The sequence below is a fragment of the Rhizobium sp. CG5 genome, assembly GCF_023701945.1.
In the GTDB taxonomy this organism is placed as follows: Bacteria; Pseudomonadota; Alphaproteobacteria; order Rhizobiales; family Rhizobiaceae; genus Allorhizobium.
The window spans coordinates 171,443-228,430 of sequence record NZ_JABAEF010000009.1 but is presented as its reverse complement, the minus strand read 5'-3'; the positions used below and the strand labels follow the sequence as shown (position 1 = coordinate 228,430).

The following is a 56,988-nucleotide window of genomic DNA, read 5'->3' as shown; positions in this document are numbered from 1 at the left end:
ATCAGCATTCCGCGCCCGCGCGGCGTCGAGACTTCCAGCACAAAGGTGATGCATGACTACACCGGACACCTCCGCAATCTCCTCCTCAAGCGCGTTGCCTGAGGATCGTGAGACGATCGGCCAGGTCCTGCACCGCTGGCTGGATACGCCAGGCGTGCTGCCGGTCGGCACCTTCGTGCTGGTGGTGGCCTTCTGGGAAATCGCCTGCCACCTCTTCGCCATCCCGACCTATATGCTGCCGGCCCCCTCGCGTATCCTGACAACGGGCTTCAGCGAGATCACCGCGCTGCGCTGGCTCGACCATGTCTGGGCGACGCTGCGCGTCGCGCTGCTCGGCTACTTCATCTCGATTGCCATATCGCTGCCGATCGCCATCGTGCTGACCAAGTCGAAAATGCTGTCGCGTGCCCTCTATCCGATCCTCGTCGTCGTCCAGTCGACCCCGGTCGTTGCCGTGGCGCCGATCATCATCGTCGTGCTCGGCTCTGGCGATGCGCCGCGCATCGTCATCACCTGCCTGATCACCTTCTTTCCGCTGGTGGTCTCCACCGCAACCGGCCTGATGGCAACGCCGCCGGAACTGATCGAGCTGTCGAAAAGCCTCAAAGCCCCGGTCTGGCGCGAGATCACCCAGATCCGCCTGCCCTATGCCGTGCCCTACATCTTCTCGGCGCTGAAGATCTCGATCACGCTGGCCGTCATCGGCGCGGTTGTCGCCGAATTCGTCGCCGCCGAAAAAGGCATCGGCTATTTCATCCAGTTCTCGACATCCTTCTTCAAGCTGCCGCAGGCCTGGGCGGGCCTTGGCATCCTCGTGCTGATGTCGCTCATCCTGTTCCAGCTGGTAGCGCTGGCGCAAAAACTGTTCTTTCCGTGGAGCATCCCCAAGACGCAGTAACGGACGAAAGATCTGCGGGCCAAAGGCCCGCCACGAGTTCGGCACCGCCATATCAAGGCCGTGCCGGAGCAGGAGTAGAAGCAGTCACGCGCCGCATCAAAAGCGTCGCCGGGTCATTGCTCCTTTTGGAAGATGCCGGACAGGCCGGCATCGCTACACTGATAGGAGACTGAAATGAGTGTCACAGCCTACGGCCTCAACGAACTCAACAAGGAAACCACGATCGGCGGTGAGGGCCAGGAAACCGATCGCGAGATCCGCCAGATCGACATGTCGGATTTCGAGAACCGCAAGTCCGAGATCGCCGATCAGCTCTGGGAGGCCTCGACCACGGTCGGCTTCTTCCAGCTCATCAACCACGGCATCCCGCAGGCCCAGATCGACGAGGCTTTCGAGCTGGAGGCAAAGTTCTTCGCGCTCACTCCCGAAACCAAGGCACAATATCCGCTTAGGTCCGGCACCAATGCCGGCTGGGAATACAAGGCGCAGGTGCGTCCCTCCACCGGCACCGCCGACCAGAAGGAAAGCTACCAGATCACCCTGCCCCGCATGGGCGATCTTTGGCCGACCGAGGACGAAGTCGCGGACTTCAAGGCAAAGATGATGGCCTTCGAGCGCGCCAACTGGGAACTCGGCATGAAGGTTCTCTCCTGCTTCGCCCTGAAGCTCGGCTTCGAGGAGAGCTTCTTCACCACCCGCCACGAGCCGTCCTCGCCAGAATATCAGAGCACGCTGCGCCTGCTGCACTATCTGGCCCTGGTCGATCCCAAGCCCGAGGACTACGCCTTCTGGCGGGCCGGCGCCCATACCGACTACGATTGCCTGACGCTGCTGCACCAGCGCCCCGGCCAGGGCGGATTGCAGGTCTGCCCGGGTCACGAATATGAAAGCCAGTCCTGGACCAGCATTCCGCCGCTGCCGGGCGTCGTCACCTGCAATATCGGCGATATGCTGATGCGCTGGAGCGATGATCAGCTGAAGTCGACCCTGCACCGGGTGCGCATGCCGAAGCCCGACGAATCCCACGGTCCCCGCTATTCCATGGCCTTCTTCTGCCAGGCCAACAAGGACGCGGTGATCCAGGGACCGCAGAAGAAATACGAGCCGATGACCGCCAACGACTACCTGCAGATGCGCATCGCCGCCAATTTCGGCGGCCCGAAGATGTAAGACGACCGCCGCCCGCCGTATTCGCGGCGGGCGGCTTTCCATCTCGGCGCAAGATGGGATGATACTTAAAGGCTGGATGCCGGATGGCCCGCGCCATCGGTCCACGTATCTTCCGGCAGCGATCGATCGCGGTGGCAGACGCGGTCATGATCGGGATAGGTGATCGTATCGACCGGCGCCCGCGTGCCGACCACGAAGCATTTGGTCGGCGTCGATGAACGGTTCTCGAGGCAATGACCGACCGGATCACCCGCCTTGAATGTGGCGGCATCGCCGGCCTGCAGCAGCGTTTCCGTGTCGCCCTCGATCAGCGTGATCGCGCCCTCCAGCACATAGATCATTTCATCTTCGGACTGGTGCCAGTGCTTGGTCGCCGATCGCGAGCCGGGCGGCAGGATCTGGATGAAGGCGCCGAACTGGGTCAGTCCTCCCGCTTCGCTGATCCAGTGTTGCAGATTGGGACCGCAGGAGCTTTCGGCGGACTCTTCAAACTTGATCATGCGATCCGGCGTAATGACGGTCATGTCGTTTCTCCTATCGGCCGCGCAAAGAGCGCATCTTCATTCATCGAGTTTGGATTAGGATCATCAGCCCGGCAAGCGCAGATCGGTCGCCAGGAACGCGTGCCGGTCGTGGCGCCAGGCAGAAGCAAAGGATATCTCAACCACCTTGTCGCTTGCATCGGGTGCGGATGCCGAAGCCGGACGAGTCCCACGGCCCCCGCTATTCCATGGCCTTCTTCTGCCAGGCCAACAAGGATGCGGTGATCCAGGGTCCGCAGAAGAAATACGAGCCAATGACCGCCAACGACTACCTGCAGATGCGCATCGCCGCCAATTTCGGCGGCACCAAAACCGTTCGCTGAGGCAGAACCTGAACCTGGGCGATCATCGGGGTCGCCCAGGATCAGATGCCGGCAGGCCGGGCTACAGGAGCGCAAGCTGGTTGACTTCGCCTTGCCCAGCCATGATATAATTTCTCCCAACGAAAGGGAGCGCGATGTTTGCCACAACACCGCAAGACCACATGGATGTTGCATTCCGCAGGGAGCGAGCAATCTCCCTGACGAAGACACTTGTTCAAGACCTGATCGAGCTGGGCGTTTCGGTGCGGATCATCGGCTCTCTTGCCAATGGAAGCTTCGGACCGGAGTCGGATATCGACATCTTGGTGATGGAATGCCCCTATCGGCTCAAATACCGCATCGAGGCTATGGTCGAAGACGCCCTGGACGGCTTCCTTTTCGATGTCGTCTACTGCGATGAAATTCCCCCGCATCGACTGGCAAGGTTCACGAGGGAATCCGTCGATGCAAGCGATCTTCATTGATCTTGCCAACGAACTTCAGGAACTTGCCGATGAAGTCGAGATGCTGAGGCTCAGTGCCGCCGAACATGAGGCAACCAAATCAACGTTAACACCGCAAATGGCCTGGCTTCATATCGCTGGCTTGGCCTCGGGCATTGAGAAAGTCTACACGGGATGTGAACGGATCATGGCAACGATCGCCGTTCAACTTGACAAGAGCCCGATCTCTCGGGACCAAGGATGGCACGCAACTCTCTTAAGGCGGATGCACAATGCGTTTCCGGGCGTCCGTGAAGCCTTGCTTGCAGATGACACGTACGACGCCCTGAACGACCTCAGGGCCTTCAGGCATCGTGAGCGCAATTCCTACGGCCTTGCTCTCGACTCGGAAATCGTTGGACAACGCGCCAGCGAGGCAATCACGGCCTTCCAGTTGTTCAGGCGCGACTTCGCAAACTTAAGCCGAACGGTTGTGGGGGACACCTATCCCAGTTCAACGCACACGCCCTAAATGCGTATTGCGCTCTTTCAGATCAACTCGTCACGCTTTATCTCTTTTGTTGCTTGTCTTTATCCCGAAACCCGTGTCCGCTTTCGGGCGACTTGCGTTAAGCCCTACCCGGAATTGCTGTTTTGAGGCCATCCCCCCATGCCCCCTCTTCTCAACCTGCTGACCGACATCGACGGCGTCTCCGTGGGCCATGCGACGGACCTGGCGCTCGGCTCCGGCGTCACGGTGATCGTCTTCGATCAGCCGGCAACCGCCTCCGGCAGCGTGCTGGGTGGCGCACCGGGCGGACGCGAGACGGCACTGCTCGATCCGTCGATGACGGTGGAGCAGGTCGATGCCTTTGTCTTGTCGGGCGGATCGGCCTTCGGGTTGGATGCGGCCGGCGGCGTGCAGGCCGGCTTGCGGTCGATCGGTCGGGGTTTTCCGCTCGGCGCTACGCGTGTGCCCATCGTGCCGCAGGCGATCCTGATGGACCTGCTGAATGGCGGCAACAAGGACTGGGGCCTTCATTCGCCCTATCGCGATATGGGATTTGACGCCTTCCAGGCCGCCGCCAAAGGCGCTTTTTCCCTCGGCACCGTCGGTGCCGGCACAGGTGCGACCACGGCCACCGTGAAGGGCGGGCTCGGCTCGGCCAGCGCCGTCTCGTCCAGCGGCCTCACGGTCGCCGCCCTGGTGGCGGTCAATGCCATGGGCTCCGCCACCGTCGGCGACGGTCCGCATTTCTGGGCCGCACCGTTCGAGGTGGATGGCGAATTCGGCGGCATCGGCTACCCCCAAAACTTCTCCTCGCCCGATACCATCCTGCGCGCCAAGGGCATCAACCTGACGGCCACCACCATCGGCGCCGTGGTGACCGATGCGGCGCTCACGAAAGCGCAGACCCACCGCCTGTCGATCATGGCCCATGACGGCCTGGCCCGCGGCGTGCTGCCGGCCCATCTGCCGGCCGATGGCGATACGATCTTCGCGGCCGCTACCCATGCAAGGCCGCTCGCAACCTCGGCCGATTTCATGGAGCTTTGCCATCTGGCGACGCTGGTCATGGCCCGCGCCATCGCCCGCGGCGTTTTCGAGGCAACGGCCCTGCCCGTCGAGGGCGCTCAGGCCTCCTGGCACGACCGCTTCGGTTGACCGGGCGGAAGCTCAGGCGTAACGTTGCACTGCAGCAACCTGCGAGTTCAATGCATGCGGCAGAAGACCCGAACACGACGTCTGAGCCAGCCCCGATCGGGCATGCAAAACCATGAAAAAGTTGAGAAATTGACGATTGGCAAGCCGCGCGACGTCCTTCGTCCGGCCGTCACACGAAAGCCCTATTGCTTGGGCCAGGCTTTGCCCTTTCCGTCATACCTGTTTCCATAGAGGTGTCCCATGTCGTAAGAAAACATTGCCAGCCCCCCCCCCCCGCCTCCCGCCACTATCGACACGGCGCTGGACGCTCTTGGCGTGGGCGAACCGACCGAACTGGAAGGGTACCGGGCGCTGGACCGGATGAGCGACGCGCTGCTGGCGCCTGCCACCGGCGGCCTGTCACCAGCGGCCCTGACGCTGGCGCTGACCGACTGGGCCATTCATCTGGCCATGGCGCCCGGCAAGCGCGCCGAACTTGCCCAGAAGGCGCTGCGCAAGGCCGGCAGGCTGACCGCCCATCTGGCAGCGGCTGCCATCGATCCCGAAACGCCGCCCTGCATCGAGCCGCTCCCCGGCGACGAGCGCTTCACCACTGAGGAATGGCAGCATTTTCCCTTCAACATCATGGCGCAAACTTTTCTGCTGAACCAGCAATGGTGGCACAATGTCACCCATGACGTACCGGGTGTCGCCCCTCATCATCAGGACGTGATGTCCTTTGCCGCCCGCCAGATCCTCGACATGGTCTCCCCGTCGAATTCTCCCTTCAGCAATCCCGTGGTGATGAAGCGAGCGGCAGAGACCGGCGGGATGAATTTTGCCAAGGGCTTTGCCAACTGGATCGAAGACCTCAACCGCCAGGCGACCAAGCAGCCCACTGCCGGCACCGAGGCGTTCCGGCCGGGCAAGGAGGTAGCCGTCACACCGGGGCGTGTCGTCTATCGCAACCGGCTGATCGAGCTGATCCAGTATGCCCCGGCGACTGAGACCGTCTATGCCGAGCCGGTGCTGATCGTGCCGGCCTGGATCATGAAATATTACATTCTCGACCTCTCGCCGGAAAACTCGCTGATCCGCTATCTGGTCAGCCGTGGCCATACGGTGTTCTGCATCTCCTGGCACAATCCGAATGCCGCCGACCGCGATCTTGGGCTGGACGATTATCGTCGCATGGGCGTGATGGCGGCACTCGACGCCATCAGCGCCATCCTGCCGGACCGCAAGATACATGCCACCGGCTATTGCCTCGGCGGCACGCTGCTGGCGATCGCCGCCTCCGCCATGGCACGCGCCAAAGACGAGCGCCTGGCCTCCGTGACGATGTTTGCCGCCCAGACCGATTTCACCGAGCCGGGCGAACTGGCTTTGTTCATCGATGATAGCCAGCTGAATTTCCTGGAAAGCGTGATGTGGAATCGGGGCTATCTGTCCGCCGACCAGATGGCCGGCGCCTTCCAGCTGCTGCGCTCCAACGACCTGATCTGGTCGCGTATGGTGCATGACTACATGATGGGCGAACGCTCCGAGATGATCGACCTGATGGCCTGGAATGCCGACACGACACGCATGCCGTTCCGCATGCATTCGGAATATCTGCAGAGGCTCTATCTCGACAACGAACTGGCCGCGGGCCGCTTTATGGTCGACGATCACCCCGCCGCCCTGCAGAATATCCGTGTGCCCACCTTCGTGGTCGGCACCGAGCGCGACCACGTTGCGCCGTGGAAATCGGTCTACAAGATCCACTACCTCGCCGACACCGACGTCACCTTCGTGCTGACCAGCGGCGGCCACAATGCCGGCATTGTCAGCGAGCCGGGCCATGCCCACCGCCATTTCCGCATGGCCACCAAGCGCGCCAGCGATCCGTGCGTCAGCCCGGAAGAGTGGGCGGCCGAGGCCCGCTCGCAGGACGGTTCCTGGTGGCCGAGCTGGTCGGACTGGCTGGCTGGCCATTCCGCGGCAAAAAAGGTTGCCCCGCCGCCGATCGGCTCCAGCGAAAACGGCGATGTCGCCGACCAAGCCGCGCCCGGCACCTATGTATTGCAGAGATGAGGCCTGACATGGATCAGACGCTGATGACCAACCGCACCTTCGATGAGCTCTCCGTCGGCGACAGCGCCACGCTGGTTCGCACCGTGCGGCAGGAGGATATCGATCTCTTTGCCACCTCGTCCGGGGATTTCAATCCGACCCATCTCGACACGGCATTCGCGGCCGACACCCGGACCGGCCATATCATCGCCCATGGCATGTGGACCGCCGGCATGGTCTCGGCGCTGCTCGGCACCAAGCTGCCCGGCCCCGGCACGGTCTATCTCGCCCAGGACCTGACATTTCTGAAACCCGTTTCACCGGGCGACACCATTACGGCAACGGTCACCGTGCAGGAAAAGCGGGCCGAGAGCCAAGTGGTTCTGTTCAATACGCGCTGCGTCAACCAGGCCGGCGAGGATGTGCTGACCGGCACCGCGACCGTCATGGCGCCACCCGAGCATGTCGCCTGGCCGCAGACCATTCTTCCCGATATCGCCGTGCAGCGCCACGACCGGTTCGACGCAATCGTGGCTGAAGCACGCCGCCTGCCGCTGCTGCGCACCGCCCTCGTCCACCCCTGCTCGCCCGAAGCGATCCTGGCCGCCTTCGAGATCCGCGACGAAGGTCTTCTCGATCCGGTTCTGATCGGCCCGGAGGCGAAGATCAGGGCCGCCGCAGCCAAAGCCGGCGTTTCGCTGGACGGCTTCGAGATCATCTCCGTCGAGCACAGCCACGCGGCGGCGGCCCGCGCCGTCGAACTGGCCGTGGCCGGCCGGGTGGAAACCATCATGAAAGGCAGCCTGCACAGCGACGAATTGCTGGGGGCGGTCGTGGCGCCCGGATCGGGCCTCAAGACCGAACGGCGCATCAGCCATGTCTATGTCATGGACGTGCCGGCCTATACCAAGCTGCTGATCGTCACCGATGCGGCGATCAACATTGCCCCGACGCTCGACCACAAGCGCGACATCTGCCAGAACGCCATCGATCTCCTGCATCTGCTCGGCAATCCGGAGCCCAAGGTCGCCGTGCTGGCCGCCGTCGAAACCGTCAACGACAAGATGCCGGCGACGCTCGATGCCGCGGCCCTGACCGTCATGGCAGCCCGCGGCCAGATCACCGGCGGCCGCGTCGACGGCCCCCTCGCCTTCGACAATGCCATCAGCATGGACGCCGCGCGCACCAAGGGCATCGTTTCGCCGGTGGCAGGCCAGGCCGATATCCTGCTCGTGCCGGATCTTGAAGCGGGCAACATGCTGGCCAAGCAACTCCTCTACTTTGCCGGAGCGGACGCTGCCGGCCTCGTGCTGGGCGCCCGGGTGCCGATCATCCTGACAAGCCGCTCCGACAGCCTGAAGGTACGCATCGCCTCGGCGGCCCTTGCCAAGCTCGTGGCCGCCCGCAGCCTGGCACAGGGACTGCCGGCCCGATGACCGACAAGCTGCTGCTGACCTTCAATGCCGGGTCCTCGACGGTGAAGATCGGGCTCTTCCTGCACGAGGACGGCAAGGCGCGCCGCATCGGCAAGGGCATGATCGACTTTCGCCACACGCCGCTGACCTTTCACCTGGTGGAAGGCCCCGAGGTCTTCGACGTTCCGCTCGAGGCCGAAGCCGGCGATGTGCTGCATGAGGTGCTGGAGGAGACGTTTGGCTGGCTTGCCGCCCATTTCGACATGGATGCCGTGACCGCCGTCGGCCATCGGGTGGTGCATGGCGGCGACATGTTTTCCGGCCCTGTCCTGCTGGATGACACGACGATTGCCGCCATCGACGCCCTGACGCCGCTGGCGCCCCTGCATCAGCCGCAAAATGTCCGGCTGATCACGGCGATCCGCGACCTGCGCCCGAACCTGCCGCAGACCGCATCCTTCGACACGGCCTTCCATCGCACCCAGTCGCCGATCGTGCAGCGTTTCGCCATCCCGCGCCAGTATTTCGATCAGGGCATCAAGCGTTACGGATTTCACGGCCTGTCCTACCGCTATATCGCCGACAAACTGGCGCGGCTGAGGCCCGACCTTGCCGGCGGCAAGACCATCATTGCCCATCTCGGCAGCGGCGCCAGCCTCTGCGCCGTTGAGGGCGGGCTGAGCCGCGACACATCCATGGGCTTTTCGACGCTCGACGGCATTCCGATGGCGACCCGCAGCGGCGCCATCGATGCCGGCGTTCTGCTGCACTGGATGGGGCAGATGGGCCTCAGCCGCGAGGATGTGGAAGACATCCTCTACCACAAATCCGGTCTGCTCGGCCTTTCCGGCCTCAGCGCCGACAGCCGGGCCCTGCTGGAAAGTGACGAGCCGGAAGCAATCGAAGCCATCGAGATCTTCACCCTGCGCATCGCCGGCGAGATCGCCCGGCTGACGGTAACGATCGGCGGCCTCGACGCTTTGGTCTTTACCGCCGGCATCGGCGAGCATCAGCCGCAGATCCGCGCCGCGGTCTGCCGCCGCCTGCAATGGCTCGGCATCGCGCTCAACGAGGAGGCCAATGACGCCAATTCCGAAAGCATCCATGACGCCGCGGGTCGCGTTGCCGTGCTGGTGATCGAGACCGACGAGGAACAGGTGATCGCCGACGAGGCGATCAGCGTTCTCGACAGCTGAACCACGGCACGGCGCCTTGCCGAACGATCCGAAAATGCCGGCATTGACACATAACCGACATACGGCATCGATATGCAGGGCGCATGCTGTAGTCTTGCAGCAAAACCGAGGTTAAACTCCCTCAATCCGCGCCGCACGACGGCAGATGAAACGACGCCGCCGCTGCCGGCATCGAACGCCGAAGGAATTCAAGGTGATGAACACGATATCCGGCCCATGGTCCAAGGCCCACGAGGCAAGCTTCCTCCTGACCAACGCCCGAATCGTTCTTGCCAACCGCATCGTCACCGGCAGCATCACCGTCGAAAACGGTGTCATCACCGCCATCGACGAGGTGCTGCACGGCAAGGATGCGCTGGATTTCGACGGCGATTACCTGCTGCCCGGCCTTGTCGACATCCACACCGACCATTTCGAGAAACATGTCTATCCGCGCGCCCATGTGCGCTGGGATTACACCCGCGCAGCCCTTGCGCACGATGCGCAGATCATCGGCGGCGGCGTGACGACTGTGTTCGACAGTCTCTGCGTCGGCGCCACGACCGACAATCCGGAACGCGCCCAGATCCTCGGACCGATGATCGACGCGCTGGAGAAGACCCAGGCCGCCGGCATGCTGCGCGCCGAGCATTTCCTTCATCTGCGCTGCGAGATCACCGACCCCGAGACCGTGGCCCTGACGGCTGCCAATATCGACCGCGCCATCGTCAAGGTCGTGTCCGTGATGGAGCATCTGCCGGGCCTGCGGCAAAGCCGCGACATCGATGCCTATGTCTCGCGGGCCTCGAAATCGACCGGCGAGAGTCATCACATCGTCCGCGAGAAGATCAAGCTGCTGGTTGAGGAGAAGAGCCATATCGGCGAAATCGTGCGGCCGCAGGTCGTCGCCCTTGCCAAATCGCGCGGCCTGCCGCTCTTAAGCCATGACGACACCGATATCGAACATGTCGACATGGCCGCCGACGAAGGTGTGCTGATCTCCGAATTTCCCTGCACGATGGAGGCGGCCCGCGAGGCCCGCGCCCGGTCTATGCTGACCGTTGCCGGCGCCCCCAATATCCTGCGCGGCGGGTCGCAATCCGGCAATGTCGCCGTGCGCGATCTGCTGGCTGAGAATCTCGTCGATATCCTGGCCTCGGACTATGTGCCGCGCTCGCTGCTCGACGCCGCCTTCATGATCGCCGCCGATGAGGACCTCGACTTCGACCTGCCGGCCGCCCTGCGCATGGTCACCAAGACGCCAGCGGAAGCCGCTGGCCTCAAGGATCGCGGCGAAATCGCCGTCGGCAAACGCGCCGACCTGCTGCGCGTCGGCACCCATGACGGCCATCCCTTCCTGAAGACCATCTGGCGGCAGGGCGTGCGGGTAGCATAGCGGCCGTCAGCCGGCCAGAATCTGCGCTTCGATGGCCGCCTTGTCGATCACCGACCAAACCTGCACGATCCTGCCGGCCTTGAATTCATAGAAGACATTCTCGCTGAAGGTGACGCGCCGTCCATTCAGCGCAAGGCCGAGGAACATTCCCCGTGGCGAGCAGTCGAAGTGGAGACGGCTGGCGATGGACGGCGGATCGCAGATCAGCAACTCAATGTTGAACTGCAGATCCGGGATGCTCTGAAAGTCGTTTTCAAGCATCGCCCTGTAGCCCGACAAGCCGATTTGGACACCATTGTAGGTGACCTCTGTGTCGACGAACTGTCCGAGATTCGACCAATCCTGATCGTTCAGGCAGGCAATATAGCCGCGGTAGACCGAGGCGAGATCGCTTTTGCGCATGGCATTCGTCCTGTTTCCGATCTCCTGAAACGCAGAGGTCGAGGCGAAGGTCCGTCGAGCGGCGAGCCGAATGTCAGATCAGGCTCTGCGTTCACTCTCAACCGACTGCCACACGCCGGAACCCTTCGCTGGCCTTCAGCAATTGGCGGGTATAATCGGTCGAGAAGCTGCGCGAGCGCAGGTCCTCGACGCTGAACTGCTCGACCATCTCGCCGTCGCGCATGACGGCCAGCCGCTCGCACATATGGCTGATGACGGCCAGATCATGGCTGACCATCACGAAGGTCAGGTTGCGGTCCTTGCGGGCCTGTTCGAGCAGGTTGAGGATTTCCGCCTGGATGGAGGCATCAAGCGCCGAGGTCGGCTCATCGAGCAGCAGGATTTTCGGCTCGACGATCAGCGCCCGGGCGATCGCCACACGCTGGCGCTGGCCGCCCGACAACTGGTGCGAATAGCGAAAGCGGAAACCGGTCCCAAGCCCCACTTCGTCCAGCGCCCGCTCGATGCGGCGGTCGACGTCCGTAAAGCCGTGGATGGCCAGCGGCTCCAGCAACAGCCGATCGACCGTCTGGCGCGGATGCAGGGAGCCATAGGGATCCTGGAACACCATCTGCACGGTGCGATAGAAATCGCGATCCCGCGCTTTGCCCTTGAAGCGGCGGCCATCGACCTCCAGGGTTCCACTCTCGAAACTGTTCAGCCCGGCCACGGCCCGAAGCAGCGTCGACTTGCCGGAGCCGGATTCGCCGACAATGCCGAACGAGGCGCCATGCTCGACATCGACACTGACCGTATCGAGTGCCCGGAAACCATCGAAGGTGACGACCATGTCGCGAACCGAAAGAGCCATCGTCATAGGGACCACTCCGCCTGGCGTTTCAACACCGGCAGCGGATGCCGGTCGCCGCTGATCTGCGGCAGACAGTTCAACAGTCCTTGAGTATAGGGATGCTGGGCCTTGGACAGTTCGCCGGCCGGCAGTTCCTCGACCACGCGGCCGGCATACATCACCAGCACCCGGTCGCAGAAGGACGAGACGAGCCGCAGGTCATGGCTGATGAAGATCAGGCCCATGCCGCGCTCCGACACCAGCTTGTCGAGAATATCGAGCACTTCCAGCTGCACGGTAACATCCAGCGCCGAGGTCGGCTCGTCGGCGATCAGCAGTTCCGGTCCGCAGACCAGCATCATGGCAATCATGGCGCGCTGGCCCATGCCGCCCGAAACTTCGTGCGGATAAAGGTCGAAGACGCGTTCGGCATCGCGGATCTGCACCGCTTCCAGCATCAGCAGAGCCCGCCGGCGTGCCTCCGCCGAAGACAGGCTTTCATGGGTCGACAGCGTCTCGACGATCTGCCTGCCGATCGACATGACCGGGTTGAGCGAATATTTCGGATCCTGCAGGATCATGGCGATCTTCTTGCCGCGCAGTGTGCGCCGCTCGCTGGGCGAGATCGAAAGGAGATCGCTATCGCCAAACCGCAGCCGGTCCGCCGAGATTTTCGCGTGACCCGGCGTCAGGCCCATGATGGCGCGGCCGGTCTGCGACTTGCCGGAGCCGGATTCGCCGACGATGCCGAGCCGCTCCTTGCCGAGCGTGAAGCTGACGCCGCGCACGGCTTCCACAAGGCCGGTGCGGGTCGGGAAGCCGACTTTCAGGTTCTGGACATCGAGAAGCGGGCTCATTGGCCGGCCTCCTTCGGATCGAGCGCATCACGCAATCCATCGCCGAGAAGGTTGAACCCGAGGCTGACCACGAGAATGGCAAAGCCCGGCATCGCCGCTACCCACCATTGATCGAGAATGAAGCGCCGGCCCGACGCAATCATCGCGCCCCATTCCGGCAGCGGCGGCTGGGCGCCGAGGCCGAGGAAGCCGAGGCCGGCAGCGGTCAGGATGATGCCGGCCATGTCGAGCGTGACGCGCACGATCAGCGACGACATGCACAGCGGCATGATATGAAACAGCACGATGCGCAGCGGCGACGCCCCCATCAGCCGGACGGCGGAGATGTAATCCGAGTTCCGGAAAGTCATCGTCTCGGCGCGGGCTATGCGCGCATAGGGCGGCCATGAGGTCACCGCGATGGCCAGAACCGCATTCTCGATGCCCGGACCAAGGGCTGCGACCAGCGCCAGCGCCAGGACCAGCTTCGGAAAGGCGAGAAAGATATCGGTGATGCGCATCAGCACGGCATCGATCCAGCCGCCGGCATAACCCGACACCGTGCCCATGATCAGGCCTATGGGGGCTGCGATGATGGCGACCAGAAAGATGACGAACAGCGTCAGCCGCGAACCGTGCAGCAGCCGTGACAGGATATCGCGACCCTGGTCATCGGTGCCGAGCAGATAGCCGGCCGAGCCCGGCGGCAAAAGCCGAGCATTGCGCAGATCGCCCTGCACCGGCGAATAGGGCGCCAGCACATCGGCAAAGGCGGCGATGAACAGCAGCAGCAGGATGATGCAGAGACCGGCCAGTGCCAGCCTGTTTTCAGAGAAGCGCTGCCAGATGACATAGAGCCGCCCCAGCCGGGCCTGGCGGCGCGATTGCGGCCGGTCGGATGTCAGCCATTCACGAAGGGAGGGTGGAGGTGTCGTCGCGGTCTCGCTCATCGGCTGCGTGTCCTTGGATCAAGCGTGCGGTAGAGCAGGTCCGACAGCAGGTTGATGCCGACGAAGACCGACCCGATGACGACGGTTCCGCCGAGCACGGCATTCATATCGGCATTCTGCAGCGAATTGGTGATGTAGAGGCCAAGACCCGGCCAGGCGAAAATCGTCTCGGTCAGCACCGAGCCCTCGAGAAGGCCGGCATAGGAGAGCGCGATGACGGTCACCAAGGGCACTGCGGCATTGCGCAGCGCATGGAACCAGATGATCCGGGTTTCCGTCAGCCCCTTGGCCCGCGCCGCGACGATATATTCCTGGCTCAACTCGTTGAGCATGAACGAGCGCGTCATGCGGCTGATATAGGCGAGCGAAAAATAGCCGAGCAGCGAGGCCGGCAGGATGATGTGGCGGAACAGGTCCCACATCACGTCCCATTTGCCCTGCCAGGCGGCATCGAGCAGGAAAAAGCCGGTGACCGACGTAAAGCTGTATTCGTAGATGATATCGACGCGGCCGGGATAGGCGACCCAGCGCAGCTGCGCATAGAACAGCAGCAGCGACAGCAGACCGAGCCAGAAGATCGGCACGGAATAGCCGATCAGGCCGATGATGCGGACGATCTGGTCGATCAGGCTGCCGCGCTTGACGGCGGCCAGCACGCCAAGCGGCACGCCCAGCACCGAGCCGATGATCGTGCCGACGGTGGCAAGCTCGATCGTGGCCGGAAACACCCGTCGGATATCGGTCAGAACCGGATTGGTGGTCAGCACCGACGTGCCGAAATCGCCGGTCAGCGCCTGGCGGAGATAAATCAGGAATTGCTGCCAGAGCGGCAGGTTCAGACCCAGTTCCTCGCGCACGCGGTCGACGACATGGGCGGGCGCCCGGTCACCGAGAATGGCCAGAACCGGATCGATCGGGATGACGCGGCCGATGAAGAAGGTCACCGCCAGCAATCCGAGAAAGGTCGTGACGACGGTGACGAGAAACCGCAGTACGGACCACGAAAACGCCGAGGCGCGCGCGCTTGCGCGCCGCGCCTCGGTCTTCTTTGCGATGGTGGCCAAGGGATACTATTCCTTGGAGACCGTGTAGACGAAATTGGTGTCGAAGCTCGGACCCAGTTTGAAATCCTTGAGCTTGGCGGAATAGCCGGCCACTTCCGTCTGCTGGAAGATGATCACGAAGGGGCTGGTTTCCAGAACCTTCTTCTGCAGGCCTTCATAGATGGCGGCGCGCTTGGCGCTGTCCTTTTCAAGCAGGGCTGCCTGCGTTTCCTTGGTCAGCTCCGGAACGTCCCAGGCATTGCGCCATGCCAGCGTCTTGGTCTTGCCTTCGTCTGAGTTGTCCGGGTTGGCGGTAAAGGTTTCGGCATTCGAATTCGGGTCGAAATAGTCCGAACCCCACTGGCCGATGTAGATATCATGGGTACGGGCGCGATACTTGGTCAGCGTCTGCTTACCATCACCGGGGATGATCTCCAGCTTGATGCCGGCCTGGGCCAGCGTCTGCTGGACGTTCTCGGCAATGCCGGTGACGGGCTGCGTGTTGCGCACGTCCATGGTGACGGTAAAGCCATCGGCCAGACCGGCCTTGGCCAGCAGTTCCTTGGCCTTGGCAACGTCGAGCTTGTAGGGGTTCTCGTCGAGCGCGCCGAGCTGGCCCTTGGGCAGGAAGGTCTGGTGGATCGAGCCGATGCCCTTGATCAGGGTTTCGCCGATTGCATCGTAATCGACCAGATACTTGAAGGCCTCGGCCACTCCAGGCTTGGCCAGGTTCGGGTTCTTCTGGTTGAGGCTGAAATAGTAGATGGTGCTCTTTGGAGCCTCAGTCGTCGCCATGCCGTCCTTCTTGGCCACGGCATCGACATCGCCGGGCTCGAGGTTGCGCGCCACGTCGATATCGCCGTTTTCAAGCGCCAGGCGCTGGCCTGAGCTTTCCTTCATGTGACGATAGATGACGCGGGCGAGCTTGGCCTTTTCGCCGAAGAAATTGTCGTTGCGCTCGAGCACGATCACTTCGTTGGCGCGCCATTCGCGGATCTTGTACGGGCCGGAGCCGGCATAGCCGGTCTTCAGGTATTCGTTGCCGAAATCGTTGTCGTATTTGTATTCCGCAGTCGGCGTGACCGCCTTGGCATTTTCCACGACCACCTTCTTGTCGACGACAGAGGTCACCGTCGAGGTCAGAACGTTCAGCACGAAGCTCGGCGCATAAGGCTTGTCGACGGTCATCGAGAACGTGCCCTCGTCGACGGCCTTTGCCTTCTCGGCAACATTGTCGCCGGAGAGGCCGAACTGGGTGAGCAGGAAGGCCGGCGACTTGTCGAGCTTGACGGCGCGCTCGAAGGAATAGGCGACGTCTTCGGCGGTGATCGGATTGCCGGAGGCGAATTTCAGGCCGGGCTTCAGCTTGAACGTATAGGTCAGGCCATCGTCGGAAACGGTCCAGCTGTCGGCGATTTCGCCAATGACCTTCGAAGTGTCGGCCGGATCAAGAGCCACCAGCTTGCTGTAGCTGTTGGCGGTGATTTCCGCGGTCGACAGTTCGAAAGCCTCGCCCGGATCGAGCGTGATGATGTCGTCGAAGGCAAAGCCTTCGACCAGCGTGTCGGCTGGTGTCTCGGCAAACGCCTGCGGTGCTGCCGCCAGCAGCAGGGCCAAGGCCGCACTGCTCGTCATCAGACGCATCCGCTTATTGAAAACATGCATCATATCAGTATCCCCTGTTTTTTCGTTGTCACAAATCCAGGTCTGCCGGCTCATTCGTGCCAGGCAGACGCCAGAACCCTCAGCCAGTTGTCCCGGCATATTTTAGCAAGATCGGTATCAGCGTATCCGGCACCTTTCAGCGCCGCAACCAGTTTCTGGTTGCCGCCGGCATCGCGGATGTCGGCCGGAATGGTTGCACCGTCGAAGTCGGACCCGAGCGCCACGCAATCGATTCCCATGCGATCGACCAGATAATCGATATGGCGGATCATGTCGCTGAGCGGCGTCGCCGCGTCGTCGCGGGCATCGTCGCGCAGCATGGTCACGGCATAGTTGAGGCCGACCAGACCGCGGGTCTCCTTGATGGCGTCGAGTTGTCTGTCCGTCAGGTTGCGCGCCACCGGCGTCAGCGCATGGGCATTGGAATGGCTGGCAATCAGCGGCTGGTCCGTGGTCTTGGCAACGTCCCAGAAGCCCTTTTCGGTGATATGGGCCAGATCGACCAGAATGCCCATGCTGTTGCAGGCGCGGATCAGTTCGAAACCGGCATCGGTGAGGCCAGGGCCGCTATCGGGCGACATCGGATAGGCAAACGGCACGCCATGGCCGAACAAGTTGTTGCGGCTCCAGACCGGGCCGAGCGACCGCAGACCGGCCGCATAGAACACGTCGAGTGCGGTCAGATCCGCATCGATCGCTTCGCAACCCTCCATGTGCATCACGGCCGCAAACACGCCTGCATCCATCGCCGAGCGGATATCGGCGGTCGATCGGCACAGCCGCCAGGCGCCGCTGCGATCGAGATGAAGCGCAATCGACGCCATCTGCAGGGCAATGTCGAGCGACGGCTCGCGGTTGAGCGGCGCGGCCAGCGGCGTGGCGTAATGGCCGTTTTCGTCCGGCTCCTTAAGCACGAATTCCTCGGTTGACGGGATGTAGATGGCGCAAAGCCCGCCGGCCAGACCACCGGCCTTGGCGCGCGGACCGTCGATATGCCCATCCGAAACACCATCTGTAAATTCAGCCACCGGGTCGGCACCGGTCGCCCGGTTGCGCCAGAGCCTCAACAGGACGTCGTTGTGTCCATCGAATACCAAGTCCATAAAACGTAATCCTGACGATGCGAATGTGTTCGTGGGGCGCGGCACGGGAGAGACTTGCCGTGGGAGGAAATATCCTTGAATATTAATGGTAGAACCAAAACCGCACTGCATTCAAGCGGCAAAACGACCCAGTCCACTTTCCTCTATCGCGCCGAGCGTGTCAGCCAGTCCGTCGCCTCTTCATAGGCCAGCGCCAGCCGCAAGGTCGCCCTATCGCCCCGCGGCGGTCCGACGATCTGGATGCCGTTTGGCAGTGCAGATGAGCCATTGCCGCCAAATCCGGCCGGCATGGCGGCAACCGGCAGACCGGCCATGCTGGGTCCGATCACCACTTCCATCCAGCGATGATAGGTATCCATCTTGCGGTCGGCGACCTCCCGCGGCCAGGGGATCTCGGCATCGAAGGGGAAGACCTGCGCCGAGGGCAGGACAAGGAAATCATAGGTCTCGAACAGGGAAAGGCAGGCCTTGTACCAGGCGCTGCGGATTTTCGAGGCTTCATAGACCTCCGCCGCCGTGACGCGCAGACCATGGCGGATTTCCCACAGGATTTCCGGCTTGAGCAGGGCCCGGCGCGCCGGATCCTCGTAGATGTCCTGCATGCTGCCGACCGTCAGCCAGCTGCGCAATGTCGTCCAGGCCCACCAGAGCCTGTCCATGTCGAAATCCGGCAGGACCTCGTCGACCGCCATGCCCAGGCCTTCAAACACCTTGAGCGCCGACCGGTCGAGATCGAGCACGCCCGCCTCGAAGGGCAGATAGCCGCCGAAATCACCAAGCCAGCCGACCCGGCGACCGCGCCAATTGGGCTCTCCGCCCAGATCCAGCGGCTCAAGCGGCAGCGACCATGGATCGCGGACATCATAGCCGGCCTGGATGGCCAGAAGGGCCGCCACATCGCGGACCGAACGGCCCATCGGCCCGGCCGTCGACAGCTGGTGCTGGTAGAGATCCGGCCCCGGCCCGGACGGCACGCGGCCGAAGCTCGGACGAAAGCCGACCACGTTGTTGAAGGCGGCCGGATTGCGCAGCGAGCCCATCATGTCGCTGCCATCGGCGAGCGGCAGCAAGCGCGCCGCAAGCCCCGCCGCCGCCCCGCCGCTGGAGCCGCCGGCACTCTTTGTCAGATCGTAAGGGTTGCGCGTCGTGCCGAACACCGGATTGTAAGAATGGGACCCGAAACCCCATTCCGGCGTATTGGTCTTGCCGATGAAGATTGCCCCGGCGGCGCGCATGCGCTCGACATGAATATCGTCGGCATCGGGTATGAAATCGGCAAACAGCGGCGAGCCATAGGTGCAGCGGATGCCGGCAACCTCGCTCAGATCCTTGACCGCCAGCGGCATGCCATGCAGGAACCCGCGCCAGCGTCCGGCCGCCAGATCCGCGTCGCAGGCTCTTGCCTGGGCAAGAACGAGATCGGTATCGACCCGGCTGACGATCGGGTTGATCTCGCCGTTCAGCGCATCGATCCGCTCGAGATAAGCGGTCACCACCTCGACGCTGGAGACCGCGCCGGAGCGGATTTTCGCCGAAAGCTCCGTTGCCGAAAGCGCTGTGATCTCCGTCATCGGTCACCCTTCCATTGCCCCGTCGGTCCATCGTCCGGGGTCCATCAGACCGCTGCCGGGGCCTGTCGTCAAGCACGGATCCGAACTCGGCAAGCCCACAGAATAAAAACGAGATCGGCCAAAATAAAAAATGGTCAAGTGACCAATTTTAAGGCACCATGCCTTTGGTTTCGTTGGGAGGCAGAACCGGTCCATTGCGAAAACAGGGCTTTTTCAGCCGAACCACGGCGAAAAACCTGCCGTTGCAAGGCTCGGACGCGGGCTCCGGGAGGTGGCATGCATATTGCGTCGGTTGAGGGCAGCACACCCGGCAGCGGCCATGCATGGCTTGACCTCGAATGCCGGAATGACGGACCAAGCAAGGCAAGATCGGGGGAATCTCTTGACTGAAACTGCGCAGAAGCCAGCCATCGACATTAGAGGCGTCAGCCGCATCTACGGATCGGGTCCCTACCAGGTCGCAGCGCTCAAGGGCGTCTTCGTCACCATCAAGCAGAACGAATTCTTCACGCTTCTCGGCCCCTCCGGCTGCGGCAAGACCACGCTGCTGCGGCTGATCGCCGGCTTCGACTTCCCGACCAGTGGCGAGATCCTCTTGAACGGCGAGGACATTGCCCCGCTTCCCCCCTTCAAGCGGCCGGTCAACACCGTCTTCCAGAGCTACGCGCTCTTCCCCCACATGACGGTCGCCCAGAATATCGGCTTCGGCCTGGAAATGCTCGGCAAGCCGAAATCCGAGGTCAAGAGCCGCGTCGACGAGATGCTGGCGCTGGTGCATATGGAAGCCATGCGCGACCGTGCCGTCAGCCAGATCTCCGGCGGCCAGCAACAGCGCGTCGCCCTTGCCCGGGCCCTCGCCCCCAAGCCCAAGGTTCTGCTGCTCGACGAGCCGCTTTCGGCGCTCGACTACAAGCTGCGCAAGGAAATGCAGATCGAGCTGAAGCGCGTCCAGGCCGAAACCGGCATCACCTTCATCTTCGTCACCCATGATCAGGAAGAAGCCCTGACCATGTCCGACCGCATCGCCGTGATGTCGAGCGGCGAGATCCGCCAGGTCGGCTCGCCCTGGGACATCTACGACCGCCCGACCGAACGCTTCGTGGCCGACTTCATCGGCGAAACCAATTTCCTTGCCGCCGAGGTGGTCTCAGTTTCAGGCGACCGCGCAAGGGTGCGGCTGTCATCCGGCGCGAAAATCCCGGCAACCTTTCCGGACGGCACCACTCCGTCCGGCAAGGTCACGGTGGTGATCCGGCCCGAACATGCGCAGGTCACGTCCCCCTCCTCCACCGCGCTGTCCGGCGTGATCCACGATATCGTCTATCTCGGCACCGACACCCATTTCCACATCCGGCTGCAGGACGGCACATCCTTTACCGTGCGCCAGCAGAATAGCCGCAGCGGTCCCTGCGGCTTCTCCAAGAATGACCCCGTCAGCATTGCCCTCAGCGACGATGTCGCGCAGATCCTGAGGGACTGACCATGGCAAACGACGCTACACAGTCCGGTGAAACCTTCCGCAAACAGGATATCCGCAATCGCTGGCTGCTCAGCGCGCCGGCCCTCCTGCTGATTGCGATCGCCGGCGTCGGACCGCTGTTTATCGTGCTGGTCTATTCCTTCCTGGCGCCCGGCAACTACGGCGATGTCAAATGGCAGTTCTCGACCGAGGCCTGGTTCAACGTCTTCCTGTCGCGCGATATTTTCGACAACACGCTGTCCCTGGCGGATGCCCATGTGTCGATCCTCTGGCGCAGCATCAAGCTGGCGGTGGCCACCACGCTGTTCACGCTGATCGTCGGTTTCCCGACCGCCTATTTCATCGCCAGCCGTCCGGCCAATTACCGCCAGATCTGGCTGTTCCTGATCACCATTCCGTTCTGGACCAACCTGCTGATCCGCGGCTTCGCCATCCAGGAAATGATCCGCAACGAAGGACTGGTCAATACCGTCCTGATGAAGCTTGGCGTGATCGCCGCGCCGATCCAGTTGCTCTATACCGATTTCGCCATCCTGCTCGGCATGGCCTATGTGCATCTGCCGCTGATGGTGCTGCCGCTTTATGCCAGCATGGAAAAGCTCGATTTCCGGCTGGTCGAGGCGGGTTACGATCTCTACGCCACCCGCTTTGCCGTGCTGCGGCGGATCATCATTCCGCTGGTCAAACCGGGCATCATCGCCGGCTCGATCCTCGTCTTCATCCCGTCGCTGTCGTCCTATGTCATTCCGCGCATCCTGGGCGGCGGCAAGAACCTGATGGTCGGCAACCTGATCGAGCTGCAATTCGGCCAGGGGCGAAACTGGCCGCTGGGTGCTGCTCTGTCGATCACCCTGGTCATCATCGTCCTGGCCGCCATGCTCTATTACGTAAAGAATGCCGGAAAGACCGGAGGTGGCCATGCGTAGCAAATTCGACGTGCGCGTCCAGCCGGGCTTTGCCACCATTGCCATGCTGTGCTTCTTCATCCTCTATCTGCCGATTGCCACGCTGGTGGTCTATGCCTTCAACTCCGGCACCTCGATCGCCGTCTGGGAAGGCTTTTCGCTGCGCTGGTTCGAGGCCGCCTGGAACAACAGCCAGGTGATCGAAGCGTCCTGGCGCTCGGTGCGCATTGCCGCCATTTCTGCCGTGATTGCCACGGCCGTGGCGACGCTTGCCGCCATCGCCACGACGAGAACCGAGGCCTATCGCGGCCTCACTTTCAAATATTCCTTCATCAACATGCCGCTGATGGTGCCGGAAATCGTCACCGCCGTCGCCCTGCTGATCTTCTTCTCGCGCATCAAGGTCGCCACCGGCTATTCCGGCCTCGGCTACCTGATCATGGCCCATACCGCCTTCTGCATCCCCTTTGCCTATCTGCCGATCCGGGCCCGGCTTGAGAACATGGACCTGTCGCTGGAGAGGGCTGCTGCCGATCTCTATGCGACGCCGTTCAAGGTGTTTCGCTTCGTCACCCTGCCGCTGCTCTGGCCCGGCATCCTCGCCGGCCTGATGCTCGCCTTCGTCATCTCGCTCGATGACGTGGTCATTACCGAATTCGTCAAATCCGCCGGCCAGGACACCCTGCCGACCTATATGCTGGGTCAGTTGCGGCGCGCCATCACCCCGGAAATGAATGCCATTTCGACAGTCTTTCTGCTGCTGTCCCTGTTGATCGTCACGATCTTCTTCTTTCTCAGCAGAACCAACGAAAAATCCGAATAAACAGGAGTGGGAACATGAAGCATACGATGAAGCTCGCGGCAGCCGCGATCGCCCTGATGGCGTCGACGGCCATTGCCCATGCGGAAGGCGAACTGAACCTCTACAACTGGGGCAATTACACCAGCCCGGAGATGATCAAGAAGTTCGAGGACACCTACAAGGTCAAGGTCACCATCACCGACTACGACAGCAACGACACCGCCCTTGCCAAGGTGCGCCAGGGCGGCCACGGCTTCGACATCGTCGTTCCGTCCGCCAGCGCCCTGCCGATCTTCATCAGCGAAGGCCTGCTGCTGGAATCGCGTCCCGACCAGATGGAGAACTTCAAGAATGTCGATCCCAAATGGGTCGACGTACCCTTCGATCCCGGCCGTCACTATTCGGTTCCGTGGCAGTGGGGCACGACCGGTATTGCCGTCGACAAGTCGGTTTACGCGGGCGACCCGAACACCTCGGCCATTTTCCTCGATCCGCCGGCCGAGCTGGTCGGCAAGGTCAATGTCGTGCCGGAAATGTCGGATGTCATGCACATGGTCGTGACCTATGCCGGCGGCACGCCCTGCACCGGCGACCTGACCGTGCTGAAGAAGGCCCGCGACCTGCTGGTCGCCGCCAAGCCGAAGTGGATCTCCATGGATTACGGCACCGTCGAGAAATACACCAAGGGCGATCTGGCGGCCTCCGTCGACTGGAACGGCGCGACCTTCCGCGGTCGCCTGGCCAATCCGAACATCGTCTATGGCTACCCGAAGGAAGGCTACCCGATCTGGATGGACAATGCCGCCATCCTGAAGGACGCCAAGAATGTCGAGAACGCAAAACTTTTCCTCAACTTCATCATGGCGCCTGAAAATGCCGCCATGCTGTCGGCTTTCGCCCGCTATGCCAACGGCATCACCGGATCGGAAGCCTTCATGCCGGAAGACATGAAGACCGCACCGGAAGTCAACATTCCGGACTCCGCCAAGGCTGCCGGCTATTTCAACCTGGCCTGCGCACCGGAAGTCCAGGAACTCTACACCAAGATCTGGACCGAACTGCAGAAGTAAACGCAGCGGGCCCGAGATCACCAACAGATGCGGGAGAGCTGATCGGCTCTCCCGCACAAGCGGGATGCTTTTACCCATGACCAGCCACTTCAAGACCACCTACGGCTTCGAGCGCCAGGATGTGACGCTTTCCAACTGGCGCGCGGCCCCTTTCAGCCGCTGGAGCTTCCAGCATGTCAGCGAGATCGTGCCGACCAGCCCGATCCGCTGTGCCTCTGAGACGCCGGAGACGGCCCTGGCCGGTGCGGCCATGCTCGATGCAGTCATCGACACCGGTCTGGCCGAGGCCCGCACGGCGCGGGCATTCCTGGACTTTGCCCATACCGACGCCTTCGTGCTGATGAAACGCGGCGAGGTCGTCGCCGAATATTACCCGCCCCATTCGCATGAGAACCGGCCGCATATCGTGTTTTCGGTGAGCAAGTCGCTGACGGCGATCGTCTCGGGCATTCTGGAGGCGCAGGGCGTCATCGACCCCGAGAAACTTGTGAGCCATTATCTCCCTGAGACAAAGGGCAGCGCCTATGGCGATTGCCGCTACCGCGACGTGCTCGACATGCGCGTCAGCCTGGATTTCGACGAAGCCTATCTCAACAAGGACGGCGCCTATGCCCGCTATCGCCGCTCGACGCTGTGGAACCCGCCGGAGCCGGACACGCGAGCCGAGAGCATGGCCGAGTTCATCTATTCCCTGCCCAAGGCGGATCGTCCGCATGGTGGCCCGTTCTTCTACGCCTCGCCCAATTCCGACCTGCTCGGCCTGGTGCTGGAACGCGTCACGGGCAAGCGCTTCAGCACCCTGATGTCGGACCTGCTCTGGGCACCGCTTGGCGCAAAGAACCACGCTCTTGTCAGCGTCGATGCGCAAGGCTCGGCGCGGGCTGCCGGCGGCATCTGCGTCACGGCGCGCGATCTCGCCCGCGTCGGCGAAATGCTGCGCAATGGCGGAACTGTCGATGGCCGGCAGATCGTGCCGGACGGCTGGCTGACCGACATGCTGACCGCCGGCGACCACGATGCCTGGCTCGCCGGAGAGCCCAACATGATGCCGAAGGGCCGTTATCGCAGCCAATGGTACCAGTCCGGCGAAGACGACGGCGCCTTCTGCGCCATCGGCATCCACGGGCAATGGCTCTATGTCGATCCGACCCATGAGACCGTCATCGTCAAACTGTCGTCGCAACCCAATCCGCTGGACGACGAGCTGAAGCAGGACAATCTGGCCTTCTTCCGCACCGTGAGCCGGCTCGCCGCATAATTCGTCTCATATCTATCATTAGGAACCCAATCCATGGCGCAGCACGCCGACATCATCATCCGCAATGCCAAGCTCCTGACCATGGACGAAACGGCACCCCATGCTGAGGCCATCGCGCTGTCCGGCAATATCATCCTGGCACTCGGCACGGATGCCGAGATCGCCCCGCTTACCGGCGCCTCGACCCGCGTGATCGATGCCAAGGGCGCCACCGTGATGCCCGGCATCAATGAAGCCCATATGCATATCTTCATGGGTTCGCTATCGCTGCAGCAGCTGAGCCTTTACGGGGTGCGTGGCTTCGAGGCGATGAGCGAGGCGATCAAGGCCTATGCCGCCGCCAATCCCGACGAGCCCGTTCTGCTCGCCCAATCGGCCGATTATACCATTCTCGGCGCCGGCGAAGAGATCACCCGCCACCATCTCGACCGCGTGCTGCCCGACCGTCCCTTCCTGATGTACGCGCCCGACCATCACACCGCCTGGGCCAATACCGCAGCCCTCAAGCTTGCCGACCTCTTGAACGGCCGCGATGTCGGCGTCGGCAATGAGGTGGTGATGGGCAACGACGGTCTGGCAACCGGCGAATTGCGCGAGACCAACGCCATCAGCCCTGTCGTGCAGCTGGCATCGACCGGCGGACGCGAGGGCCTCGGCATCCTGACCGGTGGCGATCCCGACAGTGTTACGCCCGAACAGCGCGCCGGCGACCGGGCGGTGCTGAAGCGCGGCCTCGACTACTGTGCCTCGGAAGGCATTACCTCGGTGCAGAATTTCGACGGCAATCTCTACCAGCTGGAACTGATGGAAGACCTGCTTGCAGCAGGCGAATTGCCGGTGCGCATCCGCATTCCCTTCCACATGAAGAATTTCATGGAGATCGGCATGCTGGAGACGGCCGCCGCCTGGAAGCAGCGCTTTGCCTCCGACATGCTGCGCGGCGATTTCGTCAAGGTCTTCATGGATGGCGTCATCGACAGCCAGACGGCCTATATGCTGGAAGGCTATGCCGATCGCCCCGACTTCTGCTGCGAACCGCTGTTCACGCCGCAGGCCTGGGAAGCGGTGGCCGTGAAAGCCGACAGCCTCGGTCTGCAGATCGCCGTGCATGCCATCGGCGATGCGGCGGTGCGCCAGACCCTCGACGGCTATGAGGCCGCCGCAAAGGCCAATGGTGCCCGCGACAGCCGCCACCGCATCGAGCATATCGAGATCATCGACCCGACAGATGTGCCGCGCTTTGCCGAACTCGGCGTCGTCGCCTCCATGCAGCCGGTGCATGTGCCGGGCGGTTCATGCTTCCCCCTGGAGCCGACCATTCACCGTCTCGGCGAGGCGCGCTTTCCCTATGCCTATGCCTGGCGCACGATGAAAGATGCCGGCGCCCGGCTGGTCTTTGCCACGGACTGGCCGATCTCCCCGGTCTCGCCTTTCGGCTGCATCCAGAACGCCCTGACCCGCAAGCCCTGGAAAGAGGGCGATCCCGACCAGCGCATGACGCTGCCGGAATCTTTGCACGCCTACACGGCCGAAGGCGCCTGGGTGGAGTTCATGGAAGATCGCAAGGGCCAGCTGAAGCCAGGCTATCTCGCCGATATAGTCATGCTCGATCAGGACATCGAGGCCTGCCCGCTCGACACGGTGGCGGACGTGAAGCCGGTCCTGACAATCTGCGATGGACGCATTACCTACGAGGCTGCATAAAACCCGGATGGCACAAAAGGACAGCACAGCGACGGAGACATCGGTGGCAAGGACCGCCGGTGCGACGAAGAAGGGCGTGGAGACCCGCGCCCGCATCATCAAGGGTGCGCGCGAGGCGCTGGAAAATGACGGCATCGATGCGATGACGACCCGCAAGATCGCCGCCAGCGCCAATGTCCGGCTGGCCACCCTGCATTATTACTTCGACAGCAAGGAAACCATCCTTCTCGCCGTGCTGGAAGACATGATTGCCGACATGGCCTCCAGCTACCATCCGGCCCGCCCCTTTGCCGACGACCCGCAGCAGCGCATCGCCGCCCTGATCCGGCTGATCTGGCACTATATCGGCGAGACCCGCGACCACCAGATCGCCCAGATCGAGCTGACGCTCTATGCCCTGCGCACCAAGGGGTCCGAATGGCTGGCCGAGCGCCAGTACAACGCCTATATCGATTTCTACAGCCGGCTGATCCTCGACGACGCCGACGTGCCGCCGACCGAGCGCGAGCGGATCGGCAAGGCCATCGCCCGCTTCATCCTGATCGGCATCGACGGCCTGATTTTGCAGAATTTCGCGCTGCATGACGAGGATCTGGCCCGCGAAAGCGTCGAGGCGCTGATCGTCGCCACCCAGGACTATCTGCGGCGCCTGACCGAAGCGGCCTGATCGCGTCCCGCCTCCTTGTCCCGAAGTTCAATGGCTTTCGCGCCGGTCGTCATCGCGCCGCGCAGCAGGCATCTTTATTCTTGCAATAGCCACCCATATGTGAAAAATAAATTCACATAAGAATGCCACTCACCCCAGGGCGCGGGAGGTTGCCCGAAGGCGTGCGGCAAAAGGCACCGGCTTTCGGGTGCCCGACGGGAGGTTGGTTCGCATGCAGGACGACAATGGATTGCCGCTCGAAGGCCTGACGGTGATCGACATGAGCCAGTTTCTGTCGGGGCCTTATTGCTCGTTGCGGCTGCTCGATCTCGGCGCCCGGGTGATCAAGGTCGAACGGCCGGATGGCGGCGACCTGTCGCGCCGGCTCTACCTCAGCGACACCGAAGTGGGCGGCGATTCCACCCTGTTCCACGCCATCAATCGCGGCAAGGAAAGCCTCGGCATCGACCTGAAGAATGCCGACGACCTCGCCTTCCTGCGCCATCTGCTTGGTAAGGCCGATGTGATGATCCAGAATTTCAGGCCCGGCGTGATCGAACGGCTCGGCCTCGACTACGAGACCGTCAGGGCCATCAATCCCCGTCTCGTCTATGCCTCGATCAGCGGTTATGGCGAGGAAGGCCCCTGGGTCATGCGGCCGGGCCAGGACCTGCTGGCACAGGCGCGCTCCGGCATGATGTGGCTGAACGGCGACGAAAGCCAGGGCCCCGTGCCCTTCGGCCTGGCGATCGCCGACATGCTGGCCGGCTCCAACGCCTGCCAGGGCATTCTCGCCTCACTCGTCCGGCGCGGCATTGCCGGTCGCGGCGCCCATATCCAGACCAGTCTTCTCGAAAGCCTGGTCGATTTCCAGTTCGAAGTGCTGACCACCTATCTGAACGACGGCCGCCGCCGGCCGAAACGCTCGGACTTCCGCAGCGCCCATGCCTATCTCTCGGCGCCCTATGGTGTCTATCCGGCTAGCGACGGCTATCTGGCCATTGCCATGACGCCGATCGGCCGGCTGCAGGACCTGCTCGGCATTGAGGAACTGGCGCCGTTCCGCGACGATGCCAAGGCCTGGTTTACCGAGCGCGACGCCATCAAGAAAATCATCGCCGAGCGGATCGCCACCAGGCCCGTCCAGCATTGGCTGGACATTCTGGAGCCCGCCGACATCTGGTGTTCCAAGGTGCTGGACTGGCAGGAACTGCTCGACAGCGACGGCTTCGGCATTCTCGACATGCTGCAGACGGTGACCCGCGAGGACAATGTCTCGGTCGGCACCACCCGCTGCCCGGTCCGTGTCAACGGCAAGCGTCCCAAGGGCGGCCGAGCAGCGCCGCTGGTCGGCGAACACACGACACAGATCCGGGCGGAGTTCGCCCGATGAGCGCGCCTCGCTTGAAAGGCATGACCTGGAGCCATCCGCGCGGTTTTGATCCGATGGTCGCCTGTTCCGCCGAATGGCTGAGACAAACCGGTGTGACGATCGACTGGGACAAGCGCTCGCTGCAGGATTTCGAGAGCTTTCCGGTCGAGGAACTGGCCAGGCAATACGACCTTATCGTCATCGATCACCCGCATGTCGGCCAGATCACCACCGAAAACTGCCTGGCACCCCTGGACGTGTCTGGCCGCGAAGCCGAGTTCACGGCCCTGGCCAAGGGCAGCGTCGGGGCCTCCTTTCCAAGCTACCATTGGCAGGGCCGGCAATGGGCCTTCCCGATCGATGCGGCGACGCAGGTGATGGCCTATAGGCCCGACCTGATCGGTACGCCGCCTACGACATGGGCCGAGGTGATCGAGTTTGCCCGGCACGGCCATGTCCTGCTGCCGCTGCGCCCACCCCATTCGTTGATGAGCTTCTTCACGCTTTGCGGCAATCTCGGCCGGGCCTGCGCGGTGGAGCGAGACCGGGACTTTGCCGATGCCGAGATCGGCGCGCAGGCGCTGGAGGCGATCCGCGAACTGGCCGCCCTGGTCGACCCGGCCTGCCTGACCCTCGACCCGATCGGCGTGCTCGACCGCATGGGCGACACCGGATCGAAAGCCGCAATGTCGCCGCTGATCTACGGCTATGTCAGCTATAGCCTCGATGGTTTCCGCCTCCATCCTGTGCAGTTCACCGACATGCCGACGCTTGGGGGAACTGGCCCGATCGGCTCGGCGCTGGGCGGCACCGGCATTGCCGTCTCGGCCTTCAGCGCCAACCGGCAGGCCGCGGTCGATTTTGCCTATTGGGTGGCGAGCGGCCCCGTCCAGGCCGAACTCTACTGGCGCTCCGGCGGTCAGCCGGGCCATGCCGAGGGCTGGGAGAGCAAGGTCGCCAACGCTGCGACGCGCAATTTCTACACCGGCACCCGCGCCACGCTCAACGGCGCCTGGCTGCGCCCGCGCCACAACGGCTACATGCCCTTCCAGGAAGCGGCGTCGCATGTGATCAACGATGCGGTCACGGGCGGGATCACCGCGAAAGCAGCTGTCGAACGGCTGAACGGCATGTTCCGCGAGAGTTTCGGAGCGTAGCGGGCAAAACGGCCCCTCACCCTAGCCCTCTCCCCGCAGGCGGGGCGAGGGGACGTGCCCCACGAACCATTTTCATACCTGGCATCCCTACACACCAATACCAATCCGACGCTCTCGTCCGAGAGGGAGCAAAGCGCCGCGGCACGTCTCCTTCTCCCCGTCATAACGGGGAGAAGGTGCCGGCAGGCGGATGAGGGGCCACCAGAGGGACAACCGCCCCTACCCCAGCCGCCACATCGCTGCAGCATTGCCCGACAGCACCCGAGCCTTGTCCTCCAGGCCGACGCCCGACAGCAGCGCATGGGTCGCGCCGACCCAGGTCGATAGCCCGCCGCCGAGCGTGCAGACCGGCCAGTCGCTGCCCCAGATCATCCGCTCGAAACCAAAGCTCTGCGCCACATGGGCGAAATAGGGTTTGAGATCCTCGAGCGTCCAACTGTCGGGATCGCCATAGGCGGGAATGCCGGAGAGTTTGACCGTGACATTCGGCCGACGGGCGATCTCCGTGACGTCTTTGCTCCAGAACCCGAAGGCACCGCTCTTGATATCCGGTACGCCGCAATGGTCGAGGATGAAGGAGACATCCGGTGCCAGATCGGCGAGCGCTGCGGCTTGACCGACCTGGTGCGGCAGCACGCAGAGGTCGAATGTCAGGCCCGTACCGGACAGCTTTGCGATATTGGCGCGAAACAGCGGAGCCTTCGACAGATCGTCCGGCATGACATGCAGCACGCGGCGAAAACCCTTGACGAAGGGATTGGCACGCTGGCGCTCCAGATAAGCCGGGAAGTCGGGGCTTTCCGGCCGGCAGGCCGCGATGGCGCCGCGCAGCAGGCTGCCGTCCGTCTGCGACAGCCGCTCGATGACGCCGGTCTCGGCCTCCATCTGCTCGTCCGCCACATCGACCTCCATATGCAACACCCCTGCAATGCCGAGCCGCCTTGCCTCCGTGGCATAGGTTTCATAGGGAAAATCGGCATCCAGAGCCGGCACGCCGGCAAGCCAGGGATAGCGCAGCACGTTGCGATAGATCAGATGCAGATGGGTGTCGATGATCATGGACGGCCTCCTCCCTGAAACCGCGGGCAAAGTGCCACAGAAAAATCGATCCTTCAAATACGAATTTATGCGTCCGGTTTGAAATCGGAGCCGGTCATCTCGGAGAGCTTGCGCGTCGTCTCGACCACCAGATGGATCGAGTTGGTGATATCAGGCGCACTGGGCGAATTGATCAGCGTGATATAGGGCACGGTCAGCGCCGCAATCGCCTTGCCATCGGCGCCTAAGACCGGCGCCGAGAGGTTGATCACCCCCGCCGTCTGGGCGCTCGGCATCATCTCATAGCCGCGGGTGCGAATCTGGTCGAGCCGCGCCAGGAATTCCGGCGTCACCTTGGCATGATCGCCGCTGCTGCCGAGGTTTTCGGCGATCATCATCTCGCGTTCGTCCTTGCTGTGGAAGGCCAGCAGGACATGGCCCGAGCCGGTGTCGAACAGGCTGATGCGCGAGCCGACGCGGATCGAAATGCCCCAGTAGCCCGGCGCTTCCTGCTGGGCGATCACCACGGGATAACCGCGGTCGAAGACCACCAGCTGATTGGCCTGGCGCGAGGCTTCGGCAAGTTCCCGCATCAGCGGAATGGCGAAGGATACCAGCCGGCGCACCGGCGCATGCAGCTGCGCCAGGCCGAACAGTTTCAATGTCAGCGTGAAGCGGTCGCCATCGATGCGCGTCACGTAACCGCGCTTCACCAGTCGGTCGAGCATGCGATAGAATTCGTTGGGGCTGCGGTCCAGCCGCTTGGCGATTTCGGCCTGCGTCAATCCGCCGTCGACCGCCGCCAGGAGTTCCAGGATGTCCAGGCCCTTGTCCAGCGCCGGGGCGCGGTAGCGATCGGTCTCGTCTTCGGTCACGCTCGATATCCTCAGTGAATGCAACCATTCATATACGCAGAAATGGCGGTCCACAATAGTTTTAACTTGACGCCTTTCGTTTATTTGGTTTGTATATAAATGAAGCTCTCATGGGTGAGAGTTTGGCGACAGCCATCTGGGAGGAGAAAATGTCAAAACTTTTAGCCGGCGTAGCAGCCGGAGCCTTGCTCTACGCGTCGACAGCCCTGGTGGCCGGCGCTGCCGATCTGCCGGGCAAGTTCGACGGTGTTTCGATCGACGCCAAGCTGATTGGCGGCCAGCAATACGAAGCCCTGTATGCCCGCATTGCCGATTGGGAAAAGGCGACGGGCGCCAAGGTCAACGTCATCTCGAAGAAGAACCACTTCGAGCTCGACAAGGAAATCAAGTCGGATATCGCAACAGGCAGCATCTCCTGGTGCGTCGGCTCGAACCATTCATCCTTCGCCCCGCAATATCCCGATATCTACACGGACCTTTCGGCCCTGCTGCCGAAGGACGAAATCGATGCCTTCGTGCCGGCCAATATCAAGGCTTCGACGCTCGACGGCAAGCTGGTCATGCTGCCGCGCGCCCAGTTCGACGTCTCGGCGCTCTACTATCAGAAGAGCCTCTATCAGGACGACGCCAAGAAGGCCGCCTTCAAGGCAAAATATGGTTATGAGCTGACCCCGCCCGATACCTGGGCGCAGGTCTCCGACCAGGCCATCTTCTTCTCCAGCCCGCCGGATTTCTACGGCACGCAGTTTGCCGGCAAGGAAGAGGCCATCAACGGCCGCTTCTATGAAATGGTGGTGGCCGAGGGCGGCGAATATCTCGACGCCGACGGCAAGCCGGCCTTCAATTCGGACGCCGGCGTCCGGGCGCTCGACTGGTTCGTCAACATGTACAAGGCCAAGGCCGTTCCGGCCGGCACGACGAACTATCTCTGGGACGATCTTGGCCAAGGCTTTGCCTCGGGCACCATCGCGCTCAATCTCGACTGGCCTGGATGGGCAAGCTTCTTCAACGATCCGAAGTCGTCCAAGGTGGCCGGCAATGTCGGCGTTGTCGTGCAGCCGGCCGGCTCGTCCGGCAAGCGCACCGGCTGGTCGGGCCATCACGGCTTCTCGGTGACCGAGAGCTGCGCCACCAAGGAAGCCGCAGCTTCGCTCGTCTGGTTCCTGACCAACGAGGACAGCCAGAAGCTGGAAGCCAAGGCCGGCCCGCTGCCGACCCGCACCGCCGTCTGGGAATGGGATATCGCCGAAGCCGCCAACGATCCCTACAAGAAGGAAGTGTTGAGCGCCTTCCAGGAGGCGGCCAAGCACGCCTTCCCGGTTCCCCAGACGCCGTCGTGGATCGAAATCTCCAATGCGGTCTATCCGGAACTGCAGGCCGCCATTCTCGGTGACAAGACGTCCAAGCAGGCGCTTGACGACGCCGCCAAGAAGGCCACCGAAATCCTCGAGGATGCCGGGGCGCTGTAAGGCCCGCACGAGAGCTAGAAATGCCCCTCACCCTGACCCTCTCCCCGCAAGCGGGGAGAGGGGACGGAAACGCTGCGGCAAGTCCCTTCTCCCCGCTCGCGGGGAGAAGGTGCAGGCAGGTCAGGTGCAACGTGTTGCACCGGGGATGAGGGGCAAGCACACGACCAATATTTTTCTAAGGCTTACAGGAGACGCATTTCATGAAAGGCTGGAGACCCCCGGCACCGGTTTTGCTGCTGCTGCCGGCCTTCATCGTTCTGGCGGCCGTCGTCATCCTGCCTTTGCTGCTTTCGCTCTATTCGAGCTTCACCGCATTTCGGCTGACGCAGCCGGCATCGCTGTTTACCCTTGTCGGCTTTCGCAACTACCAGCGCATCCTGACCGATCTCGAGTTCTGGACCGCCTTCGGCCGCACCGTGCTGCTGTTGACCGTGGCGCTCAACCTCGAAATGCTGCTCGGCCTTGGCCTTGCCATGCTGGTGGAAAAGGCGACCAGCGGCCAGCGAATGCTCAGAACCATCATGATGTTTCCGATGATGTTCTCGCCAATCCTGGTCGGCTTCCAGTTCAAGTTCATGTTCAACGACAATATCGGCCTGATCAACAATGCCCTGCAGTCGCTGGGGCTGACCGACCAGGCTATTCCCTGGCTGATCGACGGGCAGCTGGCCTTCTATGCGATCCTGATCGCCGAGGTCTGGTCCTCCACGTCGGTCTTCGCCATCCTGATCCTTGCCGGCCTGCTCGCCATGCCGAAGGAGCCGCTGGAGGCCGCCCGCGTCGACGGCTGCACGCCCTGGCAGACCTTCCGCTATGTCACCTGGCCCTTCATCATGCCCTTTGCCTATATCGCCATGACGATCCGCTCGCTGGACGTGGCGCGCGCCTATGACATCGTCAAGATCATGACCGACGGCGGCCCGGCCAAGCGCACCGAACTGCTGTGGACGCTGGTGGCGCGCACCGCCTATTCCGACGCCCGCATGGGCCTGGCCAATGCCATGGCCTATGTGGCGATCCTGCTGTCGATCCTCTTTACCGTCTATTTCTACCGGAAGCTCGCAGCCGCGCGCACCCAAATCGCTGCGGATTGGTGATCATGAACGAGAACGCAAAACACCGCCTGAAGCGCAATGCGCTGGCCGTCGCCCACGCCGTCACCCTTTTCCTCGCCATGCTGATCATCTGCATGCCGGGCATTTGGATCGTGCTGTCCTCCTTCCGCCCGACGGTCGAGATCATGGCCAAGCCGCCGGTCTGGATCCCGCAGGACCTGTCGCTCGACGCCTATACGGCGATGTTCTCCGGCGTGGGCCAGGGCGGCATTCCGATTATCAGCTATTTCCGCAATTCGCTGATCATCTCGGTCACCTCGACGGTGATCTCGATCGCCATCGGCATGGCCGGCGGCTATGCCTTTGCCCGCTACCGCTTCAAGGCCAAGTCGGCGATCTTCCTCGGCCTGATGCTGACCCGCACCGTGCCCGGCATCGCCCTGTCGCTGCCGCTGTTCTTCGTCTATGCGCGGCTCGGCATCATCGACACCCATTTCGGGCTGATCCTCGTCTATGTGGCACTCAACGTGCCCTTCACCATCTGGCTGATCGACGGCTTCTTCCGCCAGGTGCCGAAGGATCTGGCGGAAGCTGCCCAGATCGACGGCTGCACCCGCTGGCAGGCCTTCTGGCAGGTGGAATTTCCGCTGGCCGGCCCCGGCATCGCGTCGGCCGGCATCTTTGCCTTCCTCACCTCCTGGAACGAGTTTGCGCTGGCCTCGCAGCTGACCCGCTCGGTCACCTCCAAGACCCTGCCGGTCGGCCTGCTCGATTATACCTCGGAATTCACCATCGACTGGCGAGGGATGTGTGCCCTGGCCGTGGTGATGATCGTCCCGGCCCTGGCGCTGACCTTCGTCGTCCAGAAGCATCTCGTATCCGGCCTCACCTCCGGCGCAGTCAAAGGATAAGTCATGGCAACCGTCTCCCTGCATAAGCTGGTCAAGCGCTACGGCGCCCTGGAAGTGGTTCACGGCATCGACCTCGACGTCGCCGACCGCGAATTCATCGCCCTGGTCGGCCCCTCCGGCTGCGGCAAGTCGACGACGCTGCGCATGATTGCCGGTCTCGAGCCGATCTCCGGCGGCGAACTTCGGATCGGCGGCCGCGTCGTCAACGACCTGCCACCGCGCGCCCGCAACCTCGCCATGGTGTTCCAGTCCTATGCCCTCTACCCGCACATGACGGTGCGCGAGAACATGGGCTTCTCGCTGAAGATCGCCGGCATGAAGCCGGACGAGATTGCGCCGCGCGTCGATGAAGCCGCCCGCACCCTCGACCTTACCGCCCTTCTCGACCGCCGCCCCTCGCAGCTGTCCGGCGGCCAGCGCCAGCGCGTCGCCATGGGCCGGGCGATCGTGCGCGACCCGGAAGTCTTTCTGTTCGACGAACCGCTTTCCAACCTTGATGCCAAGCTACGCACGCAGATGCGCACCGAGATCAAGAAGCTGCATGCCAAGGTGCAGTCGACGGTGATCTACGTGACCCATGACCAGGTCGAGGCAATGACGCTGGCCGATCGCATCGTCATCATGCGCGATGGCTATATCGAGCAGATCGGCACGCCGGAGGATGTCTTCCAGCGGCCCAATTCCAAATTCGTCGCCGGTTTCATCGGTTCCCCGCCAATGAACCTGCGCGATGCGGATGTCGCCGACGGCAGGCTGGTCTTCGCCAACGGCGACAGCCTGCCGCTGCCCAAGCAGTTCGAGAGCCAGGTCAGTGCCGGCGCCAAGGTCACCTTCGGCCTGCGGCCAGACGATCTCTATCCGACGGGGCACGGCATTCATTCCGGTCATGAGGCGGCGGTGCACAGCGCCGACCTGAAGGTGACGATCACCGAGCCGCTCGGCAACGAGACGCTGGTCTTCTCCGAATTCGGCGGATCGGAATGGGTCGGCCGCATGCTCAATCCGCGGCAGCTGAAGTCGGGTGAACCCCTGAACTTCTGCTTCGACCTGTCCCAGGCCCATCTGTTCGACCGGGACACCGGCAAATCCCTGAGGGCATGAACCATGGCCAGAATTGAACGTATCGAGCTCTGCATGGTCGACCTTCGCCCGAAGGTCATGCGCACCGATGCCATCCAGAGCTTCGTCAGCCAGGAAACGCCGCTGGTCACCATCACCGACAGCGACGGCGCCAGGGGTACCGGCTACAGCTATACCATCGGCACCGGTGGCTCGTCGGTCATGCGGCTGCTCGCCGATCATCTCGGCCCCCGCCTGATCGGCCGCGATGCCGACCAGATCGAGGCGATCTGGCACGAGCTGGAATTTGCCACCCATGCCACCACCATCGGCGCCATTACAGCGATTGCGCTGGCAGCCATCGACACGGCCCTCTGGGATCTGCGCGCCCGCAAGCAGAACCTGCCGCTCTGGAAGCTGGCCGGCGGCGCCAAGGACCGCTGCCCGCTCTACACCACCGAGGGCGGCTGGCTGCATCTGCCCGTCGAGGCACTGGTCGAGGATGCAGTGGAGGCCAAGGCCCAAGGGTTCCGCGGCTCCAAGGTCAAGATCGGCCGGGCCCACGGCTCCGAGGATGTCGCCAGGCTTTCGGCGGTGCGCAAGGCCGTTGGCGACGCTTATGAGATCATGACCGATGCCAACCAGGGTCTTGCCCTCGACGAGGCGATCCGCCGCGCCGACCGGCTGCGCGATCTCGACCTTGCCTGGATCGAGGAACCGCTGGCGGCCGACGATATCGACGGCCATGTGCGACTGAACCGCTCGACATCGACCCCGATCGCGGTTGGCGAATCCCTTTATTCGATCCGCCATTTCCGTGAATATATGCAAAAGGGCGCCTGCTCGATCGTCCAGGTCGATGCCGGCCGGATCGGCGGCATCACGCCGTGGCTGAAGGTGGCGCATGCGGCCGAAGCCTTCGACATGCCGATCTGCCCGCATTTCCTGATGGAACTGCATGTCAGCCTGACCTGCGCCGTTCAGAACGGCAAATATGTCGAATATATTCCGCAGCTCGACGACATCACCACATCGAGGCTGCGGATCGAGGACGGCCAGGCGCTCGCGCCGATGACACCGGGCCTCGGCATCGAATGGGACTGGGAGGCGATCGCCGGCCGGCGCATCGCCGAGTTCAACCACGAGATCCGTTGATGGAGGCAGAGATGCAACGCAAGGGAATGGTCATCGGGCTTAACGCCGAAAAGATCGCCGAATACAAGCGCCTGCATGCCGCCGTCTGGCCGGACGTGCTTTCGATGATTTCGGCCTGCAACATCAGGAACTATTCGATCTTCCTGAAGGAGCCGGAAAACCTGCTCTTCTCCTTCTTCGAATATCACGGCCACGATTTCGACGCCGACATGGCCAAGATGGCCGCCGATCCGAAGACCCAGGAATGGTGGTCCGTCTGCATGCCCTGCCAGGCACCGCTCGCCACCCGCCAAGAGGGCGAATGGTGGGCGGAGATGGAGGAGGTGTTTTATCATGCGTGAGGTTGTGCCTGTGGAATACCCCCCTCTGCCCTGCCGGGCATCTCCCCCTCAAGGGGGGAGATCGGCAAGACGCGCCATCCTTGCCACTCGCAGCGTCTGTGAAAGACGAGCTTCCCTGACACGTCCTCATTCTTTGGGTCGCGAGACACTGCTCCATCCAATCTCCCCCCTTGAGGGGGAGATGCCCGGCAGGGCAGAGGGGGGGTATTTCGGCCACAATTCCAACTTGGGGAACTCACCCATGACCTTCGACCCCTCCTCCCTCGCCCAGTCCTGGCCGCTGCCCTCGAGCCCCCGCCCGATCGTCACCTTCGGGGCCGGATCGATCGTCGGCGACGCGCATTTTCCGGCCTATGCCAAGGGCGGCTTTCCGATTGCCGGCCTCTATGATCCCGATCAGGCCAAGGCCAAGGCGCTGGCCGATCAATGGGGCGTGACGGCCTATGCATCGCTTGAGGAAGGGGCCGCCGTCGACAACGCCATCTTTGATCTCGCCACGCCGCCGGCCGCCCATGCCAGGGTTCTCGCCGCCCTTCCCGACGGCGCCGCAGTGCTGATCCAGAAGCCGATGGGCAGCGATCTGGCGGCGGCAACGGAGATCTTACGAATCTGCCGGGACAAGAAGCTGAAGGCCGCCGTCAATTTCCAGCTGCGCTTTGCGCCGATGATGCTGGCGCTGAAAGATGCGATCGCCAAGGGCTTGCTTGGCGAGGTCGTCGATTTCGAGGCCCATCTAGCGCTCGATACGCCCTGGCAGCTGTGGTCCTTCCTCGAACACCTGCCGCGCATCGAGATCGCCATGCACTCGATCCACTATCTCGACGCCATCCGCCAGATCCTCGGCGACCCCGCAGGCGTGCATGCCAAGTCGATCGGCCATCCGAACCACAAGATGGCCCAGACCCGCACCACCGCCATCCTCGATTATGGCGAGAGCGTCCGTTGCGCGCTGTCGATCAACCACGACCACAAATTCGGCCGCCGCCACCAGGCCTGCGAATTCCGCGTCTGCGGAACGGAAGGTGCGGCTTACGTTCAGCTCGGCGTCAATCTCGACTATCCGCGCGGCGAACCGGACATTCTGGAAATCTATCCCAAGGGCGGGTCCGGGTGGATCACCGTTCCGCTGCAGGGCACCTGGTTTCCCGATGCCTTTGTCGGCCGCATGGCCAATCTGCAGCGCTATGCGAGCAGCGAAGACAGTGAACTGGTTTCTTCCGTGGAAGATGCCTGGATGACCATGGCACTGGTCGAGGCGGCCTATACGTCCAGCGCTGCCCCCGCCACACCGCTTGCCATACGCCCTTAAGGAAGACAGATGGAACAGCTGAGATATTTCGAGGACTATGTGCTCGGCGAACAGCGCCAGACCACCGGCCGCACCATCACCGAGACGGACTTCATCGTGCATGCCGGCCATACCGGTGATTTCTTTCCGCACCATATGGATGCCGAATTCGCCAAGACGACGCCGTTCGGCCAGCGCATCGCCCATGGCACCATGGTATTCTCAATCGGCATCGGCCTGACGGCCAGCGTCATCAACCCGGCCGCCTTTTCCTATGGCTACGACCGGCTGCGCTTCATTCGCCCTGTTTTCATCGGCGATACGATCCATACGCGCGTCACCATCCATTCCCGCGAGGACGACCCGAAACGGGCCGGCGTCGGGCGTGTCGTGGAGCGCACGGAGGTAATAAATCAGAAGGGTGAGGTTGTGCTTGCCGCCGATCACATTCACATTGTCGACCGCAGACCTCAGGTGGTCTGACAACATGACAAAATGAAAAGGGAGTTCATATGGCCTCACTTCAACACAAGCGCGTGCTGGTCACAGCCGCCGGACAGGGGATCGGCAGGGCCAGCGCGCTCGCCTTCGCCCGCGCCGGTGCCGTTGTCTGCGCCACCGATATCAACGAGGCGGCACTGGCCACCCTCGCCGACGAGGCAGGCATCGAAACGCGCAAGCTCGACGTCCTCAACAATGACGCCGTTCAGGCCGTCGTGGCCGATTTCGGCCCGGTCGACGTGCTGTTCAATTGCGCCGGTTTCGTGCATGGCGGCTCGGTTCTCGACATGGCCGACAGCGATCTCGATTTCGCCTTCGACCTCAACGTCCGCGCCATGATCCGCACCATCCGCGCCGTTCTGCCGGGCATGATCGCCAAGGGCGAAGGCTCTATCGTCAACATGGCCTCGGTCGCCTCCAGCATCAAGGGCGTGCCGAACCGCTGCGCCTATACGGTGACCAAGGCGGCCGTGGTCGGCCTGACCAAGTCGGTCGCCGCCGATTATGTCGCCCAAGGCATTCGTTGCAATTGCATATGCCCCGGCACGGTCGAAAGCCCATCGCTGCAGGACCGCATGAAGGCCCAGGGCAATTACGACGAGGCCCGCGCTGCCTTCATTGCCCGCCAGCCCATGGGCCGTCTCGGCACGCCGGAAGAAATTGCCGATCTCGCCGTCTATCTGGCCGGCGCCACCTACACATCGGGCCAAGCCTATGCCATCGACGGCGGCTGGACCATCTGACCGAATATATCAAAGGAACTTTGACCATGAAACTGATGCGCGTAGGCCCTGTGGGCCAGGAAAAGCCGGCCCTTCTCGATGCTGACGGCACGATCCGCGATCTCTCCGCCCATGTCGCCGATATCGGTGGTGCCGCCATTTCGCCCGAAGGCCTGAAGGCGCTGGCCGCCATCGATCCGAGCACCCTGCCGGAACTCACCGCCGATCGCATCGGCGCCTGCGTCGCCGGGACTGGAAAATTCATCTGCATCGGCCTGAATTTCTCCGACCACGCCGCCGAAACCGGCGCTACGGTTCCGCCGGAGCCGGTGATCTTCATGAAGGCGACTTCGGCCATCGTTGGCCCCAATGACGATGTTCTGATCCCGCGCGGTTCGGAAAAGACCGACTGGGAAGTCGAACTCGGCGTCGTCATCGGCAAGACGGCGAAATATGTCTCGGAAGCCGATGCGCTGGACTACGTCGCCGGCTATTGCGTCAGCCATGACGTCTCCGAGCGCGCCTTCCAGACCGAGCGGGCCGGCCAGTGGACCAAGGGCAAGTCCTGCGACACCTTCGGCCCGATCGGCCCCTGGCTCGTCACCAAGGACGAGATCGCCGATCCGCAGAACCTCGGCATGTGGCTGAAAGTCAACGGCGAAACCATGCAGAACGGCTCGTCCAGGACCATGGTCTACGGCGTCGCCCATGTCGTCTCCTATCTCAGCCAGTTCATGTCGCTGCATCCGGGCGACGTCATCTCCACCGGCACTCCTCCGGGCGTCGGCATGGGCATGAAGCCGCAGCGCTTCCTGAAGGCCGGCGACGTCGTGGAACTTGGCATCGAAGGCCTTGGCACCCAGAAGCAGACGTTTCGCGCCGACGCCTGATCGAAACGCAATATAGAGAACGCCAAGGCAGACCCATGACCCAGATCACCAGCCTGCGCAGCATCGACCTGCGCTTCCCCACATCCGCGAGTCTCGACGGATCGGATGCCATGAACCCCGATCCCGACTATTCGGCCGCCTATGTCATTCTGGGCACGGATCAGGACGGGCTGGAGGGGCATGGCCTGACCTTTACCATCGGTCGCGGCAATGAAATCTGCTGCGCCGCGATCGATGCCTTGAAGCATCTGGTGATCGGCCTCGACCTCGATTGGGTCAAGGCCGATCCCGGCCGCTTCTGGCACCATATCACCGGCGACAGCCAGCTGCGCTGGATCGGCCCGGACAAGGGCGCCATGCATTTGGCCGTCGGCGCCGTCGTCAATGCCGTCTGGGACCTGATGGCCAAGCAGGCCGGCAAGCCGGTCTGGCAACTGGTCGCCGACATGAGCCCGGAGGAGATCGTCTCGATCGTCGATTTCCGTTACCTGACCGATGCCCTGACGCCGGAGGAGGCGCTGGCTATCCTCAGGAAGGCCGAACCCGGCAAGGCCGAGCGCATCGCCAACCTGAAGCGCGACGGATATGCCTGCTACACCACATCGGCCGGCTGGCTCGGTTATCCCGACGAGAAGCTGCGCCGGCTCTGCCAGGACGCCGTCGATGAAGGCTTTACCCATATCAAGATGAAGGTCGGCCGCGATCTTGAGGACGACAAGCGGCGCCTGCGCATCGCCCGCGAAGTGATCGGCGACACCTGCCACCTGATGATCGATGCCAACCAGGTCTGGGAGGTCGGCCAGGCGATCGACTGGGTCAAGGAATTGAGCGTCTACAAGCCGTTCTTCATCGAGGAGCCGACCAGCCCGGACGACATCGCCGGCCACAAAACGATCCGCGAGGCGATCGCCCCGGTCAAGGTGGCGACCGGCGAGATGTGCCAGAACCGTATCGTCTTCAAGCAGATGATTGCCGGTGGCGCCATCGACATCGTGCAGATCGACAGCTGCCGCATGGGCGGGCTGAACGAGGTGCTGGCCGTGCTGCTGATGGCCGCGAAATACGGCCTGCCGGTCTGGCCCCATGCCGGCGGCGTCGGCCTCTGCGAATATGTGCAGCATCTGTCGATGATCGACTATATCGCCGTGTCCGGCACCAAGGACGGCCGGGTGATCGAATATGTCGACCACCTGCACGAACATTTCCTCGACCCCTGCGTGATCAAGGACGCCGCCTATATGCCGCCCTCCCTGCCCGGCTTCTCGATCGAGATGAAGGCCCAGTCGATAGCGGATTACACCTTCAAGGGCTGAACGCTCTCACCCCGCGAGATCGACCAGTGCCCCCCGCTGCCGGATGACCCTGGCGGAAAGCGCGGCCCCCTTGGCAATGGCCTCGGCCATCGGCGCGCCCGACAGACGCGCCGCCAGGAACCCGGCATTGAAACTGTCGCCGGCCGCCGTCGTATCGACCACATCCGTCACCGGCTGCGGATCGAAGGTCACCGTGCCCTCGTCCGCATTCCTGGCAAAGACCCGCCCCGCACCATTCTTGACCACAACCGTCGACGCGCCCGCCTTGAAATACCGGGCGATCGTGTCCTCGGGCGAGGCATCGCCGAAATTCGGACTGTCCTCGTCGAAGGACGGCAGGACGATATCGGCGACCTCTGCCGCCTGCGTCACGGCGCGGCGCATGGTGTCGGCATCCGGCCAGAGCCGCAGCCGCATGTTAGGGTCGAAGGCGATCGACGCACCATCGGCCCGCGCACTTGCCAGCACCTCCAGCAGGATGGCGCGGTGGTCGTCGGAGAGGATCGCCAGCGTGATGCCGGAAAACAGCAGCAGCGATTTGCCGGCCACCGCGCTCGCCAGCCAGTCACGGTCTTCGGCCAGCAGCTTGGCGGCGGATCTGTCGCGCCAGTAGATGAAGCTGCGCTCGCCCTTGTCGAGTTCGATCATGTAGAGGCCGACGGTACGATCCGCGATGCGCCGGATCCTGTCCGTGCCGATCCCGGCGGCTTGCATGAAGGCCAGCATGCGGTCCGAAATGCGATCGGTGCCGAGCGCCGAGCAGTAGTGGACCCGAGTTTCCACCGGCAGGACGTGGCGCAGGTACCAGGCGGTGTTGAACGTGTCGCCGGCGAAATTGCGGTTGAAGGCGCCATCCTCGCGCGGCGCCAGTTCGACCATGCATTCGCCGATGGTCATGATGTCTGTCTGCATATCGGTCATTTCTCGTCCATTGCAAAATGCTGTCCGTGGCTCTCGCGGATCCGGCTGATGATCGTCTTGATGCGCGACAGGTGGATGCGCATGCTGGCCGCCGCCTGATCGCCATCCCGGCTGCGCAGCGCTGCCATGATCGCCTTGTGATCGTCAAGCGCACTCTGGGCGCCGAACGACAGGCTGAGATACCGCACCCGGTCCATATGCGCCTTGCTCTCGCGGATCAGCGCCCAGGCGAAATCATGGCCGGACATGTCGCAGATATGCTTGTGAAAATCATCGTCCAGCGCATGGAACAGCACCCTGTCACCACTGTCGATCGCCGCCTGCTGCCGTTCGATCAAGGCGTCCAGCCGGTCCATCTGCTCCGTCGTCAGCCGATCTGCTGCCGCCCGTACCGTTTCCATTTCCAGCGCCGTGCGGATGAACCGGGCCTGATGCACGCCCTCCTCCGAAATATGGGTGACGACGGTGGCGCGCTGCGGCCGGATCAGCAGGAAGCCGAGCTGCGACAGCCGGTAGAACGCGTCGCGCACCGGCTGGCGCGAAACACCCATCTGCTTGGCCACTTCCACCTCCGACAGCTTGGTGCCGGGCGGCAGCTCCAGTTCGACGACCTGATGATAGAGGTGCTCGAAAACAAGCTCGGTTACGGAAGGTCCGCGCAGGGATTCGACCGTGCGCAGCTGAAGTTGATCAGCCATGAAACCTCCATTGACTCACTTTGCATACTAACATATTAGTTTGTCCGCGAAATGCAATCTGCCTTTCGCAACCATAGTGAGTGAGTAGCTGGGAGGCTATGGCATTGCTGAATGAGGATCGGCTTTTTCCTATCGAATCGACGGCGCGCGGGCTGGCGAGAGAGCTTTACCGGCAGGTGCGCCATCTCCCGATTGTAAGCCCGCATGGACACACCGATCCCAGATGGTATGCCGAGAACGAAGCCTTTCCCGATCCGGCCCAGCTGTTCGTGACGCCCGACCATTACGTCTTCCGCATGCTGTGCTCGCAGGGCATTCCGCTGACGGCGCTCGGCGTGCCGCGCATCGATGGCGGGCCGACCGAAACCGACGGCCGCAAGATCTGGAAACTGTTTGCCGAGAACTTCCATCTGTTTCGCGGCACCCCGAGCCGCATCTGGGTCGAGCAGGCCTTCGCCGATGTCTTCGGCCTGACGGAGCGCTTCTCCGGGAAAACCGCCGACGCCTTTTACGACCATATCGCCGAATGCCTGGCAAAACCCGAATTCCGGCCGCGCGCTTTGTTCGAGCGCTTCAACATCGAGGCGATCGCCACCACCGAAAGTCCGCTCGACGAGTTGAAATGGCATGAGATGATCCGCCAGTCCGGCTGGAAGGGCAAGGTGGTCACCGCCTATCGCCCCGACAGCGTCGTCGATCCGGAATTCGAAGGGTTTGCGCAGAATATCGAGCGCTTCGGCGAGCTGGCCGGAACCAATGCCACCACCTGGGACGGCTATCTCGAGGCCCACCGCAACCGCCGCGCCTTCTTCAAATCCTATGGCGCCACCAGCTCCGACCACGGCCATCCGACGGCCCGCACGGAGAATTTCAGCCAGGCAGATGCCGCCGCGCTTTTTGAAAAAGCATTGGCCGGCCGCTGCACGGCAGACGAAGCCGACGCCTTCCGCGGCCATATGCTGACCGAGATGGCCCGCATGAGCCTGGACGACGGGCTGGTACTGCAGATCCATCCGGGCTCGTTCCGCAACCATTCGGCCGGCACCATGGCCATGCACGGCCGCGACAAGGGTTTCGACATCCCGACCCGCACCGATTACGTGCGCGCCCTGAAGCCGATGCTCGACGCCGTCGGCATGGAGCCGGATCTGACGATCATCCTCTTCACGCTGGACGAGACCAGCTATTCGCGCGAACTGGCGCCGCTGGCCGGCGCCTATCCGGCCCTCAAGCTCGGGCCCGCCTGGTGGTTCTTCGACAGCGCCGAGGGCATGCGCCGCTTTCGCGAACTGACCACGGAAACTGCCGGCTTCTACAACACCGTCGGCTTCAACGACGACACCCGCGCCTTCTGCTCGATCCCGGCCCGTCACGATGTGGCCCGCCGGGTGGACTGCGCTTACTTGGCGACGCTTGTCGCCACCGGCCGCCTCGATGAGGACGAAGCAGCCGACGTTGCCTACGATCTTGCCTATCGCCTGGCAAAACAAGCTTACCGGCTGTGAGGACAGCCTAGTTTCCAACGGGAGGAGAACGGAAATGAAACTGCTGCAGACAATGGGAATAGCCTTCATGGCCTCGGTCGCGATCATCGCCACCGCGGCAAGCCTGAATGCCGCGGAGCGCACCCTGCGCTCGTCGGATACCCATCCGGACGGTTATCCGACGGTCGAAGCCGTCAAGCAGATGGGCAAGCTGCTGGAAGAAAAGACCGGCGGCAAGCTCGGCGTCGAAGTGTTCCATTCGGCCCAGCTCGGCCAGGAAAAGGACACGATCGAACAGACCCAGTTCGGCGTCATCGACCTGAACCGCGTCTCGCTTGGGCCGTTCAACAACATCATCGAGGAAACCCAGATCCCCTCGCTGCCCTATATCTTCCGCTCGGTCGATCACATGCACAAGGTGATGGACGGCCCGGTCGGCCAGGAAATCCTCGATGCCTTCGCCGCCCATGACCTGATCGGCCTTGCCTTTTACGACGGCGGTTCGCGCAGCTTCTACAACTCGGAAAAGCCGGTCAAATCCATGGCCGACCTGAAGGGCATGAAGTTCCGCGTCATGCAGTCCGACATGTTCGTCGACATGGTCAATGCGCTCGGCGCCAATGCCACGCCGATGCCTTACGGCGAAGTCTATTCGTCGATCCAGACCGGCGTCATCGACGGCGCGGAAAACAACTGGCCGTCCTACGACAGCTCAGGCCATTACGAAGTGGCCAAATATTACACGCTCGACCAGCACCTGATCGTGCCGGAAGTGCTTGTGATGTCGAAGAAGACCTGGGACGGCCTTACGCCGGAAGAACAGACGGCCGTGAAGGCTGCCGCCAAGGAATCCGTGCCTTACATGCGCGAACTCTGGGCCGCCCAGGAAAAGAAGTCGGAAGAAAAGATCCGCGCCGCCGGTGCCGAGATCATCACCGACATCGACAAGAAGCCCTTCATGGATGCCATGAAGCCGGTCTACGAAAAGTATCTGAAGTCGGACAAGCTCAAGGACATGGTGACCCGCATTCAGGCAACTGAATAATGAGATCGGTGGCCCGCGGCATGTCGCTGCGGGCCATCTTGAATTGGGGAGGAGTGGGACGTGCAGGCTTTCTTGGACAAGACAGTGGTGGTGCTGGGCTGGGTCTCCCGCCTCGCCCTTTACCTGGCGGGTATTGGCCTTGTGCTGATGACGGTCTTCATCGGCTGGCAGGTGTTTGCGCGGTTCATTCTCAACGACAGCCCCTCCTGGACGGAACCCATGGCGATCTTGCTGATGAGCTGGTTCATCTTCCTCGGCGCCGCCGTCGGCGTGCGGGAAGGGTATCACATGAGCTTCGAGGTGCTGCTTTACGTGCTCCCGGATGGTGGACGCCGCGTCCTCTTTTATATTTCCGACCTTGCCGTCCTGAGTTTCGGTGCCGGCATGGCCTTCTACGGCGGACAGATGGCCGCCAAGACCTGGCAGTCGACCATTCCCGGGCTTGGCTATTCGGGTGGCGTCGCTTTTCTGGCGCTGATCGCGGGCGGACTGCTGATCACCCTTTTCACTCTCGAACGCATAGCCTTGCGCGCGTCCGGCGCCCAGCTTCCGAACGAGGCCAATCCAGCCCTGCCGACGGAAGTCTGACCCATGGCGCTCACGATCCTCTTTGGAAGTTTCACGATCCTGCTGCTGATCGGCACGCCGGTCGCCTTCTGCCTCGGCATCGCATCGATGGCCACCATCATGTATATGGGGCTGCCGCCCATGGTGGTGTTCCAGCAGATGAATTCCGGCATGGCCGCCTTCGCACTGATCGCCATCCCCTTCTTCATTTTCGCCGGCGACCTGATGGTGCGCGGCGGCATCGCCACCAAGATCATTTCGCTCGCCGGCTCGCTGGTCGGCCATGTCCGCGGCGGCCTCGGACAGGTCAACATTGCCACCGCCACCCTGTTTGGCGGCATTTCCGGCTCGGCCGTGGCTGAAGCCGCTGCCGTCGGCGGCATCATGATCCCGCAGATGAAGGCCCGCGGCTATGGCGCCGACTATGCGGTGAACGTGACCTCCATGGCGGCCCTGATCGCCCTGCTGATCCCGCCGTCCCACAACATGATCCTCTATTCGCTGTCGGCCGGCGGCACGATCTCGATCGCCGATCTGTTCACCGCAGGCATTATTCCCGGCATGCTGCTGGCAGGGTCCCTGATGGTCACGGCCTATATCGTTGCCCGCCATCGCGGTTATCCGACAGAGCCGTTTCCAGGCTTTGCCATGGTGCTGCGCCTCGGCTTCATCGCCATTCCCGGCCTGCTGCTGATTGCCGTGATCTTCGGCGGCGTGCGCTCCGGTATCTTCACGGCGACGGAAAGCTCCTGCATCGCCGTTCTCTATGCCCTGCTGATCGCGGCACTGGTGTATCGCCAGCTCGACTGGCACGGTTTCGTCGAGGCGACGCTCGGGGCCGTTCGGACCACCGCGATGGTGCTTCTGATCATCGGAACGGCAAGCGCCTTCTCCTGGTTGATGGCCTATCACAAGGTGCCAACCATGCTGATCGACTGGATGAACACCATCTCCGACAACCCGATCATCATTTTGCTGATGCTCAACGTGATCATGCTGGTGCTGGGCACCTTCATGGACATGGGCCCGACGATCATCATCGTCACGCCGATCTTCCTGCCGATCGTCAAGGCCTATGGCATCGACCCCGTGCATTTCGGCGTGATCATGATCCTCAATCTCGGCATCGGCCTCAACACGCCCCCCGTCGGGGCTGTGCAGTTCGTCTGTTGCGCGGTGGGCAAGATCAGCGTCGGTCAGGCGATGAAATCGATCTGGCCGTTCTACGGCGCCGGCGTCGCCACGCTGCTGCTTGTCACCTACATCCCGGCACTGTCGCTCTGGCTGCCGTCCGTTTTCAGATAGGAGCTTTCATGACCGAACCCTTCGTCAAAACCTTTCCCGCTGTCGATGCCGGCAACAACGTCACCCGCCAGGTCATGGCCGACAGCCCTGAACTGATGGTGGTCGAATTCCGCTTTGCCGAGGGCGGCATCGGCGCGCCGCACAACCATCCCCATGTCCAGTCGACCTATGTGAAATCCGGACGTTTCGAATTCACCATTGCCGACACCACCTTCGAAGTCGGCCCCGGCGACAGCTTTGTCGTGCCCTCCATGGCGGTCCACGGCTGCCGTGCCATCGAACCCGGCGTGCTGGTGGATACCTTCACCCCGCGCCGCGACGATTTTCTTTGACTTTTACAGGAGTTCCCCATGCTCAGCGTTGAGATCCGCCACGCCATCGACCCGCAGACCGCAAAGACCTTCGACACCACGGAGCTGCGGGACAATTTCCATGTCGGCGATATCTTCCGCTCCGGCGAGATCACCTTGATCTATACCCATTACGACCGCATGATCGTCGGCGGCGCCGTGCCGGATGGCGCGTCGCTGGTGCTCGATGAAGTCAAGCCCTGCGGCACTGCCTCGATCCTCGGCCGCCGCGAAATGGTCATCGTCAATATCGGCGGTCCCGGCACCGTCAAGGCCGATGGTGACTATGCCATGGCCAAGGGCGACATGCTCTATCTCGGCATGGGTGCCGGTCCGGTGACCTTTTCCGGCGAAGGCCGCTTCTACATTCTCTCGGCGCCCGCCCACCACACCTATCCGTCACGGCTGATCAAGATCGGCGAGGCCGCCAATGTGACGCTCGGCTCGGCCGAGACTTCCAACGAGCGGACGATCTACCAATTCGTGCATCCCGACGTCATGAAATCCTGCCAGATCGTCGTCGGCATGACCAAGCTGAAGAGCGGTTCGATCTGGAACACCATGCCGGCCCATGTGCATGATCGCCGCATGGAGGCCTATCTCTATTTCGACCTGCCGGAGACGGCCCGCGTCTTCCACATGATGGGCGAGCCGGACGAGACCCGCCATATGGTGCTGAAAAACGAGGAAGGCGCCATCTCGCCGCCCTGGTCGATCCACAGCGGCGCCGGCACCAGCGCCTATACCTTCATCTGGGCGATGGCCGGCGACAATGTCGACTACAAGGATGTCGAAATGGTCTCCATGGAGACGCTGAAGTGAGTGATATCTTCTCGCTGTCCGGCCGGCGTGCCCTCGTCACCGGATCCAATACCGGCATCGGCCAGGCGATCGCCCTGTCGCTGGCGCAAGCCGGCGCCTCGGTGATCTGCGCCGGCCGGTCCTCTGTCGAGGAGACCATCGAACTTGTCTCACAAGCCGGCGGCAAGGCCGAAGGTTTGAAACTCGACCTCGCCGATCCCATGGCCGGCCGCGATGTCTTTGAAGGCCTCGGCCCGGTTGATATCCTCGTCAACAATGCCGGCATCATCCGCCGCAATGACGCGGTGGATTTTACCGAAGCCGATTGGGACGACGTCATGAACGTCAACCTGAAGGCCGTGTTCTTCCTGAGCCAGGCCTTTGCCCGGTCCGTCTTTGCCCGCAAAGGGAGCGGCAAGATCGTCAACATCGCCTCGATGCTGTCCTTCCAGGGCGGCATCCGCGTGCCCTCCTACACCGCCTCGAAAAGCGGCGTTGCCGGCCTCACCAAACTGCTCGCCAACGAGTGGGCCGCCAAGGGCATCAACGTCAACGCCATCGCACCGGGCTATATCGCCACCAACAATACAGAGGCGCTGCGCAGTGACGAGACCCGCAACAGGGCGATCCTTGATCGGATCCCGGCCGGACGTTGGGGCGATGCCGAGGATATCGGCGGCACTGCCGTCTTCCTCGCCTCGCCCGCCGCCAAATATATCCATGGCGCAATCCTCAATGTCGACGGAGGCTGGCTTGCCCGATAATTTTTCGCGCCTGACACGGCCACCCGGCAACCGCGCTGCGACCGGCATCGTGCATCTCGGCCTCGGCGCCTTCTATCGCGCCCATGGCGCCATCTACATCACTGAAGCCATGGAAAAATCCGGCGGCGACTGGGGCATCATCGGCGTCAGCCTGGTGCGTCCCGACCAGCGCGACCTGCTGGCCCCGCAAGGTTTTGCCTATACCGCCGTCGAACTCGGCCCCGACGGCGAAACGCCGCGGGTCATTACCGTCATCAACGACGTGCTGGTCGCCCGGGAAAATCCAGATGCGGTTCTGACCGCCATGAGCGCTCCCACGACCCGCATCGTCAGCCTGACGGTCACCGAAAAGGGCTATTGCCACGAGCCGGCCACCGGTCGCTTGAATGCCGGCCACGCCGATATCGTTCATGATCTCGAGCACCCCGACGCGCCGCGCTCGGCCATCGGCTTCCTGACGCGCGCGCTGCAGCGCCGCCGCGACGCCGGCTTGCGCCCCTTCACGGTGCTCTGCTGCGACAACCTGCCCGAAAACGGCAAAGTGGTGCGCGGCGTCGTTCTCGATTTCGCCCGTCTGGTCGACCCTGATCTCGCCGACTGGATCGCCGCGGAAGGCGCCTTCCCCTCCACCATGGTCGACCGCATCGTTCCCGCCACCAAGCCGGAGGATGTCGAGCGCCTGGCGCAGAAGACCGGCACGCTCGACCTGTCGCCGGTCATGCACGAACCTTTCCGACAGTGGGTGGTCGAGGACCGCTTCGTCGACGGCGCCCGGCCCGACTTGGGCGCCGTAGGCGTTCAGCTCGTCGAAAATGTCACGCCCTTCGAGCATATGAAGCTGCGCTGCCTGAACGGCACCCATTCGTCGCTTGCCTATCTCGGCTATCTCGCCGGCCATGAGACGATCAGCGACACCGTGGCCGATCCGGTGTTCGCCGCCTTCTGCAAGCAGGTGTGGGCGCGGGAAATCGTGCCCGGCCTTGCGCCGCCCGAAGGCGTCGATCTCAGCGCCTATACGGCGGCCCTGTTCGTGCGCTATTCGAACCCCGCCATCCGGCACCGGACCTGGCAGATCGCCATGGACGGGTCGCAGAAACTGCCGCAGCGCATTCTGTCGACGATCGGCGAAAATTTGGGCGCCGGCAGGCCGATTGCCAGCCTGTCTCTCGCCGTCGCCGCCTGGATGCGCTATGTTGGCGCCGTCGATGAAAAAGGAGAGAGCATCGATGTGCGGGATCCGCTGGCAGCGCGGCTCAAGTCCTTGAGCGAAACGGCCACGACGCCTGCAGACAAGGTGGCAGCACTGCTTTCGGTCGGCGACATCTTCCCGCCGGCTTTGGCAACGAACGAGACGTTCCGGCAAACGCTGGTCAGCGCCTATCAGGGCCTGATCGAGAGAGGTGCCAGGCGCATGGCGGAGGAGGCCTGCCGATGATCGAGAGCTGGCGATGGTACGGTCCCTATGACCGCATCACCCTGCCGGACATCGCCCAGACGGGAGCCTCGGGCATCGTCACCGCCCTGCATGAAATCCCCTATGGCGAAGTCTGGCCGGAAGAGCTGATTGCCGACCGCCAGGCCGAAATTGCCGAGAACCGCGGGCTCGGGCTGCATTGGAACGTCGTCGAAAGCCTGCCGGTCCATGAGGATATTAAGCGCGGCGAAGGCGATCTGGAACGGCTGTTTGCCAATTACCGCCAGTCCATGCGCAATCTGGCCGCCTGCGGCATTACCACCATCTGCTACAATTTCATGCCGCTGCTCGACTGGACGCGCACCCAGCTCGACGCCCCGGCCCCGCGCGGCGGCACGGCGCTGCGCTTTTCAGAGCCGCATATGGCCGCCTTCGAGATCCACATGCTGGAGCGCGACGGTGCCGAGGCCGACTATGACGAACCGGTGCGCCGGGCGGCCAAAGACTGGTTCGATGCCTCCAGCGAAGGACTGCGGCAAAACCTGCTGAACAGTATCATGGCCGGCCTGCCGGGCGCTTTCGACCGTTACGACATCCACAGCCTGCGCGAAGCCCTGAAGCGCTACGAGGGCATCGACCGCGATACGTTGCAGGCCAACTATGCCCGCTTCCTGTCCGAAGTGATCCCCGCCGCCGACGAGCTGGGCATGCGCTTCTGCGTGCATCCGGACGACCCGCCTCGCGACATTCTCGGCCTGCCCCGCATCGTCTCCAATGTCGAGGATATCGCTTGGATCATGAAGCAGCAGCAAAGCCTTGCCAACGGGCTGACGCTCTGCTCGGGGTCGCTCGGCGCCAATCCGGCCAATGACGTGCCGGCGATTGCCCGGCTCGTTTCCGAGCGCATCCATTTCGCCCATCTGCGCAACGTCTCGAAAGACCCTGACGGCTCCTTCCAGGAAGCGGCGCATCTGGATGGCGATACCGACATGGTGTCGCTGGTCGCCGCCCTGCTGGCCGAGGAAAAGCGCCGCGTGCAGGCCGGGCGCGAAGATGCGGTGATCCCGTTCCGGCCCGATCATGGCCATGAACTGCTCGACGACATCGGCCGGGGCACCCATCCCGGCTATCCGCTGATCGGCCGCCTGCGCGGCCTTGCTGAACTGCGCGGCGTGATCCGCGCCCTATCCCATGAAAGCATGCCCCATGCCTGAGACCATTGCCCACCTTCTGCTGCACCCCCAGGACAATGTCGCAATCCTCACAGACCCGGCCCCGGCGGGCAGCTGTCCGCTCGGCCATGGCGGGCCGCTTTCCCAGCCGGTATCGCGCGGCCACAAGATTGCCAGGGTCGACATCCCGGAAGGCGGCGACATCACCAAGTTCGGCCAGGTCATCGGCTATGCCAGCCAACCGATTGCCGCCGGCGACCATGTGCATTCCCACAACTGTGCCTTTGGCGATCACGACCGCGACTACCAGATCGGCGTCGATTACGACAAGGCACTGGCGGCCATCCCGAAGGTCGAGCCGGCCCATTTCATGGGCTATCGCCGGCCGAACGGCCAGGCCGGAACGCGCAACTACATCGCCATCTGCGCCACGGTGAACTGTTCCGCGACCGTGATCCGCCGCGCCGCCGACGAGATCAACCGGTCCGGCATTCTCGACCAATATCCCCAAATCGATGGCGTGGCTGCCTTTGCCCACGGCACCGGCTGCGGCATGGACATGGGTGGTGCGGGCATCGAGGTCCTGCAGCGGGTGCTATGGGGTTATGCCACTCACCCGAATGTCGGCGCCGCCGTCTTCGTTGGGCTCGGCTGCGAGGTCATGCAGATCGCCCGGATGAAATCGCTCTATGGCGGCGAGGACAATAGCCGCTTCTTCGCACTCACCATTCAGGACAGCGGCGGTACGCTCGCCACCATCGCCCGCATCGTCGATCATATCCGCGCGCTGCTGCCGGAAGTCAACGATATCAAGCGCGAGCCGATCCATGCCTCGGAGCTGAAGCTCGCCCTGCAATGCGGCGGATCGGACGGATTTTCCGGCATCACCGCCAATCCGGCGCTCGGCATCGCCTCCGACCGGCTGGTGGCCATGGGCGGCACGGTCGTGCTGTCGGAAACCCCTGAGATTTACGGCGCCGAACAGCTGCTGCTGCGCCGCGCCGCCTCGCGCGCCATCGGCGAGAAGCTGATCGAGCGGATCGACTGGTGGGAAAACTATACCCGCATGAACAATGGCTCGATGGACAACAACCCGAGCCCCGGCAACAAGCTGGGCGGACTGACCACCATTCTGGAAAAGTCCCTCGGCGCCGCCGCCAAGGCCGGCAGCACGCCGCTGACCGGTGTGTTGAACTATGGCGAACGCATCGAGACGCCAGGCTTCGTCTTCATGGACACCCCCGGTTACGACCCGGTCTCGGCCACCGGCCAGATTGCCGGCGGTGCCCAGCTCGTGGTCTTCACCACCGGCCGCGGCTCGGCCTTCGGCTCAAAACCGGCGCCGACCATCAAGGTCGCCACCAACAGCCGCCTCTATGACGACATGCGCGAGGACATGGACCTCAACTGCGGCGATATCGTCAGCGCCGGCGTGTCGATCGAAGCCAAGGGCCGCGAAATCCTCGCCCATGTCCTGGCCACCGCCTCCGGGAACAAGACCAAGTCCGAACTCTGCGGCCTCGGCGACAACGAGTTCGTGCCGTGGCAGCTGGGGGCGGTGATGTAACGAACAATCGGCGATCGGTCACAGCTGCATCGCGACACTCTTTCGATAGCGCCCACGAAAAAGCCGGGCGTCTCCGCCCGGCTTCATCAATCCTCGCTTAAAAAACTGCCCTACTTGATCATCGGCAGCAGATCGCTCACCGACTTCTTGGCGTCGCCGTAGAACATGCGCGTGTTCTCCTTGTAGAACAGCGGATTTTCGATGCCGGAATAGCCGGTGCCCTGGCCGCGCTTGGAGACGAAGACCTGCTTGGCCTTCCACACCTGCAGCACGGGCATGCCGGCGATCGGCGAGTTCGGGTCTTCTTCGGCCGCCGGGTTGACGATGTCGTTGGAGCCGATGACGATGACCACGTCCGTATTCGGGAAGTCGTCATTGATCTCGTCCATTTCCATGACGATGTCATAAGGCACCTTGGCTTCCGCCAGCAGCACGTTCATGTGGCCCGGCAGGCGGCCGGCCACCGGATGGATGGCAAAACGCACCTCCTTGCCGCTGGCGCGCAGCTTGCGGGTCAGTTCCGAGACCGCCTGCTGTGCCTGGGCGACAGCCATGCCGTAGCCCGGAACGATGATGACGCTGTCGGCTTCGTTGAGGGCCGAGGCAACCCCTTCCGCATCGATGGCGATCTGTTCGCCCTCGATCTCCATGGCCGGTCCGCTCACCGTGCCGAAACCACCGAGGATGACCGATACGAAGGAGCGGTTCATCGCCTTGCACATGATGTAGGAGAGGATCGCACCCGACGAGCCGACCAGCGCGCCGGTGACGATCAAGAGATCGTTGCCGAGCGAGAAGCCGATGGCCGCCGCCGCCCAGCCGGAATAGCTGTTCAGCATGGAGACCACCACCGGCATGTCGGCGCCGCCGATGCCCATGATCAGGTGATAGCCGATGAAGAAGGCCAGCAAGGTCATCAGCACCAGGGTCCAGATGCCGGCGCCGTTGAAGAACAGGATTAGCAGGACAAGCGACGCGATCGCCGCGCCGGCATTGAGGACATGCCCGCCGGGCAGTTTCTTCGCCTTGCCGTCCACCTTGCCGGCCAGCTTGCCGAACGCGATGACCGAGCCGGTGAAGGTGACGGCACCGATGAACACGCCGAGGAAGACCTCGACCTTGAGGATGGCGATTTCCACCGCATCCTTATGGGCAAGCTTTTCGGCAAAGCCGGCCAGTGTCGTCAGATCACCGCCGGCGGCTTTGAGGGCCAGAACGGTTCCGAGTTCAAGCTCGGCATTGTAGCCGATGAACACGGCGGCGAGGCCAACGAAGGAGTGGAGTGCCGCAACAAGCTGCGGCATCTCGGTCATCTGGACGCGGCTTGCCACGTAATAGCCCATGACCGAGCCACCGGCGATCATCAGCAGAATGATGAACCAGTTGCCGACACCGGGGCCGAACACCGTGGCGATCACGGCCAGGCCCATGCCGGTTATGCCGTACCACACGGCGCGCTTGGCGCTCTCCTGGCCGGACAGGCCGCCGAGCGACAGAATGAAAAGAACAGCCGCAGCGATATAGGCGGCGGAAACGATACCGATCGTCATCAATCTATCCCCCTCAAGACTTCTGGAACATGGCGAGCATGCGCCGGGTGACGAGGAAGCCGCCGACGATATTGATCGTGGCGATCAACACCGACAGTGAGGCGAGGATGACGACGAGCCAGTTGCTCGACCCGACCTGCAGCAGGGCGCCGAGAATGACGATGCCGGAGATCGCGTTGGTCACGGCCATCAGCGGCGTGTGCAGCGAATGGCTGACATTCCAGATCACCGAGAAGCCGATGAAGCAGGCCAGCACGAAGACGATGAAATGGCCCATGAAGCTTTCCGGTGCATAGGCGCCGACAAACAACAGCAGCAACGTCGCAACCACCAGCAGGCCGACCTGGCTCTTTGTCTGGGCCTTGAAGGCGGCAATCTCGTTGGCGCGCTTTTCCTCGGGCGTGAGTTCCTTGGCCTTTTCCTTCGGCTTGGCAGCCGCAATCGCCTTGATCTTCGGTGGCGGCGGCGGGAAGGTAATCTCGCCCTGATAGGTGACCGTCGCCCCACGGATGACGTCGTCTTCCATGTTGTGGACGAGCTTGCCATCCTTGGCCGGCGTCAGGTCGGTCATCATATGGCGGATATTGGTGGAATAGAGCGTCGAGGACTGCGCGGCCATGCGGCTCGGGAAGTCCGTATAGCCGACCACGGTCACGCCATTGTCGGAGACGATCTTCTGGTCCGGCACGGTCAGGTCGCAATTGCCGCCGCGTTCGGCGGCAAGGTCGATCACCACCGAGCCCGGCTTCATGGCGGCCACCATGTCGGCCAGCCACAGCTTCGGCGCATCGCGGCCGGGGATCAGCGCCGTGGTAATGACGATGTCGATCTCCGGCGCCAGTTCGCGGAACTTGGCGAGCTGCTTTTCGCGGAACTCCGGCGAGGACGGCGCGGCATAA

General features: G+C 62.9%; 56 protein-coding genes (2 of these 56 only partly in view). 41 read left to right on the top strand and 15 right to left on the bottom strand.

What is annotated here, in order from left to right; genetic code table 11:
- The 3 genes from HGO38_RS16780 to HGO38_RS16770 form a co-directional block, all read left to right on the top strand.
- Nucleotides 1-102, top strand: partial view of an ABC transporter ATP-binding protein gene (locus tag HGO38_RS16780; RefSeq protein ID WP_250957045.1) — the final stretch only. Its footprint begins 681 nt before the window's first position; 102 of the gene's 783 nt are visible here — the last part of the coding sequence; its start codon lies beyond the left edge, outside the window; its stop codon occupies nt 100-102.
- A complete protein-coding gene (locus HGO38_RS16775; protein WP_250957044.1) occupies nt 53-898 on the top strand; it encodes an ABC transporter permease in 846 nt (281 codons plus the stop codon). The genes HGO38_RS16780 and HGO38_RS16775 overlap by 50 nt, the downstream gene beginning before the upstream one ends.
- Before the next feature lie 174 nt (nt 899-1,072).
- Entirely contained in the window at nt 1,073-2,068 is a 996-nt protein-coding gene (locus HGO38_RS16770) for an isopenicillin N synthase family dioxygenase (protein ID WP_250957043.1), read from the top strand.
- A gap of 65 nt (nt 2,069-2,133) precedes the next feature.
- Here the strand turns inward: HGO38_RS16770 and HGO38_RS16765 are convergent, their stop codons facing one another.
- Nucleotides 2,134-2,592, bottom strand: coding sequence for a cupin domain-containing protein (locus HGO38_RS16765; RefSeq protein ID WP_250957042.1), 459 nt, complete (start codon nt 2,590-2,592; stop codon nt 2,134-2,136).
- A gap of 167 nt (nt 2,593-2,759) precedes the next feature.
- Between HGO38_RS16765 and HGO38_RS16760 the strand changes: the two genes are divergently transcribed.
- The 8 genes from HGO38_RS16760 (at nt 2,760) to HGO38_RS16725 (ending at nt 11,041) form a co-directional block, all read left to right on the top strand.
- The gene (locus tag HGO38_RS16760; protein WP_250957041.1) at nt 2,760-2,933 is read left to right on the top strand and encodes a hypothetical protein; all 174 of its coding nucleotides are present in this window, start codon (nt 2,760-2,762) and stop codon (nt 2,931-2,933) included.
- 134 nt (nt 2,934-3,067) lie between these two features.
- Nucleotides 3,068-3,397, top strand: coding sequence for a nucleotidyltransferase family protein (locus HGO38_RS16755; RefSeq protein ID WP_250957040.1), 330 nt, complete (start codon nt 3,068-3,070; stop codon nt 3,395-3,397).
- Entirely contained in the window at nt 3,378-3,887 is a 510-nt protein-coding gene (locus HGO38_RS16750; protein WP_250957039.1) for a ribonuclease toxin HepT-like protein, read from the top strand. Before HGO38_RS16755 ends, HGO38_RS16750 begins: the two co-directional genes overlap by 20 nt.
- Before the next feature lie 138 nt (nt 3,888-4,025).
- Nucleotides 4,026-5,021 carry a P1 family peptidase gene (locus tag HGO38_RS16745; RefSeq protein WP_250957038.1) on the top strand — a complete coding sequence of 332 codons (996 nt, stop codon included), beginning with the start codon at nt 4,026-4,028 and terminating at the stop codon, nt 5,019-5,021.
- A 315-nt stretch (nt 5,022-5,336) separates the two neighbouring features.
- The gene (locus HGO38_RS16740; protein WP_352230497.1) at nt 5,337-7,076 is read left to right on the top strand and encodes a PHA/PHB synthase family protein; all 1,740 of its coding nucleotides are present in this window, start codon (nt 5,337-5,339) and stop codon (nt 7,074-7,076) included.
- An 8-nt stretch (nt 7,077-7,084) separates the two neighbouring features.
- Complete coding sequence (locus HGO38_RS16735; protein WP_250957037.1) at nt 7,085-8,491, top strand: bifunctional enoyl-CoA hydratase/phosphate acetyltransferase; 1,407 nt, start codon at nt 7,085-7,087, stop codon at nt 8,489-8,491.
- A complete protein-coding gene (locus tag HGO38_RS16730; protein ID WP_250957036.1) occupies nt 8,488-9,666 on the top strand; it encodes an acetate/propionate family kinase in 1,179 nt (392 codons plus the stop codon). The genes HGO38_RS16735 and HGO38_RS16730 overlap by 4 nt, the downstream gene beginning before the upstream one ends.
- Before the next feature lie 196 nt (nt 9,667-9,862).
- Entirely contained in the window at nt 9,863-11,041 is a 1,179-nt protein-coding gene (locus tag HGO38_RS16725) for an alpha-D-ribose 1-methylphosphonate 5-triphosphate diphosphatase (protein ID WP_250957035.1), read from the top strand.
- Between the two features lie 6 nt (nt 11,042-11,047).
- Here HGO38_RS16725 and HGO38_RS16720 read toward each other — a convergent pair whose 3' ends face one another.
- From HGO38_RS16720 to HGO38_RS16685, 8 genes are all read right to left on the bottom strand, one after another.
- Nucleotides 11,048-11,443 (bottom strand): ester cyclase, encoded by a 396-nt coding sequence (locus HGO38_RS16720; RefSeq protein ID WP_250957034.1) that lies wholly within the window; start codon nt 11,441-11,443, stop codon nt 11,048-11,050.
- A 97-nt stretch (nt 11,444-11,540) separates the two neighbouring features.
- Nucleotides 11,541-12,299 carry an ABC transporter ATP-binding protein gene (locus HGO38_RS16715; RefSeq protein WP_250957033.1) on the bottom strand — a complete coding sequence of 253 codons (759 nt, stop codon included), beginning with the start codon at nt 12,297-12,299 and terminating at the stop codon, nt 11,541-11,543.
- A complete protein-coding gene (locus tag HGO38_RS16710; RefSeq protein ID WP_250957032.1) occupies nt 12,296-13,129 on the bottom strand; it encodes an ABC transporter ATP-binding protein in 834 nt (277 codons plus the stop codon). The genes HGO38_RS16715 and HGO38_RS16710 overlap by 4 nt, the downstream gene beginning before the upstream one ends.
- Nucleotides 13,126-14,058, bottom strand: coding sequence for an ABC transporter permease (locus HGO38_RS16705; protein ID WP_250957031.1), 933 nt, complete (start codon nt 14,056-14,058; stop codon nt 13,126-13,128). Before HGO38_RS16705 ends, HGO38_RS16710 begins: the two co-directional genes overlap by 4 nt.
- Nucleotides 14,055-15,113, bottom strand: a complete 1,059-nt coding sequence (locus HGO38_RS16700) for an ABC transporter permease (RefSeq protein ID WP_250957076.1) — start codon at nt 15,111-15,113, stop codon at nt 14,055-14,057. The genes HGO38_RS16705 and HGO38_RS16700 overlap by 4 nt, the downstream gene beginning before the upstream one ends.
- Before the next feature lie 15 nt (nt 15,114-15,128).
- Nucleotides 15,129-16,769 carry an ABC transporter substrate-binding protein gene (locus HGO38_RS16695; protein WP_250957030.1) on the bottom strand — a complete coding sequence of 547 codons (1,641 nt, stop codon included), beginning with the start codon at nt 16,767-16,769 and terminating at the stop codon, nt 15,129-15,131.
- A gap of 47 nt (nt 16,770-16,816) precedes the next feature.
- Nucleotides 16,817-17,869: a dipeptidase gene (locus HGO38_RS16690; RefSeq protein WP_250957029.1), complete on the bottom strand. Its 1,053-nt coding sequence runs from the start codon at nt 17,867-17,869 to the stop codon at nt 16,817-16,819.
- Nucleotides 17,870-18,012: 143 nt separating this feature from the next.
- Nucleotides 18,013-19,440, bottom strand: coding sequence for an amidase (locus HGO38_RS16685; RefSeq protein ID WP_250957028.1), 1,428 nt, complete (start codon nt 19,438-19,440; stop codon nt 18,013-18,015).
- 382 nt (nt 19,441-19,822) lie between these two features.
- Between HGO38_RS16685 and HGO38_RS16680 the strand changes: the two genes are divergently transcribed.
- From HGO38_RS16680 to HGO38_RS16640, 9 genes are all read left to right on the top strand, one after another.
- On the top strand, nt 19,823-20,920 hold the full coding sequence (locus tag HGO38_RS16680; RefSeq protein ID WP_250957027.1) for an ABC transporter ATP-binding protein: 1,098 nt from the start codon (nt 19,823-19,825) through the stop codon (nt 20,918-20,920).
- 2 nt (nt 20,921-20,922) lie between these two features.
- On the top strand, nt 20,923-21,846 hold the full coding sequence (locus HGO38_RS16675) for an ABC transporter permease (protein ID WP_250957026.1): 924 nt from the start codon (nt 20,923-20,925) through the stop codon (nt 21,844-21,846).
- Nucleotides 21,839-22,648: an ABC transporter permease gene (locus HGO38_RS16670; RefSeq protein ID WP_168474721.1), complete on the top strand. Its 810-nt coding sequence runs from the start codon at nt 21,839-21,841 to the stop codon at nt 22,646-22,648. The genes HGO38_RS16675 and HGO38_RS16670 overlap by 8 nt, the downstream gene beginning before the upstream one ends.
- A 14-nt stretch (nt 22,649-22,662) precedes the next feature.
- Nucleotides 22,663-23,697, top strand: coding sequence for an extracellular solute-binding protein (locus HGO38_RS16665; protein WP_250957025.1), 1,035 nt, complete (start codon nt 22,663-22,665; stop codon nt 23,695-23,697).
- 76 nt (nt 23,698-23,773) lie between these two features.
- Nucleotides 23,774-24,955 (top strand): serine hydrolase domain-containing protein, encoded by a 1,182-nt coding sequence (locus HGO38_RS16660; protein ID WP_250957024.1) that lies wholly within the window; start codon nt 23,774-23,776, stop codon nt 24,953-24,955.
- A gap of 33 nt (nt 24,956-24,988) precedes the next feature.
- Complete coding sequence (locus HGO38_RS16655; protein ID WP_250957023.1) at nt 24,989-26,659, top strand: amidohydrolase; 1,671 nt, start codon at nt 24,989-24,991, stop codon at nt 26,657-26,659.
- Between the two features lie 43 nt (nt 26,660-26,702).
- Complete coding sequence (locus HGO38_RS16650) at nt 26,703-27,326, top strand: TetR/AcrR family transcriptional regulator (RefSeq protein ID WP_250957022.1); 624 nt, start codon at nt 26,703-26,705, stop codon at nt 27,324-27,326.
- A 211-nt stretch (nt 27,327-27,537) separates the two neighbouring features.
- Nucleotides 27,538-28,698, top strand: coding sequence for a CaiB/BaiF CoA transferase family protein (locus tag HGO38_RS16645; RefSeq protein WP_250957021.1), 1,161 nt, complete (start codon nt 27,538-27,540; stop codon nt 28,696-28,698).
- Entirely contained in the window at nt 28,695-29,834 is a 1,140-nt protein-coding gene (locus HGO38_RS16640) for an extracellular solute-binding protein (RefSeq protein WP_250957020.1), read from the top strand. Before HGO38_RS16645 ends, HGO38_RS16640 begins: the two co-directional genes overlap by 4 nt.
- A 219-nt stretch (nt 29,835-30,053) precedes the next feature.
- Here HGO38_RS16640 and HGO38_RS16635 read toward each other — a convergent pair whose 3' ends face one another.
- Both HGO38_RS16635 and HGO38_RS16630 read right to left on the bottom strand, forming a co-directional pair.
- Nucleotides 30,054-30,893, bottom strand: a complete 840-nt coding sequence (locus HGO38_RS16635) for an amidohydrolase family protein (RefSeq protein ID WP_250957019.1) — start codon at nt 30,891-30,893, stop codon at nt 30,054-30,056.
- Nucleotides 30,894-30,958: 65 nt separating this feature from the next.
- A complete protein-coding gene (locus tag HGO38_RS16630) occupies nt 30,959-31,747 on the bottom strand; it encodes an IclR family transcriptional regulator (RefSeq protein ID WP_250957018.1) in 789 nt (262 codons plus the stop codon).
- A gap of 149 nt (nt 31,748-31,896) precedes the next feature.
- On the opposite strand from HGO38_RS16630, the gene HGO38_RS16625 reads away from it, so the two are divergent.
- The 11 genes from HGO38_RS16625 (at nt 31,897) to HGO38_RS16575 (ending at nt 42,451) form a co-directional block, all read left to right on the top strand.
- Entirely contained in the window at nt 31,897-33,216 is a 1,320-nt protein-coding gene (locus tag HGO38_RS16625) for an ABC transporter substrate-binding protein (RefSeq protein WP_250957017.1), read from the top strand.
- A 200-nt stretch (nt 33,217-33,416) separates the two neighbouring features.
- Nucleotides 33,417-34,313, top strand: a complete 897-nt coding sequence (locus tag HGO38_RS16620; protein WP_250957016.1) for a carbohydrate ABC transporter permease — start codon at nt 33,417-33,419, stop codon at nt 34,311-34,313.
- Nucleotides 34,314-34,315: 2 nt separating this feature from the next.
- Nucleotides 34,316-35,182, top strand: a complete 867-nt coding sequence (locus HGO38_RS16615) for a carbohydrate ABC transporter permease (RefSeq protein ID WP_250957015.1) — start codon at nt 34,316-34,318, stop codon at nt 35,180-35,182.
- A 3-nt stretch (nt 35,183-35,185) separates the two neighbouring features.
- Nucleotides 35,186-36,283: an ABC transporter ATP-binding protein gene (locus HGO38_RS16610; protein WP_250957014.1), complete on the top strand. Its 1,098-nt coding sequence runs from the start codon at nt 35,186-35,188 to the stop codon at nt 36,281-36,283.
- 3 nt (nt 36,284-36,286) lie between these two features.
- Entirely contained in the window at nt 36,287-37,396 is a 1,110-nt protein-coding gene (locus tag HGO38_RS16605; RefSeq protein WP_250957013.1) for a mandelate racemase/muconate lactonizing enzyme family protein, read from the top strand.
- Between the two features lie 11 nt (nt 37,397-37,407).
- Nucleotides 37,408-37,737 (top strand): L-rhamnose mutarotase, encoded by a 330-nt coding sequence (locus HGO38_RS16600; RefSeq protein ID WP_250957012.1) that lies wholly within the window; start codon nt 37,408-37,410, stop codon nt 37,735-37,737.
- A 241-nt stretch (nt 37,738-37,978) separates the two neighbouring features.
- The gene (locus tag HGO38_RS16595; protein ID WP_250957011.1) at nt 37,979-39,046 is read left to right on the top strand and encodes a Gfo/Idh/MocA family protein; all 1,068 of its coding nucleotides are present in this window, start codon (nt 37,979-37,981) and stop codon (nt 39,044-39,046) included.
- A 9-nt stretch (nt 39,047-39,055) separates the two neighbouring features.
- Complete coding sequence (locus tag HGO38_RS16590) at nt 39,056-39,508, top strand: MaoC/PaaZ C-terminal domain-containing protein (protein ID WP_250957010.1); 453 nt, start codon at nt 39,056-39,058, stop codon at nt 39,506-39,508.
- A gap of 29 nt (nt 39,509-39,537) precedes the next feature.
- Nucleotides 39,538-40,269 (top strand): SDR family oxidoreductase, encoded by a 732-nt coding sequence (locus HGO38_RS16585; protein WP_250957009.1) that lies wholly within the window; start codon nt 39,538-39,540, stop codon nt 40,267-40,269.
- Between the two features lie 26 nt (nt 40,270-40,295).
- Nucleotides 40,296-41,138 (top strand): fumarylacetoacetate hydrolase family protein, encoded by an 843-nt coding sequence (locus HGO38_RS16580; RefSeq protein ID WP_250957008.1) that lies wholly within the window; start codon nt 40,296-40,298, stop codon nt 41,136-41,138.
- A 35-nt stretch (nt 41,139-41,173) separates the two neighbouring features.
- Nucleotides 41,174-42,451, top strand: coding sequence for an L-fuconate dehydratase (locus tag HGO38_RS16575; RefSeq protein ID WP_250957007.1), 1,278 nt, complete (start codon nt 41,174-41,176; stop codon nt 42,449-42,451).
- Nucleotides 42,452-42,457: 6 nt separating this feature from the next.
- Here the strand turns inward: HGO38_RS16575 and HGO38_RS16570 are convergent, their stop codons facing one another.
- Both HGO38_RS16570 and HGO38_RS16565 read right to left on the bottom strand, forming a co-directional pair.
- Nucleotides 42,458-43,372, bottom strand: a complete 915-nt coding sequence (locus tag HGO38_RS16570) for a sugar kinase (RefSeq protein WP_250957006.1) — start codon at nt 43,370-43,372, stop codon at nt 42,458-42,460.
- Nucleotides 43,369-44,070: a GntR family transcriptional regulator gene (locus HGO38_RS16565; RefSeq protein WP_250957005.1), complete on the bottom strand. Its 702-nt coding sequence runs from the start codon at nt 44,068-44,070 to the stop codon at nt 43,369-43,371. The genes HGO38_RS16570 and HGO38_RS16565 overlap by 4 nt, the downstream gene beginning before the upstream one ends.
- Nucleotides 44,071-44,168: 98 nt before the next feature.
- Here HGO38_RS16565 and uxaC point away from each other — a divergent pair, with 98 nt between their 5' ends.
- Genes uxaC through HGO38_RS16515 form a run of 10 tightly spaced genes read left to right on the top strand, consistent with a single transcriptional unit; the run spans nt 44,169 to nt 54,539 of the window.
- Entirely contained in the window at nt 44,169-45,575 is a 1,407-nt protein-coding gene (uxaC, locus tag HGO38_RS16560) for a glucuronate isomerase (protein WP_250957004.1), read from the top strand.
- 34 nt (nt 45,576-45,609) lie between these two features.
- The gene (locus HGO38_RS16555; RefSeq protein WP_250957003.1) at nt 45,610-46,599 is read left to right on the top strand and encodes a TRAP transporter substrate-binding protein; all 990 of its coding nucleotides are present in this window, start codon (nt 45,610-45,612) and stop codon (nt 46,597-46,599) included.
- A gap of 60 nt (nt 46,600-46,659) precedes the next feature.
- Nucleotides 46,660-47,187, top strand: a complete 528-nt coding sequence (locus HGO38_RS16550; RefSeq protein ID WP_250957002.1) for a TRAP transporter small permease — start codon at nt 46,660-46,662, stop codon at nt 47,185-47,187.
- Nucleotides 47,188-47,190: 3 nt separating this feature from the next.
- On the top strand, nt 47,191-48,471 hold the full coding sequence (locus tag HGO38_RS16545) for a TRAP transporter large permease (RefSeq protein WP_250957001.1): 1,281 nt from the start codon (nt 47,191-47,193) through the stop codon (nt 48,469-48,471).
- Nucleotides 48,472-48,479: 8 nt separating this feature from the next.
- Entirely contained in the window at nt 48,480-48,803 is a 324-nt protein-coding gene (locus HGO38_RS16540) for a cupin domain-containing protein (RefSeq protein ID WP_250957000.1), read from the top strand.
- Between the two features lie 18 nt (nt 48,804-48,821).
- A complete protein-coding gene (kduI, locus tag HGO38_RS16535) occupies nt 48,822-49,643 on the top strand; it encodes a 5-dehydro-4-deoxy-D-glucuronate isomerase (RefSeq protein WP_250956999.1) in 822 nt (273 codons plus the stop codon).
- On the top strand, nt 49,640-50,386 hold the full coding sequence (gene kduD, locus HGO38_RS16530; protein WP_250956998.1) for a 2-dehydro-3-deoxy-D-gluconate 5-dehydrogenase KduD: 747 nt from the start codon (nt 49,640-49,642) through the stop codon (nt 50,384-50,386). The genes kduI and kduD overlap by 4 nt, the downstream gene beginning before the upstream one ends.
- Nucleotides 50,358-51,821, top strand: coding sequence for a mannitol dehydrogenase family protein (locus HGO38_RS16525; protein ID WP_250956997.1), 1,464 nt, complete (start codon nt 50,358-50,360; stop codon nt 51,819-51,821). Before kduD ends, HGO38_RS16525 begins: the two co-directional genes overlap by 29 nt.
- Nucleotides 51,818-53,014 carry a mannonate dehydratase gene (uxuA, locus tag HGO38_RS16520; protein ID WP_250956996.1) on the top strand — a complete coding sequence of 399 codons (1,197 nt, stop codon included), beginning with the start codon at nt 51,818-51,820 and terminating at the stop codon, nt 53,012-53,014. Before HGO38_RS16525 ends, uxuA begins: the two co-directional genes overlap by 4 nt.
- Entirely contained in the window at nt 53,007-54,539 is a 1,533-nt protein-coding gene (locus HGO38_RS16515; RefSeq protein WP_250956995.1) for a UxaA family hydrolase, read from the top strand. Before uxuA ends, HGO38_RS16515 begins: the two co-directional genes overlap by 8 nt.
- Nucleotides 54,540-54,649: 110 nt before the next feature.
- Here HGO38_RS16515 and HGO38_RS16510 read toward each other — a convergent pair whose 3' ends face one another.
- Entirely contained in the window at nt 54,650-56,089 is a 1,440-nt protein-coding gene (locus HGO38_RS16510; RefSeq protein WP_250956994.1) for an NAD(P)(+) transhydrogenase (Re/Si-specific) subunit beta, read from the bottom strand.
- 13 nt (nt 56,090-56,102) lie between these two features.
- Nucleotides 56,103-56,988, bottom strand: partial view of a Re/Si-specific NAD(P)(+) transhydrogenase subunit alpha gene (locus tag HGO38_RS16505; RefSeq protein WP_250956993.1) — the 3' portion only. It continues 686 nt past the right edge of the window; the window shows 886 of its 1,572 coding nt (coding positions 687-1,572); its start codon lies off the right edge, out of view; its stop codon occupies nt 56,103-56,105.

Excerpts from the sequence above, each read along its gene's own strand:
- HGO38_RS16775 (WP_250957044.1), top strand. The coding sequence starts at position 53 with ATGACTACACCGGACACCTCCGCAATCTCCTCCTCAAGCGCGTTGCCT.
- HGO38_RS16770 (WP_250957043.1), top strand. The coding sequence starts at position 1,073 with ATGAGTGTCACAGCCTACGGCCTCAACGAACTCAACAAGGAAACCACG.
- HGO38_RS16765 (WP_250957042.1), bottom strand. The coding sequence starts at position 2,592 with ATGACCGTCATTACGCCGGATCGCATGATCAAGTTTGAAGAGTCCGCC.
- HGO38_RS16760 (WP_250957041.1), top strand. The coding sequence starts at position 2,760 with ATGCCGAAGCCGGACGAGTCCCACGGCCCCCGCTATTCCATGGCCTTC.
- HGO38_RS16755 (WP_250957040.1), top strand. The coding sequence starts at position 3,068 with ATGTTTGCCACAACACCGCAAGACCACATGGATGTTGCATTCCGCAGG.
- HGO38_RS16750 (WP_250957039.1), top strand. The coding sequence starts at position 3,378 with ATGCAAGCGATCTTCATTGATCTTGCCAACGAACTTCAGGAACTTGCC.
- HGO38_RS16745 (WP_250957038.1), top strand. The coding sequence starts at position 4,026 with ATGCCCCCTCTTCTCAACCTGCTGACCGACATCGACGGCGTCTCCGTG.
- HGO38_RS16735 (WP_250957037.1), top strand. The coding sequence starts at position 7,085 with ATGGATCAGACGCTGATGACCAACCGCACCTTCGATGAGCTCTCCGTC.
- HGO38_RS16730 (WP_250957036.1), top strand. The coding sequence starts at position 8,488 with ATGACCGACAAGCTGCTGCTGACCTTCAATGCCGGGTCCTCGACGGTG.
- HGO38_RS16725 (WP_250957035.1), top strand. The coding sequence starts at position 9,863 with ATGAACACGATATCCGGCCCATGGTCCAAGGCCCACGAGGCAAGCTTC.
- HGO38_RS16720 (WP_250957034.1), bottom strand. The coding sequence starts at position 11,443 with ATGCGCAAAAGCGATCTCGCCTCGGTCTACCGCGGCTATATTGCCTGC.
- HGO38_RS16715 (WP_250957033.1), bottom strand. The coding sequence starts at position 12,299 with ATGACGATGGCTCTTTCGGTTCGCGACATGGTCGTCACCTTCGATGGT.
- HGO38_RS16710 (WP_250957032.1), bottom strand. The coding sequence starts at position 13,129 with ATGAGCCCGCTTCTCGATGTCCAGAACCTGAAAGTCGGCTTCCCGACC.
- HGO38_RS16705 (WP_250957031.1), bottom strand. The coding sequence starts at position 14,058 with ATGAGCGAGACCGCGACGACACCTCCACCCTCCCTTCGTGAATGGCTG.
- HGO38_RS16695 (WP_250957030.1), bottom strand. The coding sequence starts at position 16,769 with ATGATGCATGTTTTCAATAAGCGGATGCGTCTGATGACGAGCAGTGCG.
- HGO38_RS16690 (WP_250957029.1), bottom strand. The coding sequence starts at position 17,869 with ATGGACTTGGTATTCGATGGACACAACGACGTCCTGTTGAGGCTCTGG.
- HGO38_RS16685 (WP_250957028.1), bottom strand. The coding sequence starts at position 19,440 with ATGACGGAGATCACAGCGCTTTCGGCAACGGAGCTTTCGGCGAAAATC.
- HGO38_RS16675 (WP_250957026.1), top strand. The coding sequence starts at position 20,923 with ATGGCAAACGACGCTACACAGTCCGGTGAAACCTTCCGCAAACAGGAT.
- HGO38_RS16670 (WP_168474721.1), top strand. The coding sequence starts at position 21,839 with ATGCGTAGCAAATTCGACGTGCGCGTCCAGCCGGGCTTTGCCACCATT.
- HGO38_RS16665 (WP_250957025.1), top strand. The coding sequence starts at position 22,663 with ATGAAGCATACGATGAAGCTCGCGGCAGCCGCGATCGCCCTGATGGCG.
- HGO38_RS16660 (WP_250957024.1), top strand. The coding sequence starts at position 23,774 with ATGACCAGCCACTTCAAGACCACCTACGGCTTCGAGCGCCAGGATGTG.
- HGO38_RS16655 (WP_250957023.1), top strand. The coding sequence starts at position 24,989 with ATGGCGCAGCACGCCGACATCATCATCCGCAATGCCAAGCTCCTGACC.
- HGO38_RS16645 (WP_250957021.1), top strand. The coding sequence starts at position 27,538 with ATGCAGGACGACAATGGATTGCCGCTCGAAGGCCTGACGGTGATCGAC.
- HGO38_RS16640 (WP_250957020.1), top strand. The coding sequence starts at position 28,695 with ATGAGCGCGCCTCGCTTGAAAGGCATGACCTGGAGCCATCCGCGCGGT.
- HGO38_RS16635 (WP_250957019.1), bottom strand. The coding sequence starts at position 30,893 with ATGATCATCGACACCCATCTGCATCTGATCTATCGCAACGTGCTGCGC.
- HGO38_RS16625 (WP_250957017.1), top strand. The coding sequence starts at position 31,897 with ATGTCAAAACTTTTAGCCGGCGTAGCAGCCGGAGCCTTGCTCTACGCG.
- HGO38_RS16620 (WP_250957016.1), top strand. The coding sequence starts at position 33,417 with ATGAAAGGCTGGAGACCCCCGGCACCGGTTTTGCTGCTGCTGCCGGCC.
- HGO38_RS16615 (WP_250957015.1), top strand. The coding sequence starts at position 34,316 with ATGAACGAGAACGCAAAACACCGCCTGAAGCGCAATGCGCTGGCCGTC.
- HGO38_RS16610 (WP_250957014.1), top strand. The coding sequence starts at position 35,186 with ATGGCAACCGTCTCCCTGCATAAGCTGGTCAAGCGCTACGGCGCCCTG.
- HGO38_RS16605 (WP_250957013.1), top strand. The coding sequence starts at position 36,287 with ATGGCCAGAATTGAACGTATCGAGCTCTGCATGGTCGACCTTCGCCCG.
- HGO38_RS16600 (WP_250957012.1), top strand. The coding sequence starts at position 37,408 with ATGCAACGCAAGGGAATGGTCATCGGGCTTAACGCCGAAAAGATCGCC.
- HGO38_RS16595 (WP_250957011.1), top strand. The coding sequence starts at position 37,979 with ATGACCTTCGACCCCTCCTCCCTCGCCCAGTCCTGGCCGCTGCCCTCG.
- HGO38_RS16590 (WP_250957010.1), top strand. The coding sequence starts at position 39,056 with ATGGAACAGCTGAGATATTTCGAGGACTATGTGCTCGGCGAACAGCGC.
- HGO38_RS16585 (WP_250957009.1), top strand. The coding sequence starts at position 39,538 with ATGGCCTCACTTCAACACAAGCGCGTGCTGGTCACAGCCGCCGGACAG.
- HGO38_RS16580 (WP_250957008.1), top strand. The coding sequence starts at position 40,296 with ATGAAACTGATGCGCGTAGGCCCTGTGGGCCAGGAAAAGCCGGCCCTT.
- HGO38_RS16575 (WP_250957007.1), top strand. The coding sequence starts at position 41,174 with ATGACCCAGATCACCAGCCTGCGCAGCATCGACCTGCGCTTCCCCACA.
- HGO38_RS16570 (WP_250957006.1), bottom strand. The coding sequence starts at position 43,372 with ATGACCGATATGCAGACAGACATCATGACCATCGGCGAATGCATGGTC.
- HGO38_RS16565 (WP_250957005.1), bottom strand. The coding sequence starts at position 44,070 with ATGGCTGATCAACTTCAGCTGCGCACGGTCGAATCCCTGCGCGGACCT.
- uxaC (WP_250957004.1), top strand. The coding sequence starts at position 44,169 with ATGGCATTGCTGAATGAGGATCGGCTTTTTCCTATCGAATCGACGGCG.
- HGO38_RS16555 (WP_250957003.1), top strand. The coding sequence starts at position 45,610 with ATGAAACTGCTGCAGACAATGGGAATAGCCTTCATGGCCTCGGTCGCG.
- HGO38_RS16545 (WP_250957001.1), top strand. The coding sequence starts at position 47,191 with ATGGCGCTCACGATCCTCTTTGGAAGTTTCACGATCCTGCTGCTGATC.
- HGO38_RS16540 (WP_250957000.1), top strand. The coding sequence starts at position 48,480 with ATGACCGAACCCTTCGTCAAAACCTTTCCCGCTGTCGATGCCGGCAAC.
- kduI (WP_250956999.1), top strand. The coding sequence starts at position 48,822 with ATGCTCAGCGTTGAGATCCGCCACGCCATCGACCCGCAGACCGCAAAG.
- HGO38_RS16525 (WP_250956997.1), top strand. The coding sequence starts at position 50,358 with ATGTCGACGGAGGCTGGCTTGCCCGATAATTTTTCGCGCCTGACACGG.
- uxuA (WP_250956996.1), top strand. The coding sequence starts at position 51,818 with ATGATCGAGAGCTGGCGATGGTACGGTCCCTATGACCGCATCACCCTG.
- HGO38_RS16515 (WP_250956995.1), top strand. The coding sequence starts at position 53,007 with ATGCCTGAGACCATTGCCCACCTTCTGCTGCACCCCCAGGACAATGTC.
- HGO38_RS16510 (WP_250956994.1), bottom strand. The coding sequence starts at position 56,089 with ATGACGATCGGTATCGTTTCCGCCGCCTATATCGCTGCGGCTGTTCTT.